At 67.6% G+C, this 56,460-nt stretch carries 55 protein-coding genes and 1 tRNA gene (2 of these 56 only partly in view); 31 read left to right on the top strand and 25 right to left on the bottom strand.

Annotated features, from left to right (window positions below; translation table 11 throughout):
* The 4 genes in view from D7252_RS19245 to D7252_RS19230 are tightly spaced (at most 19 nt apart) and all read right to left on the bottom strand, a layout consistent with a single transcriptional unit that may run on beyond the window.
* Positions 1 to 1,153 carry the 5' portion of a glycoside hydrolase family 3 protein gene (locus D7252_RS19245; protein WP_120777202.1) on the bottom strand. The gene continues 1,121 nt to the left of window position 1, outside the view, so 1,153 of the gene's 2,274 nt are visible here — the first part of the coding sequence; the start codon lies at positions 1,151 to 1,153; its stop codon lies off the left edge, out of view.
* Positions 1,150 to 2,001 (bottom strand): carbohydrate ABC transporter permease, encoded by an 852-nt coding sequence (locus tag D7252_RS19240; protein WP_120777201.1) that lies wholly within the window; start codon positions 1,999 to 2,001, stop codon positions 1,150 to 1,152. The genes D7252_RS19245 and D7252_RS19240 overlap by 4 nt, the downstream gene beginning before the upstream one ends.
* Before the next feature lie 19 nt (positions 2,002 to 2,020).
* On the bottom strand, positions 2,021 to 2,953 hold the full coding sequence (locus D7252_RS19235) for a carbohydrate ABC transporter permease (RefSeq protein WP_120777200.1): 933 nt from the start codon (positions 2,951 to 2,953) through the stop codon (positions 2,021 to 2,023).
* Positions 2,954 to 2,970: 17 nt separating this feature from the next.
* Positions 2,971 to 4,254, bottom strand: a complete 1,284-nt coding sequence (locus D7252_RS19230; RefSeq protein ID WP_120777199.1) for an ABC transporter substrate-binding protein — start codon at positions 4,252 to 4,254, stop codon at positions 2,971 to 2,973.
* Positions 4,255 to 4,386: 132 nt separating this feature from the next.
* Between D7252_RS19230 and D7252_RS19225 the strand changes: the two genes are divergently transcribed.
* From D7252_RS19225 to D7252_RS19195, 7 genes are all read left to right on the top strand, one after another.
* A complete protein-coding gene (locus D7252_RS19225; protein ID WP_259461161.1) occupies positions 4,387 to 5,445 on the top strand; it encodes a LacI family DNA-binding transcriptional regulator in 1,059 nt (352 codons plus the stop codon).
* Positions 5,438 to 6,688 carry a glycosyl hydrolase gene (locus tag D7252_RS19220; RefSeq protein WP_259461160.1) on the top strand — a complete coding sequence of 417 codons (1,251 nt, stop codon included), beginning with the start codon at positions 5,438 to 5,440 and terminating at the stop codon, positions 6,686 to 6,688. The genes D7252_RS19225 and D7252_RS19220 overlap by 8 nt, the downstream gene beginning before the upstream one ends.
* Positions 6,689 to 6,707: 19 nt before the next feature.
* Positions 6,708 to 8,519, top strand: coding sequence for an ABC-F family ATP-binding cassette domain-containing protein (locus tag D7252_RS19215; RefSeq protein WP_120777198.1), 1,812 nt, complete (start codon positions 6,708 to 6,710; stop codon positions 8,517 to 8,519).
* Positions 8,520 to 8,562: 43 nt separating this feature from the next.
* Positions 8,563 to 10,317 carry a Na+/H+ antiporter gene (locus D7252_RS19210; RefSeq protein ID WP_120777197.1) on the top strand — a complete coding sequence of 585 codons (1,755 nt, stop codon included), beginning with the start codon at positions 8,563 to 8,565 and terminating at the stop codon, positions 10,315 to 10,317.
* A gap of 100 nt (positions 10,318 to 10,417) precedes the next feature.
* Positions 10,418 to 11,320: a MetQ/NlpA family ABC transporter substrate-binding protein gene (locus D7252_RS19205; RefSeq protein WP_120777196.1), complete on the top strand. Its 903-nt coding sequence runs from the start codon at positions 10,418 to 10,420 to the stop codon at positions 11,318 to 11,320.
* A gap of 96 nt (positions 11,321 to 11,416) precedes the next feature.
* Complete coding sequence (locus tag D7252_RS19200; protein WP_120777195.1) at positions 11,417 to 12,460, top strand: methionine ABC transporter ATP-binding protein; 1,044 nt, start codon at positions 11,417 to 11,419, stop codon at positions 12,458 to 12,460.
* Complete coding sequence (locus tag D7252_RS19195; protein ID WP_120777194.1) at positions 12,460 to 13,119, top strand: methionine ABC transporter permease; 660 nt, start codon at positions 12,460 to 12,462, stop codon at positions 13,117 to 13,119. Before D7252_RS19200 ends, D7252_RS19195 begins: the two co-directional genes overlap by 1 nt.
* Before the next feature lie 2 nt (positions 13,120 to 13,121).
* On the opposite strand, the gene D7252_RS19190 is transcribed toward D7252_RS19195, so the two are convergent.
* A complete protein-coding gene (locus D7252_RS19190) occupies positions 13,122 to 14,042 on the bottom strand; it encodes a pseudouridine synthase (protein ID WP_120777193.1) in 921 nt (306 codons plus the stop codon).
* Between the two features lie 100 nt (positions 14,043 to 14,142).
* Positions 14,143 to 14,892: an SDR family oxidoreductase gene (locus D7252_RS19185; RefSeq protein ID WP_120777192.1), complete on the bottom strand. Its 750-nt coding sequence runs from the start codon at positions 14,890 to 14,892 to the stop codon at positions 14,143 to 14,145.
* Between the two features lie 60 nt (positions 14,893 to 14,952).
* Here D7252_RS19185 and D7252_RS19180 point away from each other — a divergent pair, with 60 nt between their 5' ends.
* Positions 14,953 to 15,429, top strand: coding sequence for an Rrf2 family transcriptional regulator (locus D7252_RS19180; RefSeq protein ID WP_120777191.1), 477 nt, complete (start codon positions 14,953 to 14,955; stop codon positions 15,427 to 15,429).
* A 12-nt stretch (positions 15,430 to 15,441) separates the two neighbouring features.
* On the opposite strand, the gene D7252_RS19175 is transcribed toward D7252_RS19180, so the two are convergent.
* Together D7252_RS19175 and D7252_RS19170 are read right to left on the bottom strand one after the other, a co-directional pair.
* Complete coding sequence (locus tag D7252_RS19175; RefSeq protein WP_120777190.1) at positions 15,442 to 15,936, bottom strand: MarR family winged helix-turn-helix transcriptional regulator; 495 nt, start codon at positions 15,934 to 15,936, stop codon at positions 15,442 to 15,444.
* Positions 15,937 to 15,943: 7 nt separating this feature from the next.
* Positions 15,944 to 16,513 carry a GNAT family N-acetyltransferase gene (locus D7252_RS19170; RefSeq protein WP_120777189.1) on the bottom strand — a complete coding sequence of 190 codons (570 nt, stop codon included), beginning with the start codon at positions 16,511 to 16,513 and terminating at the stop codon, positions 15,944 to 15,946.
* 103 nt (positions 16,514 to 16,616) lie between these two features.
* Between D7252_RS19170 and D7252_RS19165 the strand changes: the two genes are divergently transcribed.
* The 7 genes from D7252_RS19165 (at position 16,617) to D7252_RS19135 (ending at position 23,310) form a co-directional block, all read left to right on the top strand.
* Positions 16,617 to 16,688 (top strand) — tRNA-Gln (locus D7252_RS19165).
* 1 nt (position 16,689) lies between these two features.
* Positions 16,690 to 18,117, top strand: coding sequence for a bifunctional UDP-N-acetylglucosamine diphosphorylase/glucosamine-1-phosphate N-acetyltransferase GlmU (gene glmU / locus D7252_RS19160; protein ID WP_120777188.1), 1,428 nt, complete (start codon positions 16,690 to 16,692; stop codon positions 18,115 to 18,117).
* Positions 18,118 to 18,123: 6 nt separating this feature from the next.
* On the top strand, positions 18,124 to 19,158 hold the full coding sequence (locus tag D7252_RS19155; protein ID WP_120777187.1) for a ribose-phosphate diphosphokinase: 1,035 nt from the start codon (positions 18,124 to 18,126) through the stop codon (positions 19,156 to 19,158).
* Positions 19,159 to 19,250: 92 nt separating this feature from the next.
* On the top strand, positions 19,251 to 19,709 hold the full coding sequence (locus tag D7252_RS19150) for an FMN-binding protein (protein ID WP_120777186.1): 459 nt from the start codon (positions 19,251 to 19,253) through the stop codon (positions 19,707 to 19,709).
* 16 nt (positions 19,710 to 19,725) lie between these two features.
* Positions 19,726 to 20,619 carry an FAD:protein FMN transferase gene (locus tag D7252_RS19145; protein WP_120777185.1) on the top strand — a complete coding sequence of 298 codons (894 nt, stop codon included), beginning with the start codon at positions 19,726 to 19,728 and terminating at the stop codon, positions 20,617 to 20,619.
* 15 nt (positions 20,620 to 20,634) lie between these two features.
* Positions 20,635 to 22,209: a flavodoxin reductase gene (locus D7252_RS19140; RefSeq protein ID WP_120777301.1), complete on the top strand. Its 1,575-nt coding sequence runs from the start codon at positions 20,635 to 20,637 to the stop codon at positions 22,207 to 22,209.
* A gap of 267 nt (positions 22,210 to 22,476) precedes the next feature.
* Positions 22,477 to 23,310 (top strand): DUF559 domain-containing protein, encoded by an 834-nt coding sequence (locus D7252_RS19135; protein WP_120777184.1) that lies wholly within the window; start codon positions 22,477 to 22,479, stop codon positions 23,308 to 23,310.
* 128 nt (positions 23,311 to 23,438) lie between these two features.
* Here D7252_RS19135 and D7252_RS19130 read toward each other — a convergent pair whose 3' ends face one another.
* Together D7252_RS19130 and D7252_RS19125 are read right to left on the bottom strand one after the other, a co-directional pair.
* Positions 23,439 to 24,911: a cell wall metabolism sensor histidine kinase WalK gene (locus D7252_RS19130; RefSeq protein WP_251051670.1), complete on the bottom strand. Its 1,473-nt coding sequence runs from the start codon at positions 24,909 to 24,911 to the stop codon at positions 23,439 to 23,441.
* 47 nt (positions 24,912 to 24,958) lie between these two features.
* Positions 24,959 to 25,687 (bottom strand): response regulator transcription factor, encoded by a 729-nt coding sequence (locus D7252_RS19125; protein ID WP_120777183.1) that lies wholly within the window; start codon positions 25,685 to 25,687, stop codon positions 24,959 to 24,961.
* Positions 25,688 to 25,780: 93 nt separating this feature from the next.
* Between D7252_RS19125 and D7252_RS19120 the strand changes: the two genes are divergently transcribed.
* Positions 25,781 to 27,037 (top strand): FAD-binding oxidoreductase, encoded by a 1,257-nt coding sequence (locus tag D7252_RS19120; RefSeq protein ID WP_120777182.1) that lies wholly within the window; start codon positions 25,781 to 25,783, stop codon positions 27,035 to 27,037.
* Between the two features lie 53 nt (positions 27,038 to 27,090).
* Here the strand turns inward: D7252_RS19120 and gndA are convergent, their stop codons facing one another.
* On the bottom strand, positions 27,091 to 28,539 hold the full coding sequence (gene gndA / locus D7252_RS19115; protein WP_120777181.1) for an NADP-dependent phosphogluconate dehydrogenase: 1,449 nt from the start codon (positions 28,537 to 28,539) through the stop codon (positions 27,091 to 27,093).
* A gap of 165 nt (positions 28,540 to 28,704) precedes the next feature.
* Here gndA and D7252_RS19110 point away from each other — a divergent pair, with 165 nt between their 5' ends.
* Together D7252_RS19110 and D7252_RS19105 are read left to right on the top strand one after the other, a co-directional pair.
* Positions 28,705 to 29,763 (top strand): D-2-hydroxyacid dehydrogenase, encoded by a 1,059-nt coding sequence (locus D7252_RS19110; RefSeq protein ID WP_120777180.1) that lies wholly within the window; start codon positions 28,705 to 28,707, stop codon positions 29,761 to 29,763.
* A 41-nt stretch (positions 29,764 to 29,804) separates the two neighbouring features.
* Positions 29,805 to 30,281, top strand: coding sequence for a gluconokinase (locus D7252_RS19105; protein ID WP_120777299.1), 477 nt, complete (start codon positions 29,805 to 29,807; stop codon positions 30,279 to 30,281).
* 15 nt (positions 30,282 to 30,296) lie between these two features.
* On the opposite strand, the gene D7252_RS20490 is transcribed toward D7252_RS19105, so the two are convergent.
* Entirely contained in the window at positions 30,297 to 30,422 is a 126-nt protein-coding gene (locus D7252_RS20490) for a hypothetical protein (protein ID WP_259461159.1), read from the bottom strand.
* Positions 30,423 to 30,646: 224 nt separating this feature from the next.
* On the opposite strand from D7252_RS20490, the gene D7252_RS19100 reads away from it, so the two are divergent.
* Together D7252_RS19100 and pth are read left to right on the top strand one after the other, a co-directional pair.
* Positions 30,647 to 31,252, top strand: coding sequence for a 50S ribosomal protein L25/general stress protein Ctc (locus D7252_RS19100; RefSeq protein ID WP_120777179.1), 606 nt, complete (start codon positions 30,647 to 30,649; stop codon positions 31,250 to 31,252).
* A gap of 101 nt (positions 31,253 to 31,353) precedes the next feature.
* A complete protein-coding gene (pth, locus tag D7252_RS19095) occupies positions 31,354 to 31,935 on the top strand; it encodes an aminoacyl-tRNA hydrolase (protein ID WP_120777178.1) in 582 nt (193 codons plus the stop codon).
* A 16-nt stretch (positions 31,936 to 31,951) separates the two neighbouring features.
* On the opposite strand, the gene D7252_RS19090 is transcribed toward pth, so the two are convergent.
* Together D7252_RS19090 and trpS are read right to left on the bottom strand one after the other, a co-directional pair.
* A complete protein-coding gene (locus tag D7252_RS19090; protein ID WP_120777177.1) occupies positions 31,952 to 32,530 on the bottom strand; it encodes a hypothetical protein in 579 nt (192 codons plus the stop codon).
* 22 nt (positions 32,531 to 32,552) lie between these two features.
* A complete protein-coding gene (trpS, locus tag D7252_RS19085) occupies positions 32,553 to 33,557 on the bottom strand; it encodes a tryptophan--tRNA ligase (RefSeq protein WP_120777176.1) in 1,005 nt (334 codons plus the stop codon).
* 80 nt (positions 33,558 to 33,637) lie between these two features.
* On the opposite strand from trpS, the gene D7252_RS19080 reads away from it, so the two are divergent.
* Positions 33,638 to 34,294, top strand: coding sequence for a DUF4166 domain-containing protein (locus D7252_RS19080; RefSeq protein ID WP_120777175.1), 657 nt, complete (start codon positions 33,638 to 33,640; stop codon positions 34,292 to 34,294).
* Here the strand turns inward: D7252_RS19080 and D7252_RS19075 are convergent.
* The 6 genes from D7252_RS19075 to sdhC are packed head-to-tail and all read right to left on the bottom strand — an operon-like array spanning position 34,288 to position 39,900.
* Positions 34,288 to 35,127 (bottom strand): exodeoxyribonuclease III, encoded by an 840-nt coding sequence (locus D7252_RS19075; RefSeq protein ID WP_120777174.1) that lies wholly within the window; start codon positions 35,125 to 35,127, stop codon positions 34,288 to 34,290. The genes D7252_RS19080 and D7252_RS19075 overlap by 7 nt on opposite strands.
* Before the next feature lie 10 nt (positions 35,128 to 35,137).
* Positions 35,138 to 36,346 (bottom strand): YihY/virulence factor BrkB family protein, encoded by a 1,209-nt coding sequence (locus tag D7252_RS19070; protein ID WP_120777173.1) that lies wholly within the window; start codon positions 36,344 to 36,346, stop codon positions 35,138 to 35,140.
* A 60-nt stretch (positions 36,347 to 36,406) separates the two neighbouring features.
* The gene (locus D7252_RS19065) at positions 36,407 to 37,174 is read right to left on the bottom strand and encodes a succinate dehydrogenase iron-sulfur subunit (protein ID WP_120777172.1); all 768 of its coding nucleotides are present in this window, start codon (positions 37,172 to 37,174) and stop codon (positions 36,407 to 36,409) included.
* Positions 37,175 to 37,176: 2 nt separating this feature from the next.
* Positions 37,177 to 39,003 (bottom strand): succinate dehydrogenase flavoprotein subunit, encoded by a 1,827-nt coding sequence (gene sdhA / locus D7252_RS19060; RefSeq protein ID WP_120777171.1) that lies wholly within the window; start codon positions 39,001 to 39,003, stop codon positions 37,177 to 37,179.
* Between the two features lie 19 nt (positions 39,004 to 39,022).
* Complete coding sequence (locus D7252_RS19055; RefSeq protein WP_120777170.1) at positions 39,023 to 39,466, bottom strand: succinate dehydrogenase hydrophobic membrane anchor subunit; 444 nt, start codon at positions 39,464 to 39,466, stop codon at positions 39,023 to 39,025.
* A complete protein-coding gene (sdhC, locus tag D7252_RS19050; protein WP_116636409.1) occupies positions 39,466 to 39,900 on the bottom strand; it encodes a succinate dehydrogenase, cytochrome b556 subunit in 435 nt (144 codons plus the stop codon). Before sdhC ends, D7252_RS19055 begins: the two co-directional genes overlap by 1 nt.
* A gap of 245 nt (positions 39,901 to 40,145) precedes the next feature.
* On the opposite strand from sdhC, the gene D7252_RS19045 reads away from it, so the two are divergent.
* The 10 genes from D7252_RS19045 (at position 40,146) to D7252_RS19000 (ending at position 51,652) form a co-directional block, all read left to right on the top strand.
* Entirely contained in the window at positions 40,146 to 41,261 is a 1,116-nt protein-coding gene (locus D7252_RS19045; protein WP_120777169.1) for a mannose-1-phosphate guanylyltransferase, read from the top strand.
* Between the two features lie 147 nt (positions 41,262 to 41,408).
* Positions 41,409 to 42,521: a BMP family protein gene (locus D7252_RS19040; RefSeq protein ID WP_120777168.1), complete on the top strand. Its 1,113-nt coding sequence runs from the start codon at positions 41,409 to 41,411 to the stop codon at positions 42,519 to 42,521.
* A 151-nt stretch (positions 42,522 to 42,672) separates the two neighbouring features.
* Positions 42,673 to 44,187, top strand: coding sequence for an ABC transporter ATP-binding protein (locus tag D7252_RS19035; RefSeq protein ID WP_120777167.1), 1,515 nt, complete (start codon positions 42,673 to 42,675; stop codon positions 44,185 to 44,187).
* Positions 44,184 to 45,503: an ABC transporter permease gene (locus D7252_RS19030; RefSeq protein WP_120777166.1), complete on the top strand. Its 1,320-nt coding sequence runs from the start codon at positions 44,184 to 44,186 to the stop codon at positions 45,501 to 45,503. Before D7252_RS19035 ends, D7252_RS19030 begins: the two co-directional genes overlap by 4 nt.
* Positions 45,503 to 46,786: an ABC transporter permease gene (locus D7252_RS19025; protein ID WP_120777165.1), complete on the top strand. Its 1,284-nt coding sequence runs from the start codon at positions 45,503 to 45,505 to the stop codon at positions 46,784 to 46,786. The genes D7252_RS19030 and D7252_RS19025 overlap by 1 nt, the downstream gene beginning before the upstream one ends.
* 7 nt (positions 46,787 to 46,793) lie before the next feature.
* On the top strand, positions 46,794 to 47,192 hold the full coding sequence (locus D7252_RS19020; protein ID WP_120777164.1) for a cytidine deaminase: 399 nt from the start codon (positions 46,794 to 46,796) through the stop codon (positions 47,190 to 47,192).
* Entirely contained in the window at positions 47,189 to 48,490 is a 1,302-nt protein-coding gene (locus tag D7252_RS19015; RefSeq protein ID WP_120777163.1) for a thymidine phosphorylase, read from the top strand. The genes D7252_RS19020 and D7252_RS19015 overlap by 4 nt, the downstream gene beginning before the upstream one ends.
* 49 nt (positions 48,491 to 48,539) lie before the next feature.
* On the top strand, positions 48,540 to 49,655 hold the full coding sequence (locus D7252_RS19010; RefSeq protein WP_120777162.1) for an adenosine deaminase: 1,116 nt from the start codon (positions 48,540 to 48,542) through the stop codon (positions 49,653 to 49,655).
* A gap of 2 nt (positions 49,656 to 49,657) precedes the next feature.
* Entirely contained in the window at positions 49,658 to 50,758 is a 1,101-nt protein-coding gene (locus D7252_RS19005; protein ID WP_259461158.1) for a polysaccharide deacetylase family protein, read from the top strand.
* A 27-nt stretch (positions 50,759 to 50,785) separates the two neighbouring features.
* On the top strand, positions 50,786 to 51,652 hold the full coding sequence (locus D7252_RS19000; RefSeq protein ID WP_120777161.1) for a carbohydrate kinase family protein: 867 nt from the start codon (positions 50,786 to 50,788) through the stop codon (positions 51,650 to 51,652).
* 8 nt (positions 51,653 to 51,660) lie between these two features.
* Here D7252_RS19000 and D7252_RS18995 read toward each other — a convergent pair whose 3' ends face one another.
* The 5 genes in view from D7252_RS18995 to ptsP are tightly spaced (at most 58 nt apart) and all read right to left on the bottom strand, a layout consistent with a single transcriptional unit that may run on beyond the window.
* Positions 51,661 to 52,407 carry an alpha/beta hydrolase gene (locus D7252_RS18995; protein WP_259461157.1) on the bottom strand — a complete coding sequence of 249 codons (747 nt, stop codon included), beginning with the start codon at positions 52,405 to 52,407 and terminating at the stop codon, positions 51,661 to 51,663.
* A 58-nt stretch (positions 52,408 to 52,465) separates the two neighbouring features.
* The gene (locus D7252_RS18990; protein WP_120777160.1) at positions 52,466 to 53,623 is read right to left on the bottom strand and encodes a mannitol-1-phosphate 5-dehydrogenase; all 1,158 of its coding nucleotides are present in this window, start codon (positions 53,621 to 53,623) and stop codon (positions 52,466 to 52,468) included.
* Positions 53,620 to 54,054: a PTS sugar transporter subunit IIA gene (locus tag D7252_RS18985; RefSeq protein ID WP_120777159.1), complete on the bottom strand. Its 435-nt coding sequence runs from the start codon at positions 54,052 to 54,054 to the stop codon at positions 53,620 to 53,622. The genes D7252_RS18990 and D7252_RS18985 overlap by 4 nt, the downstream gene beginning before the upstream one ends.
* Positions 54,054 to 55,685 carry a PTS mannitol transporter subunit IICB gene (locus D7252_RS18980; RefSeq protein ID WP_120777158.1) on the bottom strand — a complete coding sequence of 544 codons (1,632 nt, stop codon included), beginning with the start codon at positions 55,683 to 55,685 and terminating at the stop codon, positions 54,054 to 54,056. The genes D7252_RS18985 and D7252_RS18980 overlap by 1 nt, the downstream gene beginning before the upstream one ends.
* Positions 55,682 to 56,460 carry the 3' end of a phosphoenolpyruvate--protein phosphotransferase gene (gene ptsP, locus D7252_RS18975; protein ID WP_374225799.1) on the bottom strand. Its footprint extends 847 nt past the window's final position, so the window shows 779 of its 1,626 coding nt (coding positions 848–1,626); its start codon lies beyond the right edge, outside the window; the stop codon is at positions 55,682 to 55,684. Before ptsP ends, D7252_RS18980 begins: the two co-directional genes overlap by 4 nt.

Genomic DNA, 56,460 nt, shown 5'->3' with positions numbered 1-56,460 from the left:
AGGCCTGAGCAGCGGCGCGGGACACGAGCGACAGGAACTCGCGGGTCTCGGGGCGCTCGCTTCTCGGGGTGTCTACCGTGGCCTCGGACGGATCGAGCAGTCCGAGGCGCGCCTTGAGCGCCAGCATCCGATCCGCTGCGCGGGTCACATCGGCTTCATCGAGGATGCCGCGATCGACGGCCTCTTCCACCCGTGTGAACGCCTCGTCCCAGAGGCTGAGGTCGACACCCGCGTGGATCGCGAGTGCGGCAGCGCTCGCCGCGTCGGGCGCGCTGTCACGCAGACGGTCGACGGCCGTACCGTCTGCCATGACGATGCCCTGCCATCCCCAGTCCTCGCGGAGCGTGCCGGTGAGAAGGTCTCTGTTCGCCGTGCACGGGATGCCGTCGACATCGTTGTACGCCGCCATGAAACCTGCAACACACGCGCGCGCGGCGGCAAAGGCGGGCCGCAGATGGATCTCACCGAATTCTCGACGACCGATCGGTGCTCCGGATCCGTTCCTCCCGCCGATCCCGGCTCCCTGCCCGGCGAGGTGTTTTGCGACGACGGCGATGCGGTCGCCGTCGATCCGCCCGTCCGGTCGGCTGCCCTGCATCCCTCGCACCGTCGCCTCGACCAGGGCGGCGGCCAGTGCAGGATCTTCGCTGAAGCACTCTTCTGCCCTGCCCCAGCGCGGGTCACGAAGCATGTCCAGCCCGGACACCAGCGCCACGTGGGCACCCCGCGCCCGCGTCTCGGCAGCGACGTGCGCAGCGAGCTCCTCGGTGAGATGGGGATCCATCCCCGCGCCCAGCGCGAGGTTCACCGGGAGGGTGGTGCCGCCGAGCGCCATGAGGCCGTGCGGCACCTCCTCGACGAACAGGGTGGGAAGCCCCGCGCCTCGGGTGCGGACGCAGTCCTGGACGGCCTGATACGCCTCGGCGCTCCGCTCGGGCGGGATGCCGTTGCTCCAGCGCACCTGAGACCACGGATCCGCGCGCTGGATGCCGTAGATCGCGCCGATGCCGCCCCAGCGGTCGACCTCACGGCGCAGCACGTCGGTGACACGGGGCGCGCCGTCGATCCATCGAACCGTTTCCCAGCCTTTCAGGCGCTGGTTGATCTGACCGACCCGCTCGCGCAGCGGCAGGCTCGCGGACGACGGCGTCATCCCTTGATCGCCCCAGAGACCAGAGCGCGCTGCATCTGCCGCTGGAGCACCGTGTACACGAGGTACACCGGCAGCAGTGTGAGCAGCGTTCCGGCCATCAGCACGCCGTAGTCGGTTCCCGCGTCGACCTTGAGGGTGGGAAGGGCGACCTGGATGGTGCGCTGCGAGGTGTCCGGGCCGATGAGGATCAGCGGATAGAGATACGCGTTCCAGAACGAGAGGAAATTCAGCAGCAGCACCGTCGCGATCCCGGGAATGCAGATCGGGAGATACACCTGACGGAGAACCTGCAGCGTCGTGGCGCCGTCCATCGATGCCGCCTCTTCGAGTTCGCGGGGGATCGTGCGCATGAACGCGGTGAGGATGACGATCGACAGGGGAAGTGCGGTGGCCGGAAGCAGGAGCACCACGAAGGTCCGCGTGTGGAAGAGGCCGACCGACGCCGCCAGCAGGAAGGTGGGGAACAGGGCGGCGAACGACGGGATCAGGAAGCCGAGGCTGAAGACGGTTTCGATGATCCTGCCGACGCGACCCTGTGCGCGGGCGAGCGCGAATGAGGCGGGCAGCGCGAGCACGAGCGTGAGGACCAGCGCGCCGACGGTCGTGAGGACCGAGTTCGCGATCGCAAGACCCAGATCCGCCTGGCGGAAGGCGGTGGTGAAGTTCGAGAAGTCCCAGCTGGAGGGAAGGGCGAGCGGCGACTCGAAGATCTCCTCGTTCGACTTGAACGACGACGAGATGAAGTAATAGAAGGGGATGATCAGGACGGCGGCGTAGAGCCATGCGAGCACGCCGCTGGTGAGGGAACCCACTCGGTCGCGGAGGGGGAGGACGGTGCGTGATGCCATGGGAGAAATCCTTCGTCCGTCAGTGGGTGGGCCGCAGTGTGCGACGGATCAACAACATTCCGAGGAGACCGAGGATGAACAGGATCACCCCGACCGCCTGGCTGTAGCCGAGATTCGTCTCGACGAACGCCTTGCTGTAGATGAGGTACGACAGCGTCATCGTCGACGTGCCGGGACCGCCCTGCGTGAGCAGCAGCACGGTCTGGGCGGAGTTGAACAGCAGTGACAGGAACTGCAGCATCGTGACCACGCCGATGAAGTCCTGCGCGATCGGCCAGTACATCCGCCACGCCACCCGCCAGTCACTCGCACCGTCGACGCGCGCGGCCTGCACGATCTCGGCGTCGACCCCGTCGAGCCGCGCAGCGATGAGAACCGCCGAATAGCCGATGCCGCTCCACAACTCCACGGCGATGATCGCGCCGAGCGCCGTGTTCGGATCGGCCAACCAGGCGTTGCCCTGCAGGCCCAGCGGAGTGAGGATGCCGTTCACGAGACCGTCCGGATTCAACATGGCGTAGAAGACCATGGCTGTCGCCGGTGCCGACATCAGGGCGGGGATGAACAGGAGGTACCGCAGGACCTTGTGCCCGCGCGGCTTCTGCACGACGTAGAACGCGAGGAGGAATGCCAGCACGATCATGATCGGGAGCCCGATGACGATCTGCACGGCGGAGTTCCCCAACGCGGCCCAGAAGGTGGCGTCCGAGAACACGGCGCGGAAGTTGTCCCAGCCCGCGAACGTCGGCGTCTCGAGCATCCCCGGCCAGTCCAGGAACGCGATCACGAAGATCGCGACGACCGGGCCGATCATGAAGACGGCGTACCAGATGAGAGCGGGCAGGGCGAGGCCCGGGAAGCGCTCGCGCAGCGGCGAGCGTCGAGGTCGGGCCGGGTCGGGAGGAAGCGGGGGGAGCTGTGCCGTCGTGGTCGGCGTCGCGATCGCGGTCATGATGTCCTTTCGGGCCGTCAGGCCGCGTCGTATGCCTTCTCGAACGTGTCGATGATCTGATCGGCGGAGGCCCGGCCGTACGCCATGGCGGTCGCCCGGATCATGGGTTCGAAGACGGCGTCGGGGATGAGAAGGTCGGGCAGCATCACGGGTGTCACCTGGTCGGTGGTGAGCTTCGATGCCTGCGCCACCAGCGGGAAGTCCTTGCTGACGACATCGGTGATCCGGTTCATGTCGCGGCCCGACCCGAGGATGAACTCGCTCGTGACCTCTGGCGAGTACATGTTCTGGATGAACGGCTTGAGCAGGTCGAGTTTTTCCGCACCGTTCGCGCTGATCCAGATGCCGTGACCGTTGTAGCTCTGGATGACGGTCGGGTGGTCCACGACGCCGCCGCTGGTGGGCTTGGGCCAGCCGCCGACGGTGACTTCGGCAGCCCGCTCCTTCGGCACGAGGGCGAGCGCAGACGACATCGCCGGCACGATGGCGGCCTTTCGGGTGTTGAACTGGGTCAGTTCGGAGTCGGACGTGTAGCCCTGCACGTTGTCGACGAAGACGCCGGCGTCGCGCAGCGCGACGAAGTGCTCGACCCCGGCGACCGCGCCGGGGAACTCGGAGAGTTTGCCGCTGGCGAAGGCCCGTGTCGCCTCTTCCCTGGTGAGGAAGCCCTGCAGGATCTGCAGGAACATCTTCTGTCCGCTCCAGTCGGATCCGCCGACGGTGACCGGGCCGATGCCTTTGGATCGCAGCGCATCGGCGACCGCGATGAGCTCGTCAGATGTGGTCGGAATCTGCACGCCCGCCTCGTCCAGCAGGCCGGTGTTGAACGACACCGGCCAGTTCGTGCGGGTGAAGGGAAACGCGCGGAGATGGCCGTCTTCGTCGGTCCACTCTTCGAGCGCCTCGGGCATGATCTTGTCGCGGAGATCCCATTCGTCGAGCAGGTCCTCCACGGGAACAGTGGCACCGAGCCGGGTCCACGAGAGGGTGCGGCCCTGCAGATTCACCATGGCGATGTCTGCCTCCTTGCCCGCGAGCGAACTCGTCTCGAAGACGATCGGGAGATCGGAGCCGTTCTTCAGCAGGGCGACGGCCCGGTCGCTTTCGCGCGAGTATGCGGCGACCACATCGGAGAAGACCTGGGCCCCCGAGACCGCACCGCTGAGCTGAGTGTGCACGGAGATGGATCCGGCGATCCCGGATGTCGGCATGAGGGGTCCGCATCCGGTGAGCAGCGGGATCATCACGCCGCCGCCGATCACGGTGCCGAGGAAGGTGCGTCTGCTGATGCCTTCGGTCATGAGACCTCCTGAGAGCTGCGGTGCGTCAATGGGGGTTGACGTGCGCCACACCCTCTTTGTATAGCGGTACACATCAACGTGCGATTAATGTATACCGCTTTACAAGAGCCGGTCAACCCCCTAATCTCGGACATGATGAACGAGAAGAAACCCGCCCGCGCGACCATCGCTGCGGTCGCCGCACGCGCAGGGGTGTCCCCGTCGGCGGTGTCTCACGTCTTCAACGGGCGACGGAATGTCTCGGCAGCCACCGAGGCCCGAATCCGGCGCGCCGCGGATGAGCTGCACTGGCGTCCGAATTATGCGAGCCGCAAGGTCAGCGGTCGAGGCGGGCGCAGTCTCGGCCTCGTCGTGACCCGCTCCGGCGACACCTTCGAACGTGACCCTTTCTTCATGCGGTTGATCGCAGGTCTGACGGAGCCGCTCGCCGAAATCGGGTGGTCGTTGTCGCTGACCCTCGTGCAGGCCGCCGATGAGCAGCGCGTCTATCGGGACTGGTGGAGTGAGCAGCGAGTGGATGCTTTCCTCCTGGTCGATGTCCGCGAAGCGGACCCTCGTATCGGCCATCTCCGCGAACTGGGAGCGCCCGCTGTGCTGCTCGGGTCACCCATCGACGCAGCAGTTCCGGCGGTCACCGTCCAGGATGACGCGGCATATGAAGAAGTGCTCGACCATCTGGCATCACTCGGACACCACGCCATCGCCCGGGTGAGCGATTCCCCGGGCCTGCTCCACTCCCGCGATCGTGATCGCCGCTTCATCACTGCTGCCCAACGGCACGACATGACGCCGATGATCCTGCACTGGGCGCCCGAAGACCGCGATCCGGTCGCCGACATCCTGCGTCGGGCCGGAACCACCACGGCCCTGCTCGTCGACAGCGAGGCGATGGCGGCGGAGATCATCGCGCACGCACCCGAGCTCGGCGTTCTCGTTCCTGAGCAGCTTTCCGTGATCGCGTGGGAGGACTCGTGGGTGTCGACGCTCGTACGACCTCGCATCACCGCGCTGGACGCCCCCGTTGAGGAGAGCGCACGAACCGCCGTGAAGCTCCTCGCACAGCTGGTGAACGGCGAGGATGCCGTCTCGCAGACCGTGTCGCCGCGCCGTCTGATCGTTCGCGAATCCACCGCTCACGCCCCTGTGACCGAAACCACCGCAGATCGAGAAGGACGACAGACCCGTGACTGACCCCACTCCGCGCTTCGGAGCGAACTACACGCCATCGAAAGACTGGATGTTCCAGTGGATGGGCATCGATGCCGATGTCGTGCGAGCCGATTTCGAAGCGCTGGCCGGACTCGGGCTGGATCACGTCAGAGTGTTCCCGCTGTGGCCGGTGCTCCAGCCCAACCGCACGCTGATCCGCGGCAAGGCGCTGCAGGACATCGCACTCGTGGCCGACATCGCCGCCGAGTTCGATCTCGACATCGCGGTCGACGTCATCCAGGGGCACATGTCGGGATTCGACTTCGTCCCCGCATGGCTCGTGAACTGGCATGAAGGCAACATGTTCGTCGACGAGGCTGCGATCGACGCACAGGCGGCGCTGGTCAGCGCGGTGTACGACGCCGTGCGTGACCGCCCGAACCTGATCGGCCTCACCCTCGGAAACGAACTCAACCAGTTCCAGCTGCCGAACCCTGCGGCGATGCCCGCCGACAGTGATCAGATCGCCCATTGGCTCAGGAGTCTTCTGCAGGCCCCCGTCGATCCGGATCCCCGTCATCTGTTCACCCACAGCGAGAACGACCACCTCTGGTACCGCGATGGGCACCCGTTCCTGCCCACGCACGCGGCTCGGCTCGGCGACATCACGACCGTTCATTCCTGGATCTTCAACGGCACCGCGAAGCTCTACGGCGGCCTGTCATCGCCGTCGGTCCGCCATGCCGAGTGGATGATCGAGCTGTCGAAGGCGTTCGCGACCGACCCGCAGCGACTGGTGTGGCTCCAGGAGGTCGGGGCCCCCTCCATGAATCTGGCGGAGAGCGAGATGCCGGAGTTCGCCACCCGCACCGTGGAGGCTGCGCTCACCGCACCCGGTCTCTACGGCATCACCTGGTGGTGCTCGCATGACGTGTCCCGATCGCTCGGCGACTACAAGGAGCTGGAGTACTCGCTCGGTCTGCTCGACGTCGACAACGTCGTGAAGCCGTTGGGGGAGCGGTTCGCGGAGCTCGTCGCGGATGCGCGTTCCTCGGCCGGCGCCCGCGTCGTACCGCGGACGATCGGCGTGGTCGTCGATGTCGACGACAGCGACCTTCCGATCTCTCGCACCGACCTCGCGCCGGGCGGCCGGGTTTTCGAGCGCTGGCACGATCTGCGCGAGCTGGATGAGCCGGTGACGCTGGTGACCTCGAGGACGGCGGCGAGCGAGCAAGCGTTGACTGACAGGGGGATCGCGAAGCTGGACGTCGTCCAGCGCGCGTGAGCACTACCCTTGAGAGGACATGGCACATCTTCTCGGGGCTGAAGCCCTCCACCTCGAATATCCGACCAGGGTCGTCTTCGATTCCGTGACCCTCGGCATCGAGGAGGGCGACCGGATCGGCATCGTCGGGCGCAACGGCGACGGCAAGTCCAGCCTCCTCGGCATGCTGGCAGGAATCAAAGAGCCCAATTCCGGGCGGGTCACTGTGCGGGGCGGCATCCGCATCGGCGTGCTCGATCAGGCCGACACCCTGCCGGACGATCTCACCATCAGCTCGGCGGTCGTCGGCGACACCCCCGAATACGAGTGGGCGGGCGACGCGCGCGTGCGCGACGTCATCGAAGGCCTGCTCCGGGATCTCCCCTGGGATGGCGAGATCGGCTCACTCAGCGGCGGGCAGCGCCGCCGGGTCTCCCTCGCGAAGCTCCTCGCGGGCGATTGGGACGTCGTGGCGCTCGACGAGCCCACCAACCATCTCGACGTCGAGGCGATCACCTGGCTGGCCGGACACCTCAAGAGGCGGTGGCCGGCGAACTCCGGCGCGCTCCTGGTCGTGACACACGACCGCTGGTTCCTCGACGAGATCTGCACCGAGACGTGGGAGGTGCACGACCGGCTCGTCGAGCCGTTCGAAGGCGGCTACGCCGCGTACATCCTGCAGCGCGTCGAGCGTGACCGGATGAACGCCACGATCGAGGCGAAGCGTCAGAACCTCGCCCGCAAAGAGCTCGCGTGGCTCCGACGCGGTGCGCCGGCGCGCACCGCGAAGCCCAAGTTCCGCATCGATGCGGCCAACGAGCTCATCGCCGACGTCCCCGAGATCCGCGACAAGGTCTCGCTGCAGTCGCTCGCCGTGTCCCGGCTCGGAAAAGACGTGGTCGACCTCCTCGACGTCGGGGTGACCTACCCGAAGGCAGACGGCGGCACGCGCGAAGTGCTGCGCGACATCGAGTGGCGCATCGCACCGGGGGAGCGCACCGGCATCCTCGGTGTGAACGGTGCCGGCAAGTCGACGCTCCTCGGCCTCATCGCCGGCACCGTGGAACCGACGGTCGGCCGCGTCAAGCGCGGCAAGACCGTCGTCGTCAAGACGCTCACCCAGCGCCTCGACGAGCTGGAAGACGTGCGGCACGAGCCCGTCCGGGTCGTGATCTCACGGCTGCGCACCTCGTACACGATGGGGTCGGGCTCCAAGGCGCAGGACCTCACCCCGGGGCAGCTCCTCGAGCGGCTCGGGTTCGACTCCGCCCAGCTCTCCACACCCGTCAAGGACCTCTCCGGAGGGCAGCAGCGTCGACTTCAGCTGCTCCTCGTGCTGCTGGACCAGCCGAACGTGCTGATCCTCGATGAGCCCACCAACGATCTCGACACCGACATGCTCGCCGCCATCGAGGATCTTCTCGACTCCTGGTCAGGCACGCTTCTGGTGGTCAGCCACGACAGGTACTTCCTGGAGCGGGTCACCGATCAGCAGTACGCGGTCCTGGACGGCCACCTGCGCCACCTCCCCGGCGGCGTCGACGAATACCTGCGCCTGCGTCAGCTGCAGGATGCTGCGCCGAGCAGATCGCAGACCGCGACGAACACGGCGAAGAAGGCTTCCGGTCTCGATGGGGCCGCGCTCCGCACGGCGCAGAAGGAGATCTCCTCGCTGGAGCGCCGTATCGAGAAGCTCACGCAGCAGATCAACAAGGCGAAGACCGCGCTCGCCGACCACGACCAGTCCGACTACGCCGGAATCGCCGACGAGATGAAGGCGATCGACGAGCGCCAGGCCGAGATCGGAGAGCTCGAGTTGCGCTGGTTCGAGCTCACCGAGGACATCGGCTGAGCGTCCAGGAATATCCTTCTCCCACGACTGTTGGGAGGTAGGGATGGAAGGCCTCGAAGTAACCGTCCTGCTCGGACTCACGATCCTCGTCGGGACGTTGATCGCACCTCGCGTGCGCCTTGCGCTGCCCCTGGTCCTGGTCATCTTCGGCTTGCTGCTCGGCTTCGTGCCGCAACTGCGCGAGGTGCAGCTGCCCCCGGAGACGGTGCTGCTTCTCTTCCTGCCGGTGATCCTGTTCTGGGAGAGCCTGACCACGTCGCTGCGCTCCATCCGGCGCGACTTCTGGTACATCGTCCCGATGAGCACGCTGCTCGTCGTCGGGTCCGCGTTCGCCGTCGCGGGTATCGCGGTGCTGTTCGGGATGCCGTGGGAGATCGCCCTCATTCTCGGTGCGGCCGTCGCGCCCCCGGATGCCACCGCCGTCGCGGCTCTCGGACGGCTGCTGCCCCGACGGATGTTCATGAAGCTCAAAGCCGAGAGCCTCACCAATGACGGCACCGCCCTGGTGCTGTACGCCATCGCCGTGTCCCTTGCGCTCGGCGGCCAGATCACGCCGCTGTCGGTGACGTGGGACGTTCTGGTCTCCTACGTCGGAGGCATCGCGGCAGGCGCCGCCATCGCCGCCCTGGTCACTGTGCTGCTGCGTCGCAGCTCGACGACGATCGTCATCAACGTGGCACTGCTCCTGACGCCGTTCGCGGCGTTCCTCGCCGCCGAGATCATGCACGCCTCGGGCGTGCTCGCCGTCGTGGTGGCCGGCCTCATCGTGGCCTACGTCTCCCCGCGCATCACGACGGCCTCCTCGCGTCGTCAGGCGGATGCCGCCTGGCCGTTCGGTGTGTTCCTCCTCAACGGCGCCCTGTTCGTGCTCATCGGACTGGAAGTCCAGTACGTCGTTCACGAGATCTCGGCGCGCGCGATCGGCCGACTCGTCCTCATCACGCTGTCCGTCTGGGGCACGCTGCTGGTGGTGCGGTACGTGTTCCAGCTGCTGAACGCACTCCTCCAGCGGCGTGCGGGGCAGCGGCCTGCGAAAGGCGCGAGAGCCAGAGCCATGGCGGTCTCGACCGTGGCCGGCATGCGCGGTGCGGTGTCGCTCGCCATCGCCCTCTCGGTGCCCGCGACGATCACCGACGGCGGCGCGGTCTCCGGACGCGACGAGATCGTCTTCGTCACGGCGGGCGTCATCATCCTGAGTCTTCTCGTGCAGGGGCCGTTGCTTCCCGCGATCGTGCGCTGGGCGAAGTTCCCCATCGATCACGGTGAGGACGAGGAGTACGAGCTCGCGGAGCGTGCGATCTCCGGGGCGGCCCTCGCGGCCCTCGACGATCTCGCCGCCGAGCACGGGATCGGCCAGGAAGTGCGTGATCGGGTGCGGGCCGACGGCTACCAGACCCTCGAGTTCGCCAACGCGCAATCGCTTGCACGCGAACAGGCGCTCGTGGATGCGGAGGCCGCCGCACTCGACGACCTGCTCGACGAGCCCGATCCCCTCGGCATCGGCGGGGTCAGGATCGCGACCGAGCGGCTCGAGAGCGCTGACACCGGGACGGGTGCCGAAGACGGCAAGGTCCTCCAGATCATCGCGACCTCCGCCGACGTCGACTTCGCCCAGCGGTCGCCACTGATCCGCCACGAAGAGCACACGAGGCTCAAGTTGGCGCTCATCGACCGCAAGCGTGAGGTGCTGCTCGGCCTCCGCGGCGCGGGTACCGTCGACGACATCGTCGTCCGCCGGATCTCCGCGCGCCTCGACCTCGAACAAGTCCGCCTGCAGGGCATCGAGGAGTTCGACTGACCCACCCGCTCGGCTGTGACGCCGTGTGACGACACGATTCTTCGTGCGCCCGACAGCCTGCATAACGTATTCGAGTCCCCCAAGAGAGGAACCCCTTTTCATGTCACGTCGTACCACGTCCGTCATCGCCGCGCTCGCCGCGGTTCCGCTGTTCGTCGCACTTTCCGGCTGCGCCACCGCGTCCTCCGGCGCCGGTGGTGAATCGACCGAGAACGAGGTCGTCAAGGTCGGCGTCGTCGGCAAGGGCGATGCCCAGTGGCCGGCGTTCGTCGAGGCCGCAGCGGATGAGGGAATCACCGTCGAGCTCGTCGACTTCGGCTCGTATGAGCAGCCGAACCCGGCGCTGACCGAGGGGGAGATCGACCTCAACCAGTTCCAGCACATCGTCTACCTCGCGGACTACAACGTGAACTCCGGCTCGGATCTCACGCCCATCGGCTCCACCGCGATCTACCCGCTGGGCCTGTACTCCAGCAAGTACGACGACGTGGAAGACATCCCCGAGGGTGAGAGCGTCGCCGTTCCGGATGACGCGTCGAACCAGGCGCGTGCGCTGCTCGTGCTCCAGTCGGCCGGTCTCATCGAGCTCAAGAGCGGCGGCACGATCTTCTCCGATGTCGCCGACGTCGACACGAAGAAGTCCAAGGTCAAGGTCACGGCGCTCGAAGCCGCGCTCATCCCGACCTCGCTGCCCGACGTCGCGGCGGCGATCATCAACAACGACTTCGTCGAGGACGCCGGCCTGACGTTCGACGACGCGATCGCTCAGGACGACCCCGAAGACCCGAACGCGCTGCCGTACGTGAACATCTTCGCGGCGCGCGCCGACGACGCCGACAACGAGACCTACCAGAAGCTCGTCGAGATCTTCCAGACGGATGAGGACGTGCAGGCGGGGCTCGCCGAGTCGTCGGGCGAGACCGCGGTCGCGCTGCAGACGCCCGTCGAGGACCTGGTCGAGTCACTGAAGAAGGTCCAGAAGGATACCGAAGAGAACAAGTGAGCGAGGACGGGAGTCATCCCGTCTGATGCGAGAATCGGGTGACGCCGTCTGCGTCACCCGATTCGTCTTTCCCGAAGAAGCACACCGGAGCGACCTATGCCGATCGTGAGCCTGACCAACGTGTCCAAGGCCTATCCCTCCCGGACGCCCGGCGAGGGCGACATCGTCGCCGTCGACGACGTGACCCTCGAGATCGAGAAGGGCGACGTCTTCGGCATCATCGGATACTCGGGTGCCGGCAAATCGACGCTGGTCCGTCTGATCAACGCGCTGGAGCCCGCGACCTCGGGGTCGATCCGCGTCGACGGCGACGACATCACCGCGCTCAAGGAGAGCGAGCTGCGGCGGATCCGCGGCGGGATCGGAATGATCTTCCAGCAGTTCAACCTGTTCTCCTCGCGAAGTGTGAAGGCGAACATCGCCTACCCGCTCACCCTCGCCGGCTGGAAGAAGCCCGACATCGAGGCCAGGGTCGCCGAACTGCTGTCGTTCGTGGGGCTGTCGGACAAGGCGAAGGCCTACCCCGAGCAGTTGTCCGGCGGCCAGAAGCAGCGGGTCGGCATCGCCCGCGCTTTGGCGACCGGGCCGGCGATCCTCCTCGCCGACGAGGCCACCAGCGCACTCGACCCGCAGACCACCCACGAGGTGCTCGATCTCCTCAAGCGCGTCAACCAGGAGCAGGGTGTGACGATCGTGGTCATCACGCACGAGATGGACGTGATCCAGACCCTTGCGACGAAGGTCGCCGTCATGGAGAAAGGTCGCGTGATCGAGCAGGGTGACGTCTTCGACGTGTTCTCCGCCCCGCAGAACCCGGCGTCCCAGCGCTTCGTCGGAACGGTCGTGAAGGGCATCCCGTCGCCGGCGGAACTCGCGGTGCTGCGTGAGCGTCACCAGGGCCGTATCGTCACGTTCTCGTTCCGCGACGGCGACTCCTCCCAGGCGCAGGTGTTCCTCGACCTCGCCGGCGCGGGGCTCGATTTCGAACTCGTCTTCGGTGGCATCAACGACATCCGCGGACGCGCCTTCGGGCACCTGACGCTCGCGATCCGCGGCGACAGCGCGGCGATCGACCGGGCATTGGCGGCGATCGGCGACCGCGTCGAAGTCACCGAGATCGCCGGAGAGGAGGCCCGCTGATGGATCGCCTGATCGAGCTCGGACCGGAGTTCTGGACCGCCGCCCTCGAAACGCTCTACATGACGACCTTCGCGCTGGTCCTCGGTGGTGTCCTCGGCCTCATCATCGGCGTCATCCTCTATGTGACGAGACCCGGCGGCCTCGTGCAGAACTCGGTCGTGTCCACGATCGCCAACCTCGCGGTCAACTTCTTCCGACCGATCCCGTTCGTGATCTTCATGGCCGTGGCGCAGCCGTTCGCCCGAGCCGTCGTCGGCGTCGGCATCGGCACGACCGCGGGAGCGTTCATCATCGGCCTCGCCGCCGCCTTCGCGATCGGCCGCATCGTCGAGCAGCACCTGGTGTCGGTGTCGCCCGGAGTCATCGAAGCCGCGCGCTCGATGGGCGCCGGACCCTGGCGCATCCTGTTCACGGTGGCGATCCCGGAGTCGCTCGGGCCGCTGATCCTCGGCTACACCTTCATCGTCGTCGCCCTGATCGACATGACCGCCATGGCTGGTCTCATCGGGGGTGGCGGCCTCGGAGCGTTCGCGCAGATCTACGGCTTCCGCCAGTTCGAGCCCGTCGTGATGTGGGCGGCGATCGTCCTGATCGTGGTGTTCGTGCACTTCGTGCAGTTGCTGGGCACCCGCCTCGCCCGAAAGATCATGCGGCGCTGACCCTAGGACGCGCGCGGGGCCTCCTGCAGAGTGCGTCGCGTGGTGAAGACACGGTCGACACCGGTCAGCGGGTCGACGAAGCGGAGCTCGCGCGCGAGCAGCTGGAGCGGGTGCGCATAGTCATCGGCTGCGTCCTCGAGCAGCGTCGGATAGAAGCGATCGTTGAGGATGCCGAGACCGATCGCTGCGAGGTGGACGCGCAGCTGATGCATCTTGCCGCTGTGCGGGCGGAGCAGTGTGTTCACGACCCGGTCGTCGGCGTCGATCACCTCGATCAGGGTCTCGGCGTTCGGCTCCCGCGCGTCGTCGACCTGCACCCGCAACTGCGCGCGGAGTTTCGTGATGTGGTTGCGGTACACGAGCGGGAAGCGGCTCTCGTCCCAGTCGAACGGTCGCGCGGACACTGCCTCGTAGACCTTCTGCACCTGTCGGTTCTCGAAGAGCAGCTGGTAGGTGCCGCGAGTCGCCGGGCGTGCTGAGAACATCAGCAGGCCGGCGGTCGCGCGGTCGAGGCGGTGCATCGGCGCGAGGTCGGGGTTGTCGAGAAGGTTGCGCAGCCGCACCAGAGCCGAATTCTGCACATACTTCCCGCCGGGCGTCGTGGGCAGGAAATGCGGTTTGTCGACGACCACGAGGTGTTCGTCCTGGTGGAGGATCTCCAGTTCGAACGGGATCGCGGTCTCCGCCGGCGGTTCGCGGTAGTACCAGACGAACTCTTCGGAGCCGAGTGGTGCGTCGCCGCTGACCGCCGATCCGTCGTGCGTCACGATCTCGCCGCGGTCGAAGCGCTCCCGCAGCTGATCCGGGTCGAGATGGAAGAACCGCTCGACCATGTACGCGGCGACCGTCGGCCAGGGGCCGGTCAGCGGCACATGCAGCCGCGTCGCTCCGACGCCGTCGCGCATGGGGAGGGGAGAGGGCATGCCCAACAGTCGGCCTCCGGGGGAGCAAGGGATCGCGGGTCGCGAGCGGGATGCTCCCACCCTAGCGATCCGACACTGAGCTCCCGTCGCAGGCGGGAGCTCAGTGTGCCCCGGCGGTGAGCCAGTCGTCGAAGGAGGTGGATGCCAGGCGGGCGCCCGGCGCAGGGATCAGCACCTCGCCCGCGAACTCGACGCCGAGGGCGGCACCTCGCCAGCCCGCGCGCAGGGGGAGGTCTCGACCGCGGACGGCGAAGGTGCGCCGCGCCATGTCGACCGCGTCCTCGGTTCGCGGACCGGCGATGTCGAAGAATGTGGAGATCGGCGCTGCCGTGGCCGTCTCGACCAGAGCGGCGGCGACATCTGCCGGGGCGATCGGCTGCATCAGCAGGGGTGGTACGACGGCTTCGCCGTCGACGATCGCCCATTCCGCGATCATCGCCGGAAAGTCGTGGAACTGCGTGGCACGCACGATCGTGAAGGGCACCGCTCCTGCGACGACCTCGCGCTCCTGGGCCCGTTTGCCGTGGTAGTGGGGGTTCCCGTCGACGGAATCGAGGGCGGCGATGGACAGCGCGACGTGATGGCTCACTCCGGCGTCCGACTCCGCGGCGAGGAGCGTCCGGGTGATCGTGGCGAATGTGTGCTCGGCATCTGCGACGTCGGTGACCGGGGGATTGGTGGCGTCGATGACGGCGTCGACCCCGTGGAGTCGGTCGCGAAGGCCTTCGCCGGTGAGGAGATCGACTCCTTCCGCGCGGCTCAAGGAGACCGCTTCGTGGCCGGCTCTCGCCAACTCCGCCATGACCAGGCTGCCGATCCGACCGGTTCCACCCGCAACTGCGATGCGCATGCTCACTCCTTATTATGGATATTAGGTGTCCATAATACGTCGTCCCGATACAGTGAGGGAATGAAACTTCCGGAGACTTCCGAGTGGGTGCTGCACACCGTCGCCGTGATCGCGCAGCTTCCCGCAGGGGCGGCCGTCTCCGGAGCGCAGCTGGCCGAGCACTTCGGCGTTCCGGGCCCGTACCTGTCGAAGCAGCTCGCCAAGCTCGTGCGGTCCGGTATTCTCACCGGCAGCACCGGGCCACGAGGCGGCTTCCGGCTGGCGAGGGACTCGGAACGGATCAGCATCCTCGACCTTGTGATCGCCGTCGACGGCGGGAGCGATCCGTACGTCTGCCGGGAGCTGCGTCAGCAGGGCCGCGGGGCGGCGCGTCCGGAGGACTGCACTCGACCATGCGCCCTGGCCACGGCAATGCGGCGCGCGCATGAGGCATGGCGCGAGTCGCTCGCCGGCGTCACCGTCGCCGAGATCGTCGAAGGACTTCCGGACGACGTCCGGGAGAAGAATCGCCGACTGCTCGGGGAACCCGCCCGCTGAAGTCCGCCCCCGTCATGAGTCGAAACTGAGACTCAGTTTGCGCAGAAGGCCCGCGAGACGGTCGCGGTCGCCACGCGAGAGCCCGCGCAGGAGTTCGGCCTCGACGTCGACGAGCCGCGTGATGGCGGCATCCACTCGGATGCGGCCGTCGTCGGTGAGCGTCACCAGCACGCTCCGCCCGTCACCCGGGTCCGCTTCGCGCCGGACGAACCGCCGGCCGACGAGCCGGTCGATCCGGTTCGTCATGGTGCCGCTGGAGACCAGGGTCTGCTGCAGCAGTTGCTTGGGGGAGAGCTGGAACGGTGTGCCCGCCCGCCGGAGCGCCGAGAGGACATCCCACTCCCAGGGCTCCAGGTCGCTGCGGCGGAAAACATCGCGGCGCGCGCGATCGAGCAGCCGGGTCAGCCGGTCCATCCGCGACAGCACCTCGAGAGGGGAGAAATCGAGGTCGGGGCGCTGGGTGTTCCATGCGCCGACGATCCGATCGACTTCATCCGCCTCGTTCATCCGCCCATTATCGCGTGTGCGCAGGTGGTGCGGTGGACGACGCCGGCAGCGCGAGGGTCATGAACGTGCTGTACGGGTCGGCCTCGTACCGGCCGAACGGGCCGCACTCGCTGAACCCGGCGCGGGCGTAGAGGGAGCGTGCCGGCAGGAAGAAGTCAGCGCTTCCCGTCTCGAGCGAGAGGCGACGGATGCCGCGGACCTCGGCATCCGCCCGCAGGAAGAAGTCAGCGCTTCCCGTCTCGAGCGAGAGGCGACGGATGCCGCGGACCTCGGCATCCGCCCGCAGGAAGTCGAGCATGGCGCTGCCGTACCCCTGCCCCCGCACCGCCGGGTCTGTCCGCATCGACTTCAGCTCCTCGTGGTCGTCGTCGAGCGTGGCCAACGCACCGGTGGCGACCGGGCGGCCGGCGGCGTCGTAGGCCGCGAACAGGCGTACCTGCGGCGTGAGCAGCCCGTCGATGTGGAGGGCGTGACGGCTCTCCGGGGGTGAGGCGTGCTCCATGTCCTGGTGGTGCGCCTCCAGGAAGGCGGCGAGCGAGAGAGTGGCTGCCTCGACGCGTTCGATGACGATGCTCATGGCGCCAGACTGCCAAAGGTGTGTTTCCGACTCGTGACGACGCACAGGAACTGTGGGCCGGACGTGGCAGACTTGTCGGGCGGCGTCCTCGCGGACGGCGCGGTCCGCCGTGGTGTAATGGCAGCACGACAGCCTTTGGAGCTGTTAGGTCTAGGTTCGAGTCCTGGCGGCGGAGCATGACAGGTAACCTCGCGATCATCATCCTCGCCGCAGGGCAGGGCACGCGCATGAAATCGCGCCTTCCCAAGGTTCTGCACCCGATCGGCGGTCGTCCGCTCGTCGGCCACGTCCTCACGACCGCGGCACGGCTGGAGGCGGAGCATGTCGAGGTCGTCGTCCGCCACGAGCGCGACCAGGTGGTCGAAGCGCTGAGCGAGGCCTACCCGAGCGCGGTGTTCATCGACCAGGACGAGGTTCCGGGGACCGGTCGTGCCGTGCAGGTGGCGATCGACGCCCTGCCGAGCGACTTCGACGGCGATGTCCTCGTCCTCTCCGGCGACGTTCCGCTGCTCGAGGTCGAGACCCTCCGCGCCCTCATCGACGGCCATCGCGCGGCCGCGGCCGCGGCCACCCTCCTGAGCGCGCAGCTCGACGACCCCACCGGTTACGGCCGTGTGATCCGCGACGAAGCCGGAACGGTGCAGCGCATCGTCGAGCAGAAGGATGCCAGCCCCGAAGAGGCCGCGGTCACCGAGATCAATGCGGGCGTCTACGTCTTCCGCGCCACGGAACTGCGCACCTATCTCGCGCGGGTCGGTCAGAACAACGCGCAGGGCGAGATGTACCTGACCACCGTCATCGAACTGCTTCGCGGGGCCGGCGAACCGGTCGCCGCCGAGATCGCTCCGGACACGGCCTCCACCTTCGGCATCAACGACCGCGTCCAGCTGGCCGAGGCGGGACGCGTCCTCAACGACCGCATCGTCCGCCGCTGGCAGCGCGAGGGCGTCACGGTCATCGACCCCGCCACCACCTGGATCGACGATGACGCGAACCTCGCATCCGATGTCACCATCCTGCCGAACACCCATCTCCTGCGTGCGACCGTCGTCGCCTCCGGCGCGATCATCGGACCGGACACGACGCTGGTCGACTGCGAGGTCGGGGAGGATGCGATCGTCCGCCGCACCGACGCCACGCTGGCCGTGATCGGTGCCGGAGCCTCCGTCGGGCCGTTCTCCTACCTGCGTCCTGGGACCGTCCTCGGCGCGAACGGCAAGATCGGTGCGTACGTCGAGACCAAGAACGCCGAGATCGGCGAGGGCAGCAAGGTCCCGCACCTCTCGTACGTCGGGGACGCGACGATCGGCCGCGGCGTCAACCTGGGTGCGAGCACCATCACCGCCAACTACGACGACGTGAACAAGCACCGCACGGAGATCGGCGACGAGGTGCACACCGGGTCGCACACGGTGCTGGTCGCGCCCGTTAGGCTGGGAGCTGGTGCGAAGACCGGTGCAGGCGCCGTCGTCCGCAAGGACGTCCCCGCCGGTGCCCTCGCCATGAGCGTCGCCCCTCAGCGCAACATCGAGGGTTGGGTCGAGAAGAACAGAGCAGGCACGGGTGCGGCGGATGCCGCGTCCCGCGAGAATTCGGCGGAATAGGCGGATATGGCGCGCAAGAAGAAGACTGTCGAACTGGATCGCGACAACGGCATAGCGCCTGGCCTCGTCGCAAAGACCAAGAAGCGTCTGGTCATCGCCGGCGGGCGCTCGCACCCCGAGCTGACAGCGGCTGTCGCAGCCTCTCTGGGGACCGAGATCGCACCCACCGAGCACCGCACCTTCGCGTCTGGCGAGATCTATGCGCGTTTCGCGGTGTCCATCCGCGGCTGCGACCTGTTCCTCTTCCAGACCTTCGGTGAGCCGGTCAACGAGTGGCTCATGGAGACGCTGATCATGATCGATGCCGCCAAGCGCGCATCGGCGAAGCGCATCACCGTGGTCGCCCCGTACTATCCGTATTCGCGTCAGGACAAGAAGGGCCGCGGCCGCGAACCGATCAGCGCGCGCCTCGTCGCCGACCTGCTCAAGACGGCCGGAGCAGACCGCGTCATGAGCGTCGACCTGCACGCCGCACAGATCCAGGGGTTCTTCGACGGCCCCGTCGATCACCTGTTCGCGAAGCCGGTGCTGCTGGACCATTTCCAGCGCACCCTCAGCCCGGCAGACCGCGAGATCCTCACCGTCGTGTCGCCCGACATGGGGCGAGTGCGCGTGGCCGACACCTGGTCAGACAGCCTCGGCGCGCCGCTGGCCATCATCCACAAGCGTCGGGACCCGAAGGTGGCCAACCAGGTCTCCGTGCACGAGATCGTCGGCGCGGTCGAGGGGCGCACATGTCTGCTCGTCGACGACATGATCGACACCGGTGGCACGATCGTCAAGGCGGCGCAGGCTCTCAAGGCTGCGGGCGCCCACCGTGTGATCGTGGCTGCCACGCACGCGATCTTCAGCGACCCGGCGCACGAGCGTCTGCAGGACGCATCGATCGACGAGGTCGTCGTCACCGACACGATCCCGCTGACCGAGTCGCGCCGCTGGGATCGGCTCACGATCCTGCCGATCGCCCCGCTGCTCGCCCGGGCGGTCCACGAGGTCTTCGAAGACGGTTCTGTCACGAGCATGTTCGGCGGAGACGCGTAACGCAGCGAAACGGCACAGCCGGCGCATAGCCGCCATGCCTACGGTCGAGGCATCGACGATCCGTCGACCGACGCCGAGCCGGGAGGACCATCATGATCCGCACGACCGTACCGACCTCTGTCCGCAAGGGATCCGCACTCATCGGAGTCGCGGGGCTTCTGGTCCTCGCCGGGTGCTCCGGCACCGCAGACGCGAAGAGCCCGTCGAATGGCGCCGACACGGGATCGACATCCGAATCCACGGGCGACGCGGGCTCCTACACCGACGGCACCTACACCGCGGACGGCTCGTACCAGACGCCGGAGACGGTCGAGGAGATCTCGGTCACACTCACGCTGGCTGACGGTGTCGTGACCGAGGTCGAAGTGACCGGCGATCCGCAGGCGCCCGAGACCGAGCGATACCAGGGCGAGTTCATCGACGGCATCGACGATGAGGTCGTCGGCAAGTCCATCGACGAGCTCGACGTGACACGCGTCGCCGGGTCCTCGCTCACCAGCGGCGGATTCAACGACGCCGTCGACTCGATCAAGGAGCAGGCCGCCGCCTAGGCGCCGGAGGCTCGTCATGCCGGGTTGGCGATTCGACGCGATCGGCACGCGCTGGGAGATCGAGACGGAGATCCCGCTCTCCGAGCGGGAGCAGGAGGCCGTCCTCGCGGAGATCGAACGATTCGACCGCGAGTGGTCGCGCTTCCGGCCGGACTCGGGGGTGACCCGGCTCGGGAACGAGGGCGGACGCCTCTCGTCTCCGGATGCTGCAGCGATGCTCGACATCTACCGCGAGCTGTCGGCGGCGACAGAGGGCGCGGTGAACCCGTCGGTCGCCGACAGTCTGAGCGCTCTGGGCTACGACGCCGGCTACTCGCTCGTCGCGGCGGAGCCGGTCGCCGCACCCACCGCGTGGGAAGAGCGCGTGTCGTGGACGGCGAGCGTCGTCACGGCATCCGCCCCGGCCCTCCTCGACGTCGGCGCCCTCGGCAAAGGACGGCTCGTGGATCTCGTGATGGCCCAGCTCGCCGCGGTGCCGGGAAACATCGTCGTGGACGCGGGTGGCGACATCCGCGTCCGGGGTGCTGCGGCTCGCATCGGTCTGGAGCACCCGTACGATGCCCGCAGAGCCATCGGTGTCGTCACGGTCGCCGACGAGGCGCTGTGCGCATCCGCCGTGAACCGCCGCGCCTGGGGCGACGGGCTGCATCATGTGCTCGACGCCCGCACCGGGGTTCCCGTGCGCACGTGGGCTGCGACATGGGCGATCGCTTCGGACGCGATGCGAGCGGATGCCGCGGCCACCGCGCTCTTCTTCGACGGCGGTCCCGCGCTTGCTGCCGCCTGGGGAGTGGAGTGGGTGCGGATGAGCACGGACGGCAGGGTCCAACGGTCACCGGGCTGCCGCGCCGAGCTGTTCCTCGCTGCGGGTACCACGAACGGGGAGACGAGCCCCGTGCCCGGGAACTAAGGAAGAGTGGGAGACGTGATCACTTCATTCGCGGCCGCGCGTCAGCGCGTCCTCGCCGTTCTGGGCTCGATGTCGATGTACCGCCTCGTGCTCTTCTCGCTCACCGGACTCGCGGTCATCGCGCTGGTGCTCTCGTTCCTCGGCGTGATCGTGTCGCCGACGCCGGGAGAGATGCTGGCGTCCTTCGTCGTGCTGGCCGCGGTGATCTCACTCGTCGATGCCGCCGTCCAGCGCACCCTGCGGTTGCCGTGGCGCGTCGAGTCGTCGCTCGTCACGGCGCTGATCCTGTTGTTCGTTCTCCGCCCGGGACTCGAACCCGCAGCGCTGCTCGGCCTCGCCGTGGCCGGCGCCGTGGCCAGCCTTTCGAAGTACCTGATCGCCTGGCGCGGTCGGCACATCTTCAACCCCGCGGCTTTCGGCGCCGCCGTGGTGACGATCCTGACAACGTTCGGCGCCTTCGAATGGTTGGGCACCTCGTCGTCCTGGTGGGTCGGGACGCCGGTCCTCGCCCTGCCGGTCGCGATACTCGGGCTCGCGGTGCTCTGGCGCACGGAGAAAGTGCGCGTCGTGGTCGTGTTCCTGCTCATCGCCACCGTGACCTCCGTGGTGCGGCAGGTCGTCCAGGCGCAGGAGTTCGACATCGATTTCGAGCTCATCGCCGCCCTGCAGTTCGCGGTACTCCAGTCGCCGTTCCTCTTCCTCGGTGCGTTCATGCTCTCCGAACCGCTGACCCTGCCCCCGCGCCGCCGCCAGCAGTATGTCGTGGCTGCTGTGGTCGGAGTGCTCGCCGGGTGGCCGATCTCGGTCGCGGGGATGTTCACACTCGGACAGGAACGCGCCCTCCTGATCGGAAACCTCGTCGCGTTCGCCTTCGCCCTGCGCGGATCGGTCAGGCTCGTGCTCGAGCGACGCGAGTACATCACCCCGACCGCGCAGGAGCTGACGTTCCGTGCGAAGGGCACCGTGAAGTTCCTCCCGGGGCAGTACCTCGAGCTCGACGTGCCGCATCGGCGACCGGATGCTCGCGGCACCCGACGCGAGTTCAGCATCGTGTCCGCCCCCGCCGACCTGCCGACCCTTCGCATCGCGTACAAGAACGGCGATCAGAAGCATCCGTCCAGCTACAAGCGCGCACTCGCCGAGGCCGAACCAGGGGTGACGCTGGCGGTCACCGGAACCTGGGGTGACTTCGTCCTTCCGCGTGGCGAGGCTCCGGTGCTGATGGTGGCAGCGGGCATCGGCGTCACGCCCTTCGTGTCGCAGCTGCGGCAGCTTCAGGCGACGGGACAGCAGAGGGACGTGGTGCTCGTGTACGTCGCGTCCGAGGCTGCTGAGCTGGCGTTCCGAGACGAGCTCGCCGCGACCGGCGTCCGCACGGTCGTGTTCACCCGGGATGAGCCGCTCGACCTGCCTGCGCACTGGACGTGGGCTGAGGGCGCCCGACTGGACGCGGCGACACTGGAGCGGGTCGTCGGAGACATCTCCGCGCGCCACGCCTTCATCTCCGGCCCGCCACGGCTGATCGCGGATCTCGCTCCGGCCCTGCAGAAGGCGCACAGCCTCACGACCGACGCGTTCGCCGGGTACTGACGCCCAGCGAAGGGCACGCGCTCACGTGCCCTCTGGTGCCCTCTCCTGCCGTCGCGTGCCGTGTCGCGCCGGGCGAGGACAGGTGTCGGGAGTGTTCACGAATGTCGGGCCGATTCGGCATTTCCTCCCGACAGGTGTGCAACCTCCCGACATGCGTTCGGCGGCCCTACCCAGCCACTTGTCCTGCACACTGTCGAATCCTCCGAAATCCGACCCCTGCGCGGTGGACGGCCGCCTGTACACCGGATGGTCCGTCAGGATCGGCGCATGATCGACGCGGCATTCATCACCACCCGCCACGGGGGAGTGGTGCGGGGAACGCTGCTCCAGCAGTTCGGGATCTCGCGAACGCGGTTGGCGAGCGACGTCCGGAGGGGCCGACTGGCTCGGATCCGCCCCGGCGTCTACGCGTCCCTGGATGCCGACCCGCACGTCGTGCAGGCAGCGGCCCACGGCGGGGCCCTCACCTGCACCCGCGCTTTGCGCCTGCACGGGATCTGGACGCTGGAGGAGACCGGTCCTGCCCACGTGTGGCTCGGGGGAAACGGACGCGCTCACCACCGTGACTGCGGATGCGTCGGCCACTACTTCGCGGGGAACGCGGGTCTCGGGGTCGCTCCGCTCGAGGACGCGATCGTGCACGTCTACTTCTGCGCCGGTGAGGAGACGTTCTTCGCGGCAATGGAATCGGCGCTCGCGCAGCGGAAGATCAGCAGCGCGGCGCGCGGACGCATCCGTCGACGGTTGCCGTCCGCGGCTCGATGGCTCGTCGACTTCGCCCGATCGGATGCTGACAGCGGGCTCGAGTCACTTCTCCGACTGAGGCGCCATATGCTCGGCATCCGGCTGGATTGCCAGGTGGTCATCCCCACCGTCCGTCGAGTCGACTTCGTCCTCGACGACCGGCTCATCCTCGAAGTCGATGGCAAGGCCAACCACGCGCACCCGGACCATCGCCACAGAGACCTTGTGAGGGATGCCGTCGCATCCGCCCTCGGCTACGAGACGTTGCGGTTCGATTACGCCCAAATCGTGTACTCGTGGGCGTCCGTGGAGATGGCTGTGGTCGCTGCGGTCACCCGACTTCGCGACCGGCTCTGACCGCGACGGCGACATCTGTCGGGAGTATTCACGGATGCCGGGTCGAATCGGCGATTCCTCCCGACAGGTGCGCAACGGCCCGACACGTGTGCGCCTCGGTTTCACCCGGCGTCGGGTCACGGACGCGATCAGTCGTCGGCCGCGGGAGTGGGCGCCGGTGCGACCGGGATCCGGACGGTGAACGTGGTGTCGCCCGGTTCGCTGGTCGCCGAGATCGTCCCGTGATGCCCTTCGACGATGGCCTTCACGATCGCGAGCCCGAGACCTGTGCCTCCGGTCTGTCTGGCCCGCGAACTGTCGCCGCGCGCAAAACGGGCGAAGAGTTCGTCTCGGAGCGCAGGATCGATTCCCGGCCCGTCGTCGTGCACGCGCAACACGGCCTCGCCGTCTTCTTCGCTGACGCGCAGCGTGATGGTGGTGCCCGCGGGCGTGTGGGTCCGAGCGTTCGCGAGCAGGTTGGTGACGACCTGGTGCATCCGCCCGGCGTCGCCGATGATCACGACCGGCTCGTCGGGCACTTCGATGACCCAGTGGTGATCGGCGGCGGTCGGACGAGCATCCGAGAGGCTCTCGAGTGCGAGCTGCGTGAGATCGACGCTCCCGTAGACCAGCTCGCGGCCCTCGTCGAGGCGGGCGAGCAGCAGGAGGTCCTCGACGAGGCGGGTCATGCGCAAAGACTGCGCCTGGATGCGCTCCAGCGATGACGTCGTGCTCTCGATGGCGTCGACGCCGTGCGTCTCTGCGGGGCCCTCAGCCTGTCGCAGCGCGCGCAGCGACAGCTCCGAGTACCCACGGATCGAAGCCAGGGGCGTACGGAGCTCGTGGCTGGCGTCGGCCACGAACTGCCGCATCCGCTCTTCGTTCTTCTGCCGTGCCGACAGCGAGCTGTTGACGTGGTCGAGGAGCTTGTTCAGCGCGGCGCCGACCAGTCCCGTCTCCGTGCGCGGGTCCGCTTCGGATGCCGGCACCCGCTCGGTGATGCTCACCTCGCCGCGATCGAGCTGCTGATCGGCCACACGGGTCGCCGTCGATGCGACCGCTCGGAGGGGCCGCAGGCCGACGCGGATCGTGATCGCCGTCGTGAGCGCCAACAGGATGAGTCCGCCGATGGTCGCGAGCGCGATCACGGTGAGCAGTTGAGTGAGCTGGTTCTGGATGTCGTCGCGCGGCAATCCCGTCACCACCAGGCTTCCGTTGCTCGTCCTCGTGACCGCGATCCGGTAGGAGCCGAGGTCCGGAAGCGAGACGGTCGCGACTGGTGCACCGCGGAGCGCGGCGTCGATCTCATTGAGCTGCGCCGCGCTCAGGTTCTGGAGGGTGCCGTTGAGCCCGTCCTCGGAATAGTTCGCTGTGACACCGCTCGTGCCGGTGATCGGACTCGAGACGGCGACGAGCAGACCGACGGGGATGTTCTTGCCGGCCAGGACGTTGGCAGCGGTGGCTTTGTCGGCCTCTTGACGGTCCACCAGTCCGGTGACTTCGTGGGCGTAGCCGGCCAGTTCCTCGTCGAGCTGATCCTCGAGGGTCGTGCCCAGGGTGGCACTGGTGATGACGGCGACGATGACGAGGATGAGCGACACGAACCCGATCACGGCGGTCATCAACCGTGACTGCAGGCTCATCGGACGCCGCGGCACCGCCGCATCGCTCACTGAGGGGCCTTGATCATGTACCCGACGCCGCGCACGGTGTGCAGCAGCGGAGTGCGACCCGCATCGATCTTCTTGCGCAGGTAGGAGATGTAGAGCTCGACGACCGACGATTTGCCGCCGAAGTCGTAGCTCCAGACCCGGTCGAGGATCTGCGCCTTCGAGAGCACGCGCCGCTCGTTGCGCATCAGGTAGCGCAGCAGCTCGAACTCCGTCGCCGTCAACTCGATCTCGTCGCCGTCTCGTGCGACCTCATGGCTGTCCTCATTGAGGGTGAGGTCGGCGACGCGGAGGATCGACTGGCCGTCGTCCGTGGTGGCATGGCCGGTGCGGCGGATGATGGCCCGGAGGCGCGCGATGACCTCTTCCAGGCTGAAGGGTTTGGTGACGTAGTCGTCGCCGCCCGCGGTGAGCCCGGCGACGCGGTCGCCCACGGCGTCCTTCGCCGTCAGAAAGAGCACGGGAACGAGGCTGCCGGATTCGCGGAGCCGCCTCAGCACGGACATCCCGTCGAGGTCGGGCATCATGATGTCGAGCACGAGCGCGTCAGGTTCGAACTCCCGCGCGACCTGGAGCGCCTCGAGTCCGGAGGAGGCGGTGCGCACCTCCCAGCCCTCCATCCGCAGAGCCATCGCGAGAAGGTCGGTGAGCATCTGCTCGTCGTCGACGGCGAGGATGCGCAGGGGCGAGCCGTCGGGGCGGCGGAGTTCGGGCAGATCGGTGGTCATGCCCCCATTCTGCGGAATCTCCTATGTGATTTCTATGGAGCGAGCTATGCGTTGTCTGGGAGCGATGTCCGACGACCCCGCTACCATGACGCCATGGCTGACAGCGTGGATGCTTCCCTTCCCTCGATTCACCGCCCCACCACCGCCGACGACGTCGCCGATCTCGTCTTGCGTGCGGTTCAGGAATCCGTTCCTCTCACCATCGTGGCCGGCGGGCACGGGCCTTGGTCCCATGCCCCGAACGACGGTCTCCGCATCGAACTCGGCGGCTTGGCCGACATCACCGTCGACGGCGCGACGGTTCACGTCGGAGGAGGTGCTGTCTGGGGCGATGTCGCGAAGGCCCTCGCCGCTCACGACCTCGCCCTGAGTTCGGGCGACACAGCCACCGTCGGTGTGGGCGGTCTCACGCTCGGCGGCGGCGTCGGCTGGATGGTGCGCGCCTGGGGGCTCGCCGTCGATCAGCTGATCGGCGCCCAGGTGGTCACCGCGGGCGGGGAAATAGTCGAGACCTCGGCCGTCGAACACCCGGATCTGTTCTGGGCGTTGCGCGGGGGTGGCGGCAACTTCGGCGTCGTGACGCGCTTCGATTTCGCTGCCCACCCGTTGCCCGGCATCGCATTCGCCGAGAGTGTCATCGACGGCGACGCCGTATCGGTGCTGCGCGCCGCACGCGATCTGCTGCGAGATGCCCCGCGCGAGCTCACGGCGACCTACATGGATGTGCCCGCGATGGACCCGAGCGCCCCGGCCGGAGCGCGGCTGAGCGCAGTCTGGGCGGCGCCCGATCCGGAGCGACTGGGCCACGTGTGGGAGCCGATCACCGCCATCGACGGCGTGCGCACAGAGATCACGACTCCGGCGTACCGCGACATCCTGGTCGAGATGCCGCAGCCCAACGAGTCGCCCGACGAGCCGGCGGCCCCGCCCGGCTTCATCGGAGGCAACGGGCTCTTCGCCGAACTCGGCGACGATCTCATCGAGCGGCTCGTCGCCTTCCGTCGTACGTATCCGGCATCCGTCATCTTCCTGCGATCGCTGGGCGGTGCGTTCGGCGATGTGCCGCAGGAGCACACGGCGTTCCCGGCGCGAGCGGCGACATGGTTCGTCATGGCGGGAGCCTTCGACATTCCCGGAATGGTCGACGACGCCACGCGCGCGCAGATCATCGCCGACTGGCAGGCCATCGAGAAGGGCCGGCTCGCGGAGTACGGCAACTTCGCCGCCACCGAACGCGCGGATGCCGTGCGCGGCATGTTCACCGAAGCCGGGTATGAACGGCTGCGCCAGGTCAAGGCGCAGTGGGACCCGAACAACGTGTTCCGTCGCAATCACAACGTCGCCCTGTGACGCACGAAGGGGCCGGTGACCTGTCGGTCGCCGGCCCCTTCGTCGAAATCGCGTCAGTGGGTGTCTTCGGCTTCGATCTCGGTGCGGTCGCCCGACCACTGCGTGTGGAAGGTGCCTTCCTTGTCGATGCGCTTGTACGTGTGCGCGCCGAAGAAGTCACGCTGGCCCTGCACGAGCGCGGCGGGGAGGCGGTCGGCGCGGATGCCGTCGTAGTACGACAGGGACGACGAGAACGCCGGTGCGGGGATCCCGGCCTGTGCGGCGGTGATGACCACCCGGCGCCAGGCGGCCTGCGCGCGCGTGATCGCCTCGGTGAAGTACGGCGCGGTGAGCAGCACGGGCAGTTGCGGGTCGGCGCCGTAGGCGTCGGCGATGCGGTTGAGGAACTGCGCGCGGATGATGCAGCCGCCCCGCCAGATCTTGCTGATCGCGCCGAGGTCGATCTTCCAGTTGTATTCGGCAGCACCGGCGCGGATCTCGTCGAACCCCTGCGAGTACGCGACGATCTTCGACGCGTACAGCGCGAGGCGCACGTCTTCGATGAACGCGTCGGTGTCCTCGACCTCGAACTCCTCGTCCGGGCCGGGGAGAGCGCCGGCGACAGCGCGCTGCTCCGGGTGCGACGACAGCGAGCGAGCGAAGGTGGCTTCGGCGATGCCGGACACCGGAACGCCGAGTGAGAGTGCGGTCTGCACGGTCCAGGCGCCGGTGCCCTTGGCGCCGGCCTGGTCGAGGATCACGTCGACGAGCGGCTTGCCGGTTTCGGCATCCACCTGACGCAGCACCTCGGCGGTGATCTCGATCAGGTACGACTCCAGCTCGCCCCTGTTCCACTCGGCGAAGATGTCGGCGATCTCTGACGGCGTCTTTCCGGTGCCGCGGCGGATCAGGTCGTACGCCTCGGCGATGAGCTGCATGTCGGCGTACTCGATGCCGTTGTGCACCATCTTCACGAAGTGACCGGCGCCATCGTGACCGACGTGCGTGACGCACGGCTCGCCCTCGGCGACGGCGGCGATCGACTTCAGGATCGGCCCGAGCGTGACCCAGGACTCATCCGACCCGCCGGGCATGATCGACGGACCGTTCAGGGCCCCTTCCTCGCCGCCGGAGATCCCGGCGCCGACGAAGTTGATCCCCGTCTCACGGACCGTCTTCTCGCGACGGATCGTGTCGGGGAAGTACGCGTTGCCGCCGTCGACGATGATGTCGCCGGGCTCGAACACCTCGACCAGCGAGTTGATCACGGCATCCGTCGCGCCGCCGGCCTTGACCATGATGATCGCGGTGCGTGGCTTCTGCAGAGAGTCCGCGAACTCCTGGTACGTCTGCGTGGGAACGAAGCCCGCCTCAGGATGCTCGTCGAAGAGCGTCCGGGTCTTCTCGTAGCTGCGGTTGAAGATCGCCACGGTGTTCCCCTCGCGGCTGGCGAGGTTGCGGGCGAGATTCGAACCCATGACGGCGAGTCCGACGACTCCGATGTTCGCTGATGCTTCGGGCACAGAAGGCTCCTCGATCGTGAAGAAGGGGTGGTTTCAGCGTATCGCTGCCAGGCATGCGCTGCGCGCGTGTGACCGCTTCGCGTCCTCCCGTGACACGTCGGGGTTCGGTGGCGGAGGTCGGCGGCCTCTACGCTGGTCGGACGAGAACTTTCGAGGAGGATCGCCGTGGCGGAGTCGGAGAACAGGCTGCGAGCCGTCGTCGCGGTACCGCTGCGCGAGGCCCTGTGTCGACTGATCGAGAAGCTCGAACCGCGGCTGGAGGTCGTTCGCGACCACTCGCTGATGCCGCCGATGCGCGGACCGGCCGACTGGACAGGCGATCCGGATCACCGCCGCACGTCCGCGCAGGAGCAAGCATTCCAGGCGATGGTCGATTCGGCCGATGTCCTCTTCGGCATCCCCGACGTCGACGCGGGCGCCCTGGCCCGCACGGTGAAGGCCAATCCGGACCTGCGCTGGGTGATGACGACGGCCGCGGGCGGGGGGAGCACCGTCAAGGCCGCCGGTCTCGATCGAGCCCACCTGGATCGCATCGTCTTCACGACCAGTGCCGGAGTTCACGGCGGGACCCTGGCCGAATTCGCGGTGTTCTCCGTGATGGCCGGGGCGAAAGGGCTTCCTCGTCTGCTGGCCGACCAGCGGAGCCGTACCTGGCCAGACCGCTGGGAGATGCGGCAGATCGAAGACATGACGGTCCTCGTGGTGGGGCTCGGGGGTATCGGCACGGAGTGCGCCCGGCGCTTCCATGCTCTGGGAGCGACGGTCTGGGGGACGACGCGTTCCGGCGAGCCCGTCGACGGCGTCGACCGGCTCGTTCCCCTGGATCGCCTCGCCGACGCGGTCGGTGAAGTGGACGCGATCGTGGTGACTCTCCCCGGCACAGACCAGACGCACCACTTGATCGGGGAAGAGGTCTTCGACGCTGTCAAGCCCGGGGCGATCCTCACCAACGTCGGCCGCGGGACGGTCATCGACGAAGACGCTCTGCTCGCGGCCCTCGACGACGGACGCATCGCGTTCGCGGGCCTCGATGTCTTCGAGCAGGAGCCGCTGGATCCGGCTTCCCCTCTCTGGTCGCATCCGAACGTTCTCGTCAGCCCGCACACGGCAGCGCTCAGCTCGCAGGAAGAGGAGCGGATCGCCCGCCGATTCGCCGAGAACGCCACACGACTTCTGGACGGAGACGAACTGCGCGCGGTGGTCGACACCGTCGAGTTCTACTGAGCCTCGTGGCAGCCGAAAGCGCTCCTGTGCGCATCGTGGTGATGGGGCCGAGCGGCTCCGGGAAGTCGACCGTCGGGCTCGCCTTGGCTGAGCGTCTCGGGGCGGCCTTCGTCGACGGAGACGATCTGCATCCCCCGAGCAACGTCGCCAAGATGGCGGCCGGCATTCCGCTCGACGACGACGACCGGATGCCGTGGCTGGCACTCGTGGGGGAGACGCTTCGCGCGAGCGAACGCATCGTGGTCGCGTGCTCCGCGCTGAAGCGCAGCTACCGCGATGCCATCCGCGCCGGGGAGCCCGACGCGTTCTTCGCTGAACTGGCCGTAGGCCGGTCGGTCCTCGCAGAACGGGTGAAGCTCCGCTCGGCGCACTTCATGCCGGCGTCGCTGCTGGATTCGCAGCTGCTCACCCTGGAGCCCCTCGAACCGGATGAGCGCGGCATCCGCGTGGACGAGTCGGCCGGCGTCGTCGAAGCTGTCGCGCTGATCGGCGGGGCTGCGGGTGTGACGCTCGCCTGACGGCGGCCGAGCGGCTCAGTCCTTGCGGGCGCCGCCCCTGCCGAGCGAGAACAGGGCGCCGGCCGTCGCAACGGCAGCACACACGCTCATCGCACCGATCAGCCAGAGAAGTACGTGCGAGAAAAAGGCGCCGTCGAGCATGAGGTTCTCCGTGATCTGCAGAAAAGGTCCGGTGTCCTCAGCTTATCGGGTCATCCGGTACCATTGAGCTTGTACCTCGGCGAGGGATGCTTCTGCGCGTGCGCGGACATCCGTTATCGACGCGGCGGAGCAAGCCGGTGGCTTTCCTCACGCGTCTGCGTTCGAGATCACAATTCCAAGACCACCGCGCGGCGCTTTGGCTGCGTGCCCCGAAGGAGAACCTCATGTCTGAAGACAACAAGGTCCACGCCGAGCTCCGCGAGAGCTTCGGCAAGGGCTTCGCCCGCCGCCTCCGCGCCGCCGGCAAGATCCCCGCCGTCATCTACGGCCATGGCACCGACCCGGTGCACGTCGCACTGCCGGGCCACCAGGTCTCGCTCATCATCCGTCGCGCGAACGCGCTGCTCGAGCTCGACATCGAGGGCACGTCGCAGCTCGCGCTGGTCAAGGACGTGCAGAAGGACCCCGTGCACCAGATCATCGAGCACATCGACCTGCTCGTGGTCCGCAAGGGCGAGAAGGTCACCATCGACGTGCCCGTCAACGTCGTCGGCGAGTCCGCTCCCGGCACCATGGTGAACCAGGAAGCCAACACGCTCTCCATCGAGGCTGAGGCGACCCACATCCCGCAGGGCCTCGAGGTCTCCGTCGAGGGCCTGGAAGACGGCGCGCACATCACCGCCGCCGACGTGACCCTGCCCCAGGGCTCCACGCTGCTGGCCGACCCCGAGGTGCTGATCGTCTCGATCTCGATCCCGGACGAGGAGGAAGACCTCGACGCACCCGCCGAGGGCGAAGGCGAAGCTGCCTCGGAGAACGCCGGAGAGTAGTCTCCGCGAGTTTCAGCACAGAGGGGACGCGATCGGATCGCGTCCCCTCTGTCGTATCCTGACCGGGTCCCTCGCGGGGCGCGGCGCGAAAGGACGAGGACATGCCATCCACCTGGTTGGTGGTGGGCCTGGGCAACCCCGGCCCGCGCTACGAGACCACCCGGCACAACGTCGGTCAGATGGTCGTCGATGAGATCGCAGCCAGGAGAAGCGAAAGCTTCCGCGAGCACAAAGGCGGCGCCCGGGTCGTCGAAACCTGGCTGCGACCGGGGGCCGACAAGCTGGTGCTGGCCAAACCGAACACGTTCATGAACGTGTCGGGCACGCCGGTGGCGGCTCTCGCGCGCTTCTACAGCGTGCCGCCGGAGCGGATCGTGGTCGTCCACGACGAGCTCGACATCCCGTTCGATTCCGTGAAGCTCAAGATCGGCGGTGGACACGGCGGCCACAACGGCGTGCGTGATGTCGCCCGCGCCGTCGGCACCCCGGACTTCCCTCGCGTGCGGGTCGGGATCGGGCGTCCGCCCGGACGCCAGGACCCTGCGGACTGGGTACTCGCGCCCTTCGGCAAGGAAGAACGCCCGAACCTGCCGCTTCTGATCGCGGATGCGGCGGACGCCGCCGAGTTGCTGGTGGGCGAAGGCCTGCTTGCCGCGCAGCAGAAACACCACGCCCCTCGCTGAGCGGTCGCTCGCCTGCTCAGCCGGTGAAGTCGGCGAACCCCGCCGCGCTGCCGGCGGAGAAGGCGATGACCAGCACGAGGAAGAAGATCATCGGCGCGAGAACTGCGACCACGAGCGCCGCGATTCCCGCTCCGCGCCCCTGCTTCTTCCGAATCGCGATGATCCCGATCACGATCGCCGCGATCCCGAGGACGGTTCCGGTCCAGAAAGCCACCTCTGCCCAGAGCACTTGATCGCGGGCGGGGGACAGGAAGCTGAGGACGTCGCTGCTCGTCGTGGTGATGCCCTGCGGGATGCGGCGGCCGATCTCGAAGCCGCTGACGGCCGCCACGATGGGAGTCACCACTGCGGCGACCACCGCGAGGATCAGCGCGAGGATACCTGGGAGGCGCGACGGCTGTGAAGCGTCATCAGGCACGGCGTATGCACCCGTCGGCGCCGCGTAACCGCCGACCGGCACCTGATAGGCCCCGGGGGGAGCTGCATGAGGCGGGGCGGCGGCGTATGCCGGCGGCGCGGGCGGGATGGCTCCGGACGGCGCAGGGGGGACGGGCGGGACGGCGCCCGGCGGGGGAGGCAGCTGCGGATCGGTCACGAGCCCATCCTACGGGCGCCACTCAGACGCGACGGAGCAGCCCCACGTTGTCGTACACCGCGGAAAGGGTGGTGTCGGCGACGGCATCCGCTCGCCCGGCGTTCTCGGCCAGGATCCGGTCGAGTTCTGCCGGATCGTCGAGAAGCTCGAGGGCGCGCGCGCGCACCGGTTCGAACTCGCCCACCACGACCTCGGCGAGGCCCTTCTTGAAGTCGCCGTACCCGCGACCGGCGTACTCGTCTTCGATGGCGGCGATCTGGCGGCCGGTGAGGGCTGCGTAGATCGTGAGCAGGTTGGAGACGCCCGGCTTGGTCTCGCGGTCGAAACGCACTGAGCCTTCGTTGTCGGTCACCGCACGCATGATCTTCTTGGCCGACTTGGCTGGGTCATCGAGCATCCAGAGCACACCGGCATCGCTCTCGGCCGACTTCGACATCTTCGACGTCGGGTTCTGCAGGTCGTAGATGCGGGCCGTGTCCTTCTGGATCACCGGAATCGGCACCGTGAAAGTGGTGCCGAAACGCGAGTTGAATCGCTCGGCGAGGTCGCGGGTGAGTTCGACGTGCTGCTTCTGATCGTCCCCGACCGGAACCACATCGGTCTGGTACAGCAGGATGTCGGCGGCCATCAGCACGGGGTACGTGAAGAGGCCGACGCTCGTCGCATCCTGGCCGTACCGCGCGGACTTGTCCTTGAACTGGGTCATCCGACCGGCTTCACCGAAACCGGTGATGGTACTCAGGATCCATGCGAGTTCGGCATGGGCGCGCACGTGCGATTGCACGTACAGCGTCGACTGCGAGGGTTCGATGCCGGCGGCGATGTACTGGGCCGCCGTGCGACGCGTCTTCTCGCGGAGCTCCGCGGGGTCCTGGGCGACGGTGAGAGCATGCATGTCGACGACGGAGAAGTACGCGTCATAGGAGGTCTGCAGATCTCGCCACTGGAGGAGCGCGCCGATGTAGTTGCCGATCTGGAGGGAGTCGGCGGATGGCTGCATTCCGGAGTAAAGGCGAGGTTTCGTCACGACACCAATCCTACGGGGGATGGCGGTCGCGGCTCGCGAGGCGACGCATCCCGCGCGGGGCAGCGTCCTACGCTGTCGGCATGACGACCGAGAACGCGCGAGGGCAGGTTTTTCTGGCGGCCCTGGGGGCGGATGCCGAGCGACTGCACCCGGAGATCCTCGCGCAGCTGAGAGCGCCGGGTGGTATCGAGCGGGCGGAGGGAGTCTTCACCGTGGCGGGAAGTCGGTTCGGCAGGTGGGGCGCACTGGCGGTGCCGGTGGTCGGCCCGCAGATGCTGGTCACCCGATTCGGACGCGATGTGCCGTTCGGAATTCGCACCGCCACGGGCCGCACCCCCGATGGGCGAGCGACCCTCGACACGATCCGCGAGTTCCGCTTCCCCGGCAAGACCCAGTACATCGCGGACCGGCTCACCGAGAGTGCGATCCCGGGGATGGTCCGCAACATCCTGGGGACGCGTGGACGCGTCGAACTCATCGAAGAGTGCAGCGTGAGTGACCGGGGTGGTCTGCGGATGCGCACTCGCCGGGTCGCGCTGCGCCTGTGGGGCCGACGGTTCGCGTTACGGGGCATCCTCGGTGTCTCCGTGGATCTGGAGGACGGCTGGGACGAGGAGAGCGGTCGTCGCACCATCGAGATGCGCGCCACCAACCCGGTGTTCGGGACGGTCCTCGAATATCGCGGGTGGTATCGCTACATCGGACGTTCCGAAGAGGATGCCCCGCCGACTCAGTAGCGGTAGTCGACGACCACCGGAGCGTGATCGCTCCAGCGCTGGTCGTAGGCGGCCGCACGCGCGACGTGGTACGTCTCGACGCGCTCGGCGAGAGCCGGCGTCGCGAGGTGATAATCGATGCGCCAGCCCGAATCGTTGTCGAATGCCTGACCGCGCATCGACCACCACGTGTAGGGGCCGTCGACCTCCCCGTGGAATCGACGGCCCACGTCCACCCACCCGAGGCCGGTGCCGACCGATCCGTCGGCACCGGTGACCTCGGCCCCCGCCTCACCGAGGAAACGATCGAAGTACGCGCGCTCGCGAGGGAGGAACCCCGCCTTCTTCCGGTTTCCGCGCCAGTTCTTGATGTCGAGCTCGCGGTGCCCCACGTTGAGGTCTCCCGTCACGAGGGCGAGAGCGCCGTCGACATTGAGCGAGCTCAGTCGGGCACCGAACGCATCGAGGAACTTCCACTTCTCGTCCTGCTTCGGGGTGTCGGCTTCACCGGAGTGCACGTAGGCGCTCACCACGGTCAGCGGGCGATCTCCGATCAGGAAGTCGGCTTCGATCCAGCGGCCCTTCGAGTCGAAGTCCTCGGGGCCGAAGTCGGAGCGCGACGCGATGGCGGGCGTACGGCTCGCGATCGCCACCCCCGCGCGGCCCTTGGCGGTCGCTTCGTCGTGCACGAACCACCACCCGGGAAGGGCGGCCTCGAGGTGTTCGTCCTGCCCACGGACCTCTTGGAGCGTGAGGATGTCGATGTCGGCGGCATCCAGCCAGGTGCTCATCCCGTTGCGAGCCGCCGCTCGGATCCCGTTGACATTGACCGTGGCGATTCTCAGATGACGCATGGTTGCCAGCCTAGGCGCGGGGTCGGACATCCCGAGACGGCCGGTGCAGATCGGCGAGGAGGCGTTGCGCGAGAGGCGAGGGCGATTCCACGGGCGGGGGAGCGGACGCCTCGACGGCGGCAAGGGCGTCCTCCGCATCACGGACGGCCCGCTCTGCAGCCCAGGTGCGATACCACGGCGCGGAGTCGCGGGCCGCGCGCGCCTCCCGCAGACGGATGGTCGCCGCCATCATCAGCGTCCGGTGCTCGGCCAGTCGACGCTCGGCCTCGCTCTGCGGGATCAGAGGAAGGTCGCGATCCTTCGCGGCGACCGCGATCCAGGAGGACGCCACGAGCATCACGACACCGTTGACGCGGAACCACAACAGCAGCCCGATGAAGATGGCGAACGTCGCGAGCAGCGGATTGCTGGGGGTGTAGCTCAGCAGAAATCCTGCCCCGTACTGGAGGACGGTCATCGCGCCGCCACCGAGGAGGGCGCCCGGCCAGATCGTCCGCCACTGCAACGACGTCCCGGTGAGGAAGCGGACCATCGCCGCAAGCGCCGATGACATCAGTACGAAAGAGACCAGGACCGTCCCGATGCGAATGCTGATGTTGATGCCGTCGGAGCCGCCGTCCCAGCCCAGCAGACTCACGACCCAGCTCAGCACCGCGGCGCTGGCGGAGCTGAGGAGCGAGCCGACGACCAGCGAGGCCCCGAAGATCAAGGCGGCCAGCAGATCGCGGGCCTTGAGGACCACGTAGCTGCGGCGGTCGGGCGGCAGGCCGAAGATGTCTCTCGTCGCGCGTCGTGAGAAGGTCACCCATCCGATGGCTGTCCAGATCACGGTGCCGAGGGCGATGAGGCCGGTGATGCTCAGGACCCCCGTGGTGCCGGCGGCGATCTCCTGCACCTGTTCGGGTGTGAACACTCCGCCCTCGGGGAGGATCAGGTTGGGGACGTAGCTGTTGATGATGTCGATCAGACCGTCCACCGCCTCGGCGCTGCCCCCGAGCCAGAGACCGGCGATGGCGAAGGCCAGGTAGATCGCCGCGAAGATCGCGAAGAGCGCCTGATAGCTCACGCCTGCAGCGAGCAGGAAGCCGTTGTGCTGGAGGAAATGACGCCAGACCCGGACGGGGAACAGGCCGAGCGTGCGCTGCGTCAGCGCGGTGGCGCGCTCGACGGCGGCATCGAGACGGCCGGTCTCGGCGGCGGCGCCATCGGGTTCAGACACGTGATCACCCTATCCAAGCGGCATGGCGGGCGAGACCTCAGCGGATGTCGCCCGCACGCGTCACGGACGACCGCGAAGAATCGCCTGCTTGACCTCGGCGATGGCCTTCGTCACCTCGATACCCCGGGGGCAGGCCTCGGAGCAGTTGAAGGTCGTACGGCAGCGCCACACGCCTTCCTTGTCGTTGAGAATGTCCAGACGCACGGCCGCGTTGTCGTCACGCGAGTCGAAGATGAATCGGTGTGCGTTGACGATGGCGGCCGGGCCGAAGTACTGACCGTCGGTCCAGAACACGGGGCAGGACGAGGTGCACGCGGCGCACAGGATGCACTTGGTCGTGTCGTCGAAGATCTCGCGGTCGGCGATCGTCTGGACGCGCTCCTTGCCCTTCTCCGGGACGGAGTTGGCGACGAGGAACGGCTGCACATCGCGGTACGACGCGAAGAACGGCTCCATGTCGACGATGAGGTCCTTCTCGAGGGGGAGCCCCTTGATGGCCTCGACGTAGATCGGCTTGGAGATGTCGAGGTCTTTGATCAGCGTCTTGCAGGCGAGACGGTTGCGACCGTTGATGCGCATCGCGTCGGAACCGCAGATGCCGTGCGCGCAGGAGCGGCGGAAGCTCAGCGAGCCGTCGACCTCCCACTTGATCTTGTGCAGGGCGTCGAGCACGCGGTCGGTCGAATAGAGCTCCACGTCGTAGTCGACCCAGTGCGGCTCGGAATCGACCTCCGGGTCGAACCGTCGGATGTTGAACGTCACGATGAACGACTGGATGGCGGGCTCTGCTCCGCTGTCTGCGGGAGCTTCCGCGATGGCGTTCGACATGCTCAGTACTTCCTCTCCATCGGCGGGTAGTTCAACTCGCCCTGTTCGTTCTTCGTGAACACCACGGGCTTCCAGCCGAGCTCGATGTGATCGCTCGGTGTGGACGAATGCGGGTCGCCCGTCAGGTAGGCCATCGTGTGCTGCATGTACTTCTCGTCGTCGCGCTTCGGGAAGTCGTCGCGCATGTGCCCGCCACGGCTCTCCTGGCGGTTCTGGGCCGCGTAGACCACGACCTCGGCGATGTCGAGCAGGAATCCCAGCTCGACGGCCTCGAGCAGGTCGGTGTTGAAGCGCTTGCCCTTGTCGTCGACGTGCACGTTCATGTAGCGGTCGCGCAGTTCCTTGATGACGCCGAGGACGTGCTCGAGCGACTCGTGGGTGCGGAAGACCTGTGCGCCCTTGTCCATCTCGTCCTGGAGCGCCTTGCGGAGCACGGCGATGCGCTCGGTTCCCTGGTTGTTGCGCAAGCCCTCGAGCATCCCCGAGACGAAGCCGGCGGGGTTCTCCGGAAGCGGCACGAACTCGGCGGTCTTGACGTACTCGACCGCGTTCCGCCCGGCACGCTTGCCGAAGACGTTGATGTCGAGGAGGGAGTTGGTGCCCAGGCGGTTCGCGCCGTGCACCGACACGCAGGCGCACTCGCCGGCCGCATAGAGACCGGGGACCACCGTGGTGTTGTCGGCGAGCACCTCGGCCTCGTTGTTGGTCGGGATGCCGCCCATGGCGTAGTGCGCGGTGGGCATCACCGGAACGGGCTCCACCACCGGGTCGACGCCCAGGTAGGTGCGCGCGAACTCGGTGATGTCGGGAAGCTTGGTCTCGAGCACTTCGGCTCCCAGGTGCGTGCAGTCCAGCAGCACGTAGTCCTTGTGGGGGCCGGCGCCGCGGCCTTCCGCGACCTCCTGGACCATGCAGCGCGCGACGATGTCACGCGGGGCGAGGTCTTTGATCGTGGGCGCATAGCGCTCCATGAATCGTTCGCCGGAGGCGTTGCGCAGAATCGCGCCCTCACCGCGGGCGCCCTCGGTCAGCAGGATGCCGAGACCGGCCAGACCCGTCGGATGGAACTGGAAGAACTCCAGGTCTTCGAGGGGGAGGCCCTTGCGCCAGACGATGCCGACGCCGTCACCGGTGAGGGTGTGCGCGTTGGAAGTCGTCTTGAAGATCTTGCCGAACCCGCCGGTCGCGAAGATGACGGCCTTGGCCTGGAAGACGTGCAGCTCACCGGTGGCGAGGTCGTAGGCGACCACACCGGAGACCTGCGTCGTGCCGTCGGCATCCTTCACCGTGAGCAGGTCGAGCACGTAGAACTCGTTGAAGAAGTTGATGCCCAGCTTCACGCAGTTCTGGAACAGCGTCTGCAGGATCATGTGACCTGTGCGGTCGGCGGCGTAGCACGCGCGCCGCACCGGCGTCTTGCCGTGCTCAGCCGTGTGGCCGCCGAAACGGCGCTGGTCGATCTTTCCCTCTGGCGTGCGGTTGAAGGGGAGGCCCATGTTCTCGAGGTCGATGACGGCGTCGATCGCCTCCTTCGCGAGGATCTCGGCAGCATCCTGGTCGACGAGGTAGTCGCCGCCCTTCACCGTGTCGAAGGTGTGCCACTCCCAGGAGTCTTCTTCGACATTGGCGAGGGCCGCCGCCATGCCGCCCTGCGCGGCTCCGGTGTGGGAGCGCGTGGGGTACAGCTTGGAGATCACGGCGGTCTTCGCGCCGGAGCCGGCTTCGATCGCCGCACGCATCCCCGCGCCTCCGGCGCCGACGATGACGATGTCGAACTGGTGGTAGTGCACGCCGTCGCGGACGACGGAATCCTGGGTCTCTGCAGTCACTTCTCGTTTGCCTTCTCTTCTACTTGCCCAGCGTCTGGCACTGTTCCCACAGCGTGCTCGATTCGGTCACTCCCAGGCACGGGTCGAACGTGAAGACGACGAGCGTGCCGAGGACGATGAGCAGACCGGCGGCGAGGCCGATCGCCCAGACCAGCGCCTTGCGCGCCTTCTCGGTGGTCACGTAGTCGTTCACGATCGTCCGCATGCCGTTGCCGCCGTGGATCAGGGCGAGCCAGAGCATGAGGACGTCCCACCACTGCCAGAACGGCGAGGCGAACTTCCCGGCGATGAATGCGAAGTCGAGGGCGTGGATGCCCTCTCCGACCATGAGGTTGATGAAGAGGTGGCCGAAGATCAGCACGACGAGCACGACGCCCGAGACGCGCATGAAGATCCAGCCCCACTTCTCGAGGTTCACACCGCGCTGGCGGCGCACGGGGGCGGCAGTGGTCTGCGTGGCCATCAGTGTCCTCCTCCGAAGCCGGCGAACGCGAGCATGAGGTGGCGGGGCACGAAGCCGGCCATGATGACGACCCACACCGCGAGGACACCCCAGAAGAGCTGGCGCTGGTACTTCGCGCCCTTCGACCAGAAGTCGACCGCGATGATGCGCAGGCCGTTCATGGCGTGGAACACGATGCCGGCGACCAGCACCACCTCGCCGAGCGCCATGATCGGGTTCTTGTACGTGCCGATGACGGCGTTGTACGCCTCCGGCGACACCCTGATCAGTGCCGTGTCGAGCACGTGCACCAACAGGAAGAAGAAGATGGCGACTCCGGTGATGCGGTGAAGCACCCACGACCACATGCCTTCGCGACCCCGGTAGAGGGTGCCGCGGGGGGTCTTGGACGTGGTTTCCGAAATCGACGGTGTCAAGCGAGCGCTTGTGGACACGGTCGTCCTCCCTGGATCGATGTGACTCGGTCGCGTGCGGTGCTTGTCCAAGTAGTGAGCCTGTCGAAGTGTCAGGCACGCCCGATCGCTGTCCATCCTATTCCTGTCCTCGCGGGGGGAGCGACGAAGGGGAGCCTAAGTATCTCGATGTCGAGAGACGAAGTCGCCGACAGCGCCGAGCGATCCGCGGCGCAGGAGGCCGAAAGTCGAGGGAGCGCAGATGAGCAGCCCGATACGCTGACTCCATGAGCGAGCCGATCAAGGACTTCTACGCGGTGATCCCCGCCGGTGGCATCGGCAGCAGGCTGTGGCCCCTTTCTCGGGCGGACGCGCCGAAGTTCCTGCACGACCTCACGGGCTCGGGGCATTCGCTGCTCCGCGACACCTGGGATCGCCTCGAGCCGCTCACCGGGCCTGATCGGATCGCGGTCGTGACGGGGCGCGCGCATCGGGCGGCGGTGGAAGCGGAGCTGCCGGGGATCGCGGATGTCAATGTCTTCCTGGAGTCCGAACCGCGCGAATCCGCGGCGGCCATCGGCCTGGCTGCCGCGATCCTGCACCGCCGCGATCCGGAGGTGATCATCGGGTCGTTCAGCGCGGATCACGTGATCCGCGGCACCCGGGTGTTCGAATTCGCCGTGCGCGACGCGGTCGAGGTGGCCCGCGAGGGGTACATCTGCACGATCGGCATCGCCCCGACGGAGCCGGCCATCGGATTCGGCTACATCAAGAAAGGTCCGGAGCTCGTGGTGGACCGCGCCCGGGAGGCTGCGCTCGTGGAGAGCTTCGTGGAGAAGCCGGACCTCGACACGGCGAAGGCCTATCTCGCGGATCGCGGTTATCTCTGGAACGCCGGCATGTTCATCGCCAAGGCGAGCGTGCTGCTCGAAGAACTCGCCGCCAACGAACCCGAGCTCCACGCGGGCCTGCTCGAACTCGCTGAAGCGTGGGATGACCGTGAGCGACGTGGCCCTGCTGTCGACCGGATCTGGCCACGGCTGAAGAAGATCGCGATCGACTACGCCGTCGCAGAGCCGGCAGCTCGTCGCGGACGCCTCGCGGTCGTGCCCGGGCACTTCGACTGGGACGACGTCGGAGACTTCGCCTCACTGACCAAGCTCATCACGAACGGCCGCAAGAACGACCTCGCCGTCCTCGGCCCCAATGCGCGAGTGCTGTCGGATGCCGCGAGCGGAATCCTCGTGAGCCAGACCTCTCGCGTGATCAGCCTGGTCGGCGTGCAGGACATCGTCGTCGTCGACACTCCTGACGCGCTGCTGGTCACCACCGTGCAGAACGCGCAGCGCGTCAAGGGAGTCGTGGAGTCGCTGAAGCTGACCGGGCAGGGGGATGTGCTCTGATGAGCACGCCTCGGTGCTCATGTGTCGCGCAGATTTCAGCTTTGTAACCTTTCGCCAGCGCGCCCCGCGCCGGTGTGCACAAAAGCTGAAACAGTAGGTAACTTTGAGCGATCCGCGATGGCCGCGGGTTCGTTGAGGAGGCATCCGTTGACCATCTCCACCACCAAGAAGCTTCTCGGCGCGACGCTCGCCGCCGGAGTCGTCTTCGCGCTCGCCGGTTGCGGCCAGGCGCCGACCGAATCGGGCGAAGGCTCCACGAAGCCGGTCGACTCTGACTTCATCCCCTGCCTCATCTCGGACGCCGGAGGCTGGAACGACAAGTCGTTCAACCAGTCGGCCAAGGAAGGCATGGACAGCGCCGCCGAGGAACTGGGCATCAAGCCTCTCGAGTTCGAGTCGGCGAACGACAACGACTACGCGCCCAACCTCGAGACCGCCGTCTCGGAGGGCTGCTCGCTCATCGTCGCGGTGGGCTTCAAGCTGTCGGCGGCCACGGTCGAGTCGGCTCTCGCGAACCCGGAGATCGACTACGCGATCATCGACGACTACGCGGACAACGACTTCGACGGGACGACCGACGCTCCCAACATCAAGCCCCTCGTCTTCGACACGGCTCAGGCGGCGTACCTGGGCGGATACGCCTCGGCGGCATGGTCGGCCGAGAGCGGCGTCAACAAGGTGGGCACCTTCGGCGGAATGCAGATCCCGTCTGTCGCGGTCTTCATGGACGGCTTCCAGCTCGGCGTGGAGAAGTACAACGAAGACAAGTCCGGCGCCGTCGAGGTCTTCGGCTGGGACATCGAGACGCAGAAGGGCTCCTTCACCGGCGGCTTCGACGCGAACGACACCGCGAAGCAGACGGCTCAGGGTGTGCTCGACCAGGGCGTCGACGTCATCCTTCCCGTCGGCGGACCCATCTACCAGAGCGCGGCCGCAGCCATCGCCGACAGCGGTGAAGACACGCTCATCGTCGGTGTCGACAGCGACCTCGCCGTCGCTGACTCGAGCGTGGCCGACGTCACGCTCTTCTCGATCATGAAGGCGATCGACGTGGCCGTCCACGACGCCACCATCGCAGCGGCCGAAGGCGACTTCGACCCGGCTCCGTACGTCGGAACGCTCGAGAACGAGGGCGTCAAGCTCTCGGGCTTCGGTGACTTCGAGGGCGAGCTTCCGGACGGGCTGATGGACGAGATCTCGGCCCTGCAGGACCAGATCGTCGCCGGCGACATCACGGTGGAGTCCCCGAACTCCCCGTAACCGACATCGAGTTCAAGGGCGGGGCGAGTGGCCGACAAGAGGCCACTCGCCCCGCGCCGTGGACGGATGTCTGCGCCGGTCCGCGTCATGCGGCCGGTCGAGCATGCAATTCGTATGCGACTCTTCGAATTCTTCTGGATAGGGTGCAGATATGAAGCTCGAACTTCGTGGCATCACCAAGCGGTTCGGCAGCCTCGTGGCCAACGACCACATCGACCTGGTCGTCGAACCCGGGCAGATCCATGCGCTGCTGGGGGAGAACGGGGCGGGCAAGTCCACCCTCATGAACGTGCTCTACGGCCTCTATCAGGCCGACGAGGGAGAGATCCTCCTCGACGACGTCGTCCACCACTTCCGTGGACCCGGTGATGCGATGGCCGCCGGCATCGGAATGGTGCACCAGCACTTCATGCTCGTTCCGGTGTTCACGGTGGCGGAGAACGTGATGCTCGGACACGAGCAGACCAAGGCACTCGGCACACTCGACATCGCCGAAGCGCGCGCCCACGTGCGCGCGGTCGCATCGCGGTTCGGGTTCGACATCGACCCGGACGCCCTGGTGGGCGACCTCCCCGTCGGAGTGCAGCAGCGCGTCGAGATCATCAAGGCCCTCTCCCGCGACGCGAAGGTGCTCGTCTTCGATGAGCCGACGGCGGTCCTGACGCCCCAGGAGACGGACGAGCTGATGGGCATCATGCGTCAGCTCCGCGACGAGGGCACAGCGATCGTCTTCATCACCCACAAGCTGCGCGAGGTGCGCGAAGTGGCCGACAAGATCACGATCGTGCGCCTCGGGCGCATCGTCGGCGAGGCGTCGCCGACGGCCACGAACGCCGAACTCGCCTCGCTCATGGTCGGCCGGGCCGTCGAACTCACCGTGCACAAGGAGCCACCCCGCCTCGGCGACGGCGGCCTCGAGGTCACGGGCCTGCGGGTGCTCACCGCCGCCGGTGCGATCGTCGTCGATGACGTGAACTTCTCGGTGCGGCCGGGCGAGGTGCTCGCGATCGCCGGTGTGCAGGGCAACGGACAGACCGAGCTGGTCGAGGCCATCGTCGGCCTCGCCGCGCGTGTCGAAGGCACCATCCGCCTCGACGGGGCGGACCTCGTCGGCAAGAGCGTGCGCTCGATCCTCGACGCCGGCGTCGGATTCGTCCCGGAGGACCGCAAGGAAGACGGTCTGGTCGCCGGGTTCTCGGTCGCCGAGAACCTCATCCTCGACCGATCGGACGATCCCGCGTTCAGCCGGGTGGGCACCCTTCGTCGCGGCGAGCTCGAGGAATTCGCGCAGGCGCGCATCCGTGAGTACGACATCCGTGCTCAGGGTCCGCAGACGCCTGCCGGGACGCTTTCCGGTGGAAACCAGCAGAAGGTCGTGATCGCGCGCGAGATGAGCCGCGATCTCCGGCTGCTGGTGGCGGCGCAGCCGACCCGTGGCGTCGACGTCGGTTCGATCGAGTTCATCCACAAACGGATCATCGAGACCAGGGATGCCGGCATCCCGGTCATCGTCGTCTCCACCGAGCTCGACGAGGTCGCAGCTCTCGCCGACCGGATCGCCGTGATGTACCGCGGCACGATCATCGGCATCGTCCCGGGTGACACACCCCGAGACACACTCGGACTCATGATGGCCGGAGCGGCCGATGCGGAGGTGACCGCGTGAGCGGATCGACGCCCGGTGCGGGCGACGTGACCAAGGGGCTCCCGCCCGAGCAGCTCGGCACGAGCACGGGCACGGTTCCCCGCGACCCGTCCGGGGTGCCGGACGCACCACGCGGCAACGTCGTCCTCAAGGAGATCCTGCGAGGCAGCGCCGTCACCACGATCCTGGCGATCGTGCTGGCGCTGATCGTGGGCGGCATCCTCATCGCCCTGACCAACGAAGATGTGCAGACGGCATCCGTCTACTTCTTCAACCAGCCCGGCGACACCTTCGCCGCAGTCTGGAACGCGGTCTACAACGGCTATGAAGCGCTGGTCCGCGGGGCGATCTTCAACGCGCGAGGAGCGGACTTCGCGGCGCAGATCCGCCCGCTCACGAACACCCTCGGTTTCGCGGCCCCGCTGATCGCCGCCGGTCTCGGCGTCGCTCTCGCGTTCCGCGTCGGACTGTTCAACATCGGTGCACGCGGACAGATGCTCATCGGCGTGGGCGTCGCGGCGCTGCTCACCTTCAACCTCGACCTGCCGATCTGGCTGCACATCCTGGCCACGCTGATCGCCGGCATCGCCGGCGGCGCACTCTGGGGCGGTGTCGCCGGCCTGCTCAAGGCGCGCACCGGAGCGCACGAGGTGATCCTGACGATCATGCTCAACTACGTGGCGTATTACCTGCTGCTGTGGATGATCCGCACACCGGGACTGCTGCAGAAGCCCGGCACCAACCAGGCGCTGGGATCGGCGACGCCGCAGAGCGCTCAGTTCCCCGAGCTGCTGGGACCGCAGTTCCCGCTGCTCGACCTCGGTTTCGTGATCGTCGTCGTGGCCACCCTGTTCGTATGGTGGCTCATCGAGCGGTCGGCCCTGGGAATGCGGATGCGCGCCGTCGGTGAGAACCCGCATGCGGCACGCGCGGCGGGCATCAGCGTGCAGCGGATCTACGTCTACGCGATGCTCTTCGCCGGCGGCCTCGCCGGTCTCGCCGGCATGAACCAGATCCAGGGCGCCGTCACGTCGGGTGTGACCGAGACGATCGACGCGGGCATCGGATTCGACGCCATCACGGTCGCTCTCCTCGGACGCAGTCGCGCGTGGGGGACCTTCGCCGCCGGCATCCTCTTCGGTGCGCTCAAGGCCGGGTCGTTCTCGATGCAGGCACAGGACATCCCCGTCGACATCGTGCTCGTGGTGCAGTCGCTCGTGGTGCTGTTCATCGCGGCACCGCCGCTGCTGCGCACGGTGTTCTTCCTGCCCAAGTCCGATGCCGAGAAGGCAGCCAAAGCCCGAGGCAAAGCGGCGAAGAAAGCGGTGATGGCGTGATGTCTCTCGTGCAGAAGCAGGCCGCAGACGGAACGGTCCAGTTCACGACCGTTCGTGAGCGGCACCTCAAGGCACCGCTCGTGCTCGCAGGAGCGACCGTGCTGCTGGCACTGCTCTTCCTGCTCGCGCCGCGCACGGGTACGAGCACCTTCCGCCTCGGCGATCGGTCCTCGGCGTTCGAACTCCCGGACGTGGCGCTGCCCACAGCCCCGACCTCGTGGGTTCTCCTCGGGGTCATGGTCGTGCTGGTCGTCGGTGCGTTCCTGCAGGCGTGGAACTACCGTCGCCCGTCGCTCTGGCTCATCGTGGCCTTCAGCGTGATCGCGGTGTTCGCCTTCCTGGTCTGGGCGGCGGCGGGCGGACTGGTCCCCGTCACCAGCCTCCTGTTCGGTGCGGTCTCGTTGTCCGTGCCGCTGGTGTTCGGCGCGCTCGGCGGCGTCATCGGCGAACGGGCCGGCGTGGTCAACGTCGCCATCGAGGGGCAACTGCTGCTCGGTGCCTTCTCCGCCGCACTGCTGTCGAGCATCACCGGGAACGCGTTCGTCGGCCTGTTCGGGGCGATGATCGGCGGCGTGCTCGTCGCCAGCGTTCTGGCGGCGTTCGCGATCAAGTACCTCGTGGAGCAGGTCATCGTCGGAGTGGTCCTCAACGTGCTCGTCACCGGCCTCACCGGGTTCCTCTACGGCGCGCTTCTCGCGCCCAACGAGGCGGAGCTGAACACTCCGGTGCGTTTCGGCCGCATCGAGATCCCCCTCCTCAGCGACATCCCGATCATCGGGCCCGTGCTCTTCAACCAGACCTTCATCGGGTACCTGATGTTCCTCACCGTCGCCGTCGTGGCCTGGGGGCTGTACCGCACCCGGTGGGGTCTGCGGCTGCGCGCCGTCGGCGAACACCCTCAGGCCGCCGACACCGTGGGCATCAAGGTCAACCCGACACGGTTCTGGAATGTGCTGCTGGCGGGTGCCATCGCCGGTATGGGAGGCGCGTACTTCACGCTGGTGTCCGTGCCTCAGTTCGGCAAGGAGATGACGGCCGGACTCGGATTCATCGCCCTGGCCGCGGTGATCTTCGGACGCTGGGACCCGATCCGCGCCACCATGGCGGCGCTGCTGTTCGGCTTCGCGACGAACCTGCAGAACCTGCTGTCGATCCTGAAGACCCCCATCCCGGGCGAGTTCATGCTGATGCTGCCGTATCTCGTCACACTGCTCGCGGTCGCAGGGTTCGCCGGGCAGATCCGCGCACCTGCTGCCGTCGGCAAACCGTACATCAAGGCCTAGGAGAGACATGACAGACATCGACTGGGACGAACTCCGTCAGGTCGCGACCGAGGCGATGACGAAGGCGTACGCACCGTACTCCCGGTACCGCGTCGGCGCGGCCGCGCTGGTGGCCGACGGTCGGATCGTCGCGGGCTGCAACGTCGAGAACGCCTCCTACGGGGTGACCCTGTGCGCGGAGTGCGCGCTGGTCGGTGACCTGCACATGTCCGGCGGCGGTCAACTCGTGGCGTTCGTGTGCGTCAACAACGATGGGCAGACGATCATGCCGTGCGGTCGGTGCCGCCAGCTGCTCTTCGAACACGCGATGCCCGGGATGCTGTTGGAGACGGTCTCCGGCATCCGCACGATCGACGAGGTGCTGCCGGATGCCTTCGGCCCGCGCGACCTCGAGGAGGCACGATGACCATCGAACCTTTCGACGCGGTCGACGTCATCCGCGCCAAGCGCGACGGGGGTCGCGTGCCCGAGCCGGCACTGCGCTGGATGGTCGACGCATACACGCGCGGCTACGTCTCCGACGCGCAGATGGCGTCCTTCGCGATGGCCATCTTCCAGCGGGGGATGGAGCGTGACGAGATCCGCGTGCTGACGGATGCCATGATCGCCTCGGGCGAGCGGATGAGTTTCGCCGCGCTCGGCAAGAAGACCGTCGACAAGCACTCCACCGGCGGAGTGGGCGACAAGATCACCCTCCCGCTCGCACCCCTGGTCGCCTGCTTCGGTGTGGCGGTCCCGCAGCTCAGCGGGCGCGGGCTCGGACACACCGGCGGCACCCTCGACAAGCTCGAGTCCATCCCCGGTTGGCGCGCGGCGCTGAGCAACGAGGAGATGTTCGCCCAGATGCAGGGCGATGTCGGAGCGGTCATCTGCGCGGCAGGGTCAGGCCTCGCGCCCGCGGACAAGAAGCTCTACGCCCTCCGCGATGTCACCGGCACGGTCGAGGCGATTCCGCTGATCGCGTCGAGCATCATGTCGAAGAAGATCGCCGAAGGCACAGACGCGCTCGTGTTGGACGTGAAGTTCGGCTCCGGAGCCTTCATGCAGGACATCGACCGTGCGCGGGAACTCGCCCGCACGATGGTCGCGCTGGGAACCGATTCCGGCGTCGCGACGACGGCTCTGCTGACCGACATGAACGTGCCTCTGGGCTTGGCGATCGGCAATGCCAACGAGGTCCGTGAATCCGTCGAGATCCTCGCAGGCGGGGGTCCGGCCGATGTCCGTGAGCTCACCGTCGCCCTCGCCCGAGAGATGCTGGCCCTCGCCGGGCAGCCGGACGCCGACGTCGAAGCGGCGCTCGACGACGGGCGTGCGATGGACAGCTGGAAGGCGATGATCCGAGCTCAGGACGGTGACCCGGATGCGGCACTGCCGACTGCTCGTGAGACGCATGTCGTCACCGCATCGTCCGATGGCGTCATCGAGCGCATGGACGCACTGCCGTTCGGTATCGCGGCGTGGCGCCTCGGCGCCGGTCGTGCGCGGGCGGAAGACCCGGTGATCCACGAGGCCGGAATCGACCTGCATGCCAAGCCGGGTGACCGTGTCGTGAAGGGGCAGCCGCTGTTCACGCTGTCTGCGGCCGACGAGGCGCGCTTCCCGCGCGCGCTCGAGGCGCTGGAAGGCGCCTGGGCGCTGGGGTCGTCGGGGTCGAGTGACGCGCAGCGTGCTCCGATCGTCCGCGAGCGCATCACTGCGTGACCGGCGACCGCTAGCCTGATCTGAGCACCCCGCGACCGAGAGGATCACCATGTCGATCGAAGCGAACGGCGATGTCACCGTCGGTGGCGTCTCCCTGCGCAGCCTGCCCAAGGTCTCGCTGCACGACCACCTCGACGGTGCGCTGCGGCCGGCGACGATCCTGGAGCTCGCAGACTCGGCCGGCATCGAGGTTCCGGCGTCGAATCCGGCCGCCCTCGGAAAGTGGTTCGCGACGCAGAGCGACTCCGGTTCGCTGGTCGAGTACCTGAAGACTTTCGACCTGACCACGGCCGTGATGCAGACCGAAGAGGCGCTCACGCGGGTCGCGCGCGAGTTCGTCCAGGATCTCGCCCACGACGGCGTGATCTACGGAGAGGTGCGCTGGGCGCCGGAACAGCACCTGACCGGGGGCCTCACGCTCGACCAGGCCGTCGAAGCCGTGCAGCAGGGCATCGAGGAGGGCGAGGACGCAGCGGACCGCGATGGGCGCAGCATCCGCGTCGGTCAGCTGATCACCGCCATGCGCCACACCGACCGGGCACGCGAGATCGCCGAACTCGCGGTGAGCTTCCGCGGACGCGGCGCCGTGGGGTTCGACATCGCCGGGCCGGAAGACGGATTCCCGCCGTCGAATCACCGTGCTGCTTTCGACTATCTCGCCGAGAACTTCTTCCCGGTCACCGTCCACGCGGGCGAGGCGGCCGGGCTCGCGTCGATCCGCTCCGCGCTGCTGGACGGTCGGGCTCTGCGGCTCGGACACGGCGTCCGCATCGCGGAAGACCTGCAGGTCGTCACTCAGGAAGGCGATGAGGTGCAGGTGCAGTTCGGCGACCTCGCCCGGTGGGTGCGCGACCGCGAGATCCCGCTCGAACTGTCGCCGTCGTCCAACCTGCAGACGGGAGCGGTCGCGGCGTGGGGCGACACGCTGGCCGACCATCCGTTCGACCTGCTGTATCAGCTCGGATTCGCGGTGACGGTGAACGTCGACAACCGCACGATGAGCGCCACCTCGCTCACGCGCGAGCTCGCACTGCTCGTCCAGACGTTCGAGTACGACCTCGACGACCTGGAGACGTTCCAGTTCAACGCGGCCGCCGCCACGTTCCTCCCCGTGGAGGAACGTGAAGAGCTGGTCGAGATGATCGCCGAGGGTTTCGACATCTGACGGTGGCTTCCGGGGGGAAGAGACGCGTCGGCGTCGTCGCGATCATCGCCGGCGCCTCGGTGCTCGTGGCGGGTTCGGCAGCGGTCCTCATCCGGATGCACCAGGAGCCTGCGGACGCCGTGCCGCGAGCCGGCGCTGCGCTGATACCGCACCCGCTCACCCCGGCACAGCAGCTGATCGCCGACGCCGACGATCCGCTGGCGTGCGCGGTGACCTTCCTCGGCGACGGCGCGCCCTCCGATCCGGTGCTGCAGCGGCAGGATGCGCTGTATGCGGCTCTGCCGATCGTCACGGCAGAGGGGCGGGTGTTCGCCGGCTGGTATCCCACGGAGGAGGACGCGCGGACCTTCAACGCGGCCGAGCGCGTGAACGGCGCCGACCGGGTCGTGTGCGACGATCAGCACGTCGAGCTGTTCAGCGCATGGAAGACCCCGGCCGAGAACGCTGCCGAGGACACTCAGGTCCCGATTCTGATGTATCACCAGTTCACGACCAGGGCCGAAGGCGAAGACGGCTGGTTGCGCGGGAACTACGCATACATCGGCGATTTCGACGCGCACATGGAGCACATCGCGACGACCGGCTTCTACCTGCCGACCTGGGACGAGCTCAGCGCCTTCATCGACGGTCGGCTGCACCTTCCCGCCCGATCGGTGATCATCACAGACGACGATGCCGACCAGACGTGGTTCGACCTCGCGGTACCGGTCATCGACAAGCACGAGGTGCTGGCGACGTCGTTCATGGTGACGGCGTATCGTCAGGATCCGCCCCCGTCGATCTATGTCCTGCGCCGCTCGCACACGCACGACATGCATCAGCCGGGCGACGACGGGAACGGGCGGATGGTCAACTGGACGGCGGATGAGATCGCTGCCGACCTCGACACCTCCGGTGACATCCTCGGGGTGCGCGAGGTCATCGCCTATCCGTTCGGGCATCACAACGACACTTCCAAGTCCGGAGTCACTCAGGCGGGCTTCGAGATGGCCCGCACCATCGAGCCCGGGTCCGTGCAGGTGGGCACCGACAAGCTCGCCCTCCCCGTCGTGCGCATCGACTTCGGCATGGGGCTCGACGCGCTCATCTCGCGCATCGGGTGACCGGCTCGCAACCGGCAGGATGATCACATGTCCTCACCCTCCGTCTTCGTCGCAGGCCCCGCGTCATGGAACACGATCATCCTGCTGGACCGGCTCCCCGAACCCGTCCCGCACATGCAGTTCGCCGAGCAGGCATGGGAGACCGTCGGAGGGACCAGTGCCGGTAAAGCGCTGGCCCTCACCGGGCTCGGTCGCTCGACGCTGTTGTACGCGCAGGCAGCTGACGACGAGCACGGACGTCGGATTCGCGAGACGCTTCACGCGGCCGGTGTCGCCGTGCGCTGGGCGGAGGGCGCGACGGAGCGCCACGTGAACCTGATGACCCGAGAAGGCGGGCGGGTGTCGCTGTACCTCGCCACACCCCAGGCGGCGACCGGTGAGCAGGACGACGCGTTGCGGTCTGCGATGGCGGAGGCGGATGCCGTCGTGCTCGACCTCGCTGCGGAACCGCTTCGCCTGCTGCCGCTCGCCCGCTCGACGGGGAAGCCGATCTGGGTGGACGTGCACGACTACGACGGCGAAGCGGAGTTCCACCGTCCGTTCCTGGCGGCGGCGGATGCCGTCTTCTGCAACGCCGACCGACTCGACGACCCGCTCGCGTTCCTGCATGCGTGCATCACGAACGGGGCACACCTCGCGGTCTGCACGCTCGGGGCGGACGGTGCGGTGGCGGTCGACGCCGACGGCACGGAGCACCGCGTGGCCGCCGTTCCCGTGGAGGTCGTCGACACCAACGGCGCGGGTGACGCCTTCCTCGCGGGGGTCCTCGATGCGCGTCTCTCCGGAGCGGACGTGGATGCTGCGCTGGTGGCCGGGGCGCGGTCGGCCGCGTCGGTGCTGGGGACTCGGCATCTGCACCCGAGCCTCGACCTTGTCCTCTCGACCTCGGTGTGAGGGGGCCCTCAGCGCGGCACGTCGTCGAGGAAGCTCGTCGTGAGTTCGGTCACCTCGGCGTGCATGTCCTCGGGGGATATCGTCGGAACACCGTCGCCGTCTTGAGGACCGTAGTCGCCGAACGAGGCGTGCGAGGCGCCCTCGATCTCCACCAGCTCGGCATCCGCGGGCAGCTCGTCGCGCGCCGCATCGATCTTGTCGGGGGTGGACAGTCCGTCTTCGCTGCCCGCGAGACTGAGTACCGGCAGCCCCGTCTCGGAGAGGTCGTTCGAGCAGTACGACCCGAACAGCACCAGGGCGTCCGCGTCGACCGCGAGCTGACACGCGCGCACGCCACCCAGGGAGTGCCCGCCGACGCTCCAGCTGTCGACATCCGGGGCGGCCGAGGTGAACGAGTCGAGACCGCGCGGATCGAAGAACGCCAGGTTCAACCAGGGCCGGGTGATCACCACGGTGACGCCGTCTTCCGCCAGACCCTGCAGGATGGCGGCGTACGCCCACGGATCGACCTTGGCGCCGGGGATGAAGACCAACCCCTGATCCGACTCCCCGTCGGCGGGGGAGAGCACGATTCCCTGCTCCGCATCCTCGACGGTGATGCCGGGGTTCTCCTGCACGGTCTCGAGCTGCTCGGGCTCGGCGGCCATCACGCCGATCTGGCTCCAGGCGACGATTCCTGCGACCCCGAGGACCACGATGATCGCGAGGCCCCAGAGCACCCATTTCAGGACGCGTCGTCCCCGTCTTCTCTGCACACCTCCACGCTACCTTCCGACAGATGAGAGCGCGCCGAGCAGCGTGCGCTGCCACCGGTCACACCGCGTCGAGTGCCTCTTGACGTGCGGCGACCGCGTCCCGAACGGCGGGGAACAACGGATGCCGCGAGTCGAGGCCCGTCGTGCGCGCGGTGAGGGTCTCGGCGTCCTCGGCGCGCAGGAGCCGCTGGAGCTCGACGGCCTGTTCGTCGGCGGGGTCGTCGAATTCCAGCGCGGCGGCGACCGCGTCGAGCAGCGCGTCCGAGGGCAGACCTCGTTCGGCAGCCATCGCCGCAGGGCCGATGAATCGCTCATGTCGCGAGATCTTGCGCAGCGGCTGTCGTCCGACTCGCTGCACCGTGTCGATCAGTGCCGGGTTGCGGAACCTCTCGAGGATGGTGGCGCGATAGGCCGCGAGCTCAGCGGGATCGAGGCCGTGCTCGGCGACGAGAACCGCAGAAGTCTCCTCCAGCGCCGCGGACACGCGCCCGGCGATATCCGGGTCCGCCAGCGCGTCGGAGATGCGCTCGATCCCGGCCCTGGCCCCGAAGTAGGCCGTGGCGGCATGTCCGGTGTTCACCGTGAACAGCTTCCGTTCGATGTACGGACCGAGTTCGTCGACGAAATGCGCCCCGGGGATGTTCGGCAGGTTCTCGCCGAACGGCCCGGACTCGATCGCCCACTCGAAGTACGGCTCCACCGTGACGTCGATTCCCGCATCGGCGGGCTGACCCGGCACGATGCGATCGACCGCGGTGTTGGCGAAGACTGCGCGAGAGAGGAGAGTCCCCGCTTCCGCTCCGGCGGCCGCCTCGATCTCGGTCCGGAGCAGATCGGTCGCACCGATGGCGTTCTCGCACGCCATCACCTGCAGCGGAGCAGCGTCGGGCGAGCGGCGTGCGAGTCCGGCGACGATCGCGGGGGCGACGAAGCGCAGTACGGTCGGACCGACAGCGGTGGTGACGACATCCGCCAGGGCGATCGCCTCGGCGACGGCATCCGGATTCGAGCGGCTGTTGACGGCCCGAAAGCCTGTGACGACGTGATCGGTCCCCCCGGGGCCGGCCTCGTGAACAGTGTAGGAGTCCACCGCGTTGAGGGCATCGACCAGCGTTTCGGCCACGTCGGAGAACACGACCTCGTACCCGCCCTGATGCAGCAGCAGGCCGACGAATCCGCGTCCGATGTTGCCGGCCCCGAAGTGGACCGCTCTCATCCTTCGTTCACCTCCGACAGCAGCGCGTAGAGTTCTTCCGCCGTCTGCGCGGCGGAGAGCCGGGCGACGTCGTCTTCCTCGGAGAACAGGATCGCGATGCGGGAGAGGATCTCCAGGTGCTCGTCGCCGACCCCGGCGATTCCGATGACGAAGGTCGCCGGCTCCCCGGCCCAGTCGACGCCGCCGTCGTAGCGGACCACCGACAGTGCCGACGCCAGGATGGCGTCCTTGGCATCGTTGGTGCCGTGCGGGATCGCGAGCCCGTTGCCCATGTAGGTCGACACCGTCTCCTCACGCTGACGCATCGCGTCGACGTAGGCGGGGGTGACCGCCCCGACCGACACCAGGATGTCGGTGGCCTCCTGCAGGGCTGCTTCGCGGGTGACGCTGCCGGGGTGGATGCGCACCTGCTCGGGGGTGAGAACGCTCATCATGCTTCCTTTCGCTGGTCGCGCACCATCTCGACGACCTCTTCGTACTTCGGGGAGTTCATGAAGTTGTCGACCGAGACATGGATGGAGTTCGGTGACTTGGACCGGGCCCGATCGGTCAGCTGCTGCTGCGTGATCACGAGGTCGGCCGAGCCGTCGAGGTTCGCGATGGACTGGTTCGTGACGGTGACGCCTTCGACCCCTTCCTTCTTGAACTTGTTGCGGAGGACGCTCGCGCCCATGGCCGACGAGCCCATGCCGGCGTCGCACGCGAAGACCACCGTCGAGATCGTGCGGTCGGCGACGGCCGTACCGGCGGCACCTGCGGCCGCGGTGCCCGCCGTGGCGGTTCCTGAGGCACGCAGGGCGTCCATCGCGGCGGACGACTTGCCCTTGTTGGCCTCGGTCTGGGCGATCGCGGCGCCGAAGGAGTCGCCCTCGGCCTCGAGGTCACGCTTGCGAGAGGCCCGCAGGATGACGCCGGTGATGAGGAAGGTCACGACGGCGGCGATGATCACCGAGAGATAGACGACCATCAGGTTCCCGACGCCGGCGCCGAGGGCCGCCGCGGTGACGGCGATGATGCTGCCGGGAGCCGCGGGGAAGACGAGACCGCCGCCGAGGAGCATGTTCGTGGTGACACCGGCGGCGCCACCCGCGATCAGCGCGAGGATCGTGGTGGGCTTGCTCAGCGCGTACGGGAAGTAGATCTCGTGAATGCCGCCGAAGAACTGGATGATCGCCGCTCCCGGTGCCGACGCCTTCGCGACGCCGACGCCGAAGAAGCTGAAGGCGAGCAGCAGGCCGAGGCCCGGGCCGGGGTTCGATTCGATGAGGAACAGGATCGACTTGCCCGTCTCCGCGGCCTGGTCGATGCCGAGCGGGGTGAACACGCCGTGGTTGATGGCGTTGTTCAAGAACAGCACCTTCGCGGGCTCGACGATGATCGACACGAGCGGAAGCAGGTTCAACACGACGAGCCAGTCCACCGCGGCACCCAGTGCGGTGCTGATGGCGAGCATCACCGGACCGAAGGCGAAGAACCCGAAGATCGCGAGGAGCATGCCCAGGATGCCGGCGGAGAAGTTGTTCACCAGCATCTCGAAACCGGGGCGGATCTTGCCTTCCCACAGCCGGTCCATCCGCTTGGTGATCCATGCGGCGAGCGGCCCCATGATCATCGCGCCGAGGAACATCGGGATGTTCGTGCCGACGATGACACCCACCGTGGCGATGCTGGCGACGACTCCACCGCGCTCGCCGTAGACCATGCGGCCGGCGGTGTTCGCGATGAGCAGGGGCAGGAGGTATGTCACCATCGGGCCCACCAGCCCGACATAGGCGAAGATGTTGCCGGCGTCACCTTCAGCAACGGCGGTCATCGCGCCCTGCCACTGGATCACGGCAGCGTCGCCGCCGCCGCCGATGATCTCGGCGACCGGAGCCCAGTGCCAGCCGAACGGGCTCTTGGCGCCGAAGAATCCGGCGGGGATGAAGAGCATCGTGATGAAGCCCCAGGCGATGAACGCCGCGATGTTCGGCATGATCATTCCGGAGAGGAATGTGCCGAATCGCTGCACGCCTACGCGGAGACCACCGGGTTTGGTGGTGGCGGATGACGTCGTCGTCATGATGTCGTCTCTTTCTTGTGTGAGGAGGGTTCCGCGGCGAGCGTCGCCACGGCCTTTCGGGCGGATGCCGCGTCATCGGCGGCGAGAGCGGCCTCGGCGAGGCGCGCGGCGTCGTCGAGGGTGTGTTCGGAGAGAGTGCGGCGGACGTCGGCCAGAGCAGACGGCGCCATCGAGAGGCTCGTCGCGCCCAGTCCGACGAGGACCACGGCCAGCAGCGGATCCGCTGCGGCCTCGCCGCAGATGCCGACCGGTTTGCCCAGGCGGGCGCCCGCGTCCGCGACCTCGCGCACGAGACGGAGGACTGCCGGATGCCACGGATCCTGGAATCCGGCGACGGAGCCGAGCATCCGGTCGGCCGCCATCGTGTACTGGGTGAGGTCGTTGGTGCCGATGGAGGCGAAGTCGGCGTGCGGGAGCACCCGGTCGGCCAGCAATGCGATCGCGGGCACCTCCACCATGACGCCGGCGGTCTTCAACCCGTATTCGCGCGCGAGGGTGGTGAAGTACGCCGTCTCCTCGACGGTCGTCACCATCGGGGCCATGACCCACAGGTCGGAGTCGGTCGACGCGTCAGCCTCGGCGAGAGCGGTGAGCTGTTCGCGGAGGATGTCCTCGCTGGCGCGAAGGGCGCGGAGACCGCGGAGACCGAGAGCAGGATTCTCTTCGTGCGCATCGTTGAGGAAGGCGAGAGGCTTGTCGGCACCGGCATCCAGCACGCGGACGACGACCTTCTTGCCCGGGAACGCCTCGAGGAGCTCCCGGTAGGACTCTCGCT

It is taken from the genome of Microbacterium sp. CGR2 (assembly GCF_003626735.1).
GTDB lineage: Bacteria > Actinomycetota > Actinomycetes > Actinomycetales > Microbacteriaceae > Microbacterium.
Note: the sequence above shows the minus strand (reverse complement) of the source record. Positions and strands in the feature narration are given on the sequence as shown.

Coding starts and splice junctions, on each gene's coding strand:
- D7252_RS20490 (WP_259461159.1), bottom strand. CDS start 30,422: ATGCTCGACGGCGCCTTTTTCTCGCACGTACTTCTCTGGCTGATCGGT.
- D7252_RS19210 (WP_120777197.1), top strand. CDS start 8,563: ATGGAAGGCCTCGAAGTAACCGTCCTGCTCGGACTCACGATCCTCGTC.
- D7252_RS18990 (WP_120777160.1), bottom strand. CDS start 53,623: ATGAGAGCGGTCCACTTCGGGGCCGGCAACATCGGACGCGGATTCGTC.
- D7252_RS19125 (WP_120777183.1), bottom strand. CDS start 25,687: ATGACCACCGATCTGCCCGAACTCCGCCGCCCCGACGGCTCGCCCCTG.
- D7252_RS19020 (WP_120777164.1), top strand. CDS start 46,794: ATGACAGACATCGACTGGGACGAACTCCGTCAGGTCGCGACCGAGGCG.
- D7252_RS19225 (WP_259461161.1), top strand. CDS start 4,387: ATGATGAACGAGAAGAAACCCGCCCGCGCGACCATCGCTGCGGTCGCC.
- D7252_RS18985 (WP_120777159.1), bottom strand. CDS start 54,054: ATGAGCGTTCTCACCCCCGAGCAGGTGCGCATCCACCCCGGCAGCGTC.
- D7252_RS19190 (WP_120777193.1), bottom strand. CDS start 14,042: ATGCCCTCTCCCCTCCCCATGCGCGACGGCGTCGGAGCGACGCGGCTG.
- D7252_RS19145 (WP_120777185.1), top strand. CDS start 19,726: ATGCCGGGTTGGCGATTCGACGCGATCGGCACGCGCTGGGAGATCGAG.
- D7252_RS18980 (WP_120777158.1), bottom strand. CDS start 55,685: ATGACGACGACGTCATCCGCCACCACCAAACCCGGTGGTCTCCGCGTA.
- D7252_RS19205 (WP_120777196.1), top strand. CDS start 10,418: ATGTCACGTCGTACCACGTCCGTCATCGCCGCGCTCGCCGCGGTTCCG.
- D7252_RS19180 (WP_120777191.1), top strand. CDS start 14,953: ATGAAACTTCCGGAGACTTCCGAGTGGGTGCTGCACACCGTCGCCGTG.
- D7252_RS19215 (WP_120777198.1), top strand. CDS start 6,708: ATGGCACATCTTCTCGGGGCTGAAGCCCTCCACCTCGAATATCCGACC.
- D7252_RS19135 (WP_120777184.1), top strand. CDS start 22,477: ATGATCGACGCGGCATTCATCACCACCCGCCACGGGGGAGTGGTGCGG.
- D7252_RS19130 (WP_251051670.1), bottom strand. CDS start 24,911: ATGACCGCCGTGATCGGGTTCGTGTCGCTCATCCTCGTCATCGTCGCC.
- D7252_RS19065 (WP_120777172.1), bottom strand. CDS start 37,174: ATGTCGAACGCCATCGCGGAAGCTCCCGCAGACAGCGGAGCAGAGCCC.
- pth (WP_120777178.1), top strand. CDS start 31,354: ATGCCATCCACCTGGTTGGTGGTGGGCCTGGGCAACCCCGGCCCGCGC.
- D7252_RS19015 (WP_120777163.1), top strand. CDS start 47,189: ATGACCATCGAACCTTTCGACGCGGTCGACGTCATCCGCGCCAAGCGC.
- D7252_RS19195 (WP_120777194.1), top strand. CDS start 12,460: ATGGATCGCCTGATCGAGCTCGGACCGGAGTTCTGGACCGCCGCCCTC.
- D7252_RS19055 (WP_120777170.1), bottom strand. CDS start 39,466: ATGGCCACGCAGACCACTGCCGCCCCCGTGCGCCGCCAGCGCGGTGTG.
- D7252_RS19150 (WP_120777186.1), top strand. CDS start 19,251: ATGATCCGCACGACCGTACCGACCTCTGTCCGCAAGGGATCCGCACTC.
- D7252_RS19100 (WP_120777179.1), top strand. CDS start 30,647: ATGTCTGAAGACAACAAGGTCCACGCCGAGCTCCGCGAGAGCTTCGGC.
- D7252_RS19240 (WP_120777201.1), bottom strand. CDS start 2,001: ATGGCATCACGCACCGTCCTCCCCCTCCGCGACCGAGTGGGTTCCCTC.
- D7252_RS19045 (WP_120777169.1), top strand. CDS start 40,146: ATGAGCGAGCCGATCAAGGACTTCTACGCGGTGATCCCCGCCGGTGGC.
- D7252_RS19105 (WP_120777299.1), top strand. CDS start 29,805: ATGGGGCCGAGCGGCTCCGGGAAGTCGACCGTCGGGCTCGCCTTGGCT.
- D7252_RS19120 (WP_120777182.1), top strand. CDS start 25,781: ATGGCTGACAGCGTGGATGCTTCCCTTCCCTCGATTCACCGCCCCACC.
- D7252_RS19080 (WP_120777175.1), top strand. CDS start 33,638: ATGACGACCGAGAACGCGCGAGGGCAGGTTTTTCTGGCGGCCCTGGGG.
- D7252_RS19175 (WP_120777190.1), bottom strand. CDS start 15,936: ATGAACGAGGCGGATGAAGTCGATCGGATCGTCGGCGCATGGAACACC.
- D7252_RS19155 (WP_120777187.1), top strand. CDS start 18,124: ATGGCGCGCAAGAAGAAGACTGTCGAACTGGATCGCGACAACGGCATA.
- D7252_RS19185 (WP_120777192.1), bottom strand. CDS start 14,892: ATGCGCATCGCAGTTGCGGGTGGAACCGGTCGGATCGGCAGCCTGGTC.
- D7252_RS19000 (WP_120777161.1), top strand. CDS start 50,786: ATGTCCTCACCCTCCGTCTTCGTCGCAGGCCCCGCGTCATGGAACACG.
- D7252_RS19230 (WP_120777199.1), bottom strand. CDS start 4,254: ATGACCGAAGGCATCAGCAGACGCACCTTCCTCGGCACCGTGATCGGC.
- D7252_RS19075 (WP_120777174.1), bottom strand. CDS start 35,127: ATGCGTCATCTGAGAATCGCCACGGTCAATGTCAACGGGATCCGAGCG.
- D7252_RS19235 (WP_120777200.1), bottom strand. CDS start 2,953: ATGACCGCGATCGCGACGCCGACCACGACGGCACAGCTCCCCCCGCTT.
- D7252_RS19170 (WP_120777189.1), bottom strand. CDS start 16,513: ATGAGCATCGTCATCGAACGCGTCGAGGCAGCCACTCTCTCGCTCGCC.
- D7252_RS19010 (WP_120777162.1), top strand. CDS start 48,540: ATGTCGATCGAAGCGAACGGCGATGTCACCGTCGGTGGCGTCTCCCTG.
- D7252_RS19035 (WP_120777167.1), top strand. CDS start 42,673: ATGAAGCTCGAACTTCGTGGCATCACCAAGCGGTTCGGCAGCCTCGTG.
- D7252_RS19200 (WP_120777195.1), top strand. CDS start 11,417: ATGCCGATCGTGAGCCTGACCAACGTGTCCAAGGCCTATCCCTCCCGG.
- D7252_RS19025 (WP_120777165.1), top strand. CDS start 45,503: ATGTCTCTCGTGCAGAAGCAGGCCGCAGACGGAACGGTCCAGTTCACG.
- glmU (WP_120777188.1), top strand. CDS start 16,690: ATGACAGGTAACCTCGCGATCATCATCCTCGCCGCAGGGCAGGGCACG.